General features: G+C 56.5%; 48 protein-coding genes, 1 tRNA gene and 2 rRNA genes (1 of these 51 only partly in view). 29 read left to right on the top strand and 22 right to left on the bottom strand.

Going from position 1 to position 55,966, the window contains the following annotated elements; genetic code table 11:
• The 4 genes from STH12_RS17985 to STH12_RS17970 all read left to right on the top strand — a co-directional run.
• Nucleotides 1-2,336: ribosomal RNA gene (locus STH12_RS17985) — 23S ribosomal RNA — on the top strand (it extends 558 nt beyond the left edge of the window).
• Between the two features lie 137 nt (nucleotides 2,337-2,473).
• Nucleotides 2,474-2,589: ribosomal RNA gene (gene rrf, locus STH12_RS17980) — 5S ribosomal RNA — on the top strand.
• A 23-nt stretch (nucleotides 2,590-2,612) separates the two neighbouring features.
• A tRNA-Asp gene (locus STH12_RS17975) sits at nucleotides 2,613-2,689 on the top strand.
• 331 nt (nucleotides 2,690-3,020) lie between these two features.
• Nucleotides 3,021-4,235, top strand: coding sequence for a mechanosensitive ion channel family protein (locus tag STH12_RS17970; protein WP_418856631.1), 1,215 nt, complete (start codon nucleotides 3,021-3,023; stop codon nucleotides 4,233-4,235).
• Here STH12_RS17970 and STH12_RS17965 read toward each other — a convergent pair.
• From STH12_RS17965 to STH12_RS17950, 4 genes are all read right to left on the bottom strand, one after another.
• A complete protein-coding gene (locus tag STH12_RS17965; protein WP_126168828.1) occupies nucleotides 4,225-4,848 on the bottom strand; it encodes a LysE family translocator in 624 nt (207 codons plus the stop codon). The two genes, STH12_RS17970 and STH12_RS17965, sit on opposite strands and share 11 nt — an antisense overlap.
• A gap of 89 nt (nucleotides 4,849-4,937) precedes the next feature.
• Nucleotides 4,938-5,498, bottom strand: coding sequence for a lysophospholipid acyltransferase family protein (locus STH12_RS17960; RefSeq protein WP_126168827.1), 561 nt, complete (start codon nucleotides 5,496-5,498; stop codon nucleotides 4,938-4,940).
• Between the two features lie 68 nt (nucleotides 5,499-5,566).
• On the bottom strand, nucleotides 5,567-6,331 hold the full coding sequence (locus tag STH12_RS17955) for an NRDE family protein (protein ID WP_126168826.1): 765 nt from the start codon (nucleotides 6,329-6,331) through the stop codon (nucleotides 5,567-5,569).
• Nucleotides 6,332-6,415: 84 nt separating this feature from the next.
• Nucleotides 6,416-7,951 (bottom strand): ZIP family metal transporter, encoded by a 1,536-nt coding sequence (locus STH12_RS17950; RefSeq protein ID WP_126168825.1) that lies wholly within the window; start codon nucleotides 7,949-7,951, stop codon nucleotides 6,416-6,418.
• A gap of 193 nt (nucleotides 7,952-8,144) precedes the next feature.
• On the opposite strand from STH12_RS17950, the gene STH12_RS17945 reads away from it, so the two are divergent.
• The 3 genes from STH12_RS17945 to STH12_RS17935 all read left to right on the top strand — a co-directional run bounded on the left by STH12_RS17945 (nucleotide 8,145) and on the right by STH12_RS17935 (nucleotide 13,991).
• On the top strand, nucleotides 8,145-8,741 hold the full coding sequence (locus STH12_RS17945) for a YhgN family NAAT transporter (protein WP_126168824.1): 597 nt from the start codon (nucleotides 8,145-8,147) through the stop codon (nucleotides 8,739-8,741).
• 93 nt (nucleotides 8,742-8,834) lie between these two features.
• On the top strand, nucleotides 8,835-10,958 hold the full coding sequence (locus STH12_RS17940; protein WP_126168823.1) for an MGH1-like glycoside hydrolase domain-containing protein: 2,124 nt from the start codon (nucleotides 8,835-8,837) through the stop codon (nucleotides 10,956-10,958).
• 231 nt (nucleotides 10,959-11,189) lie between these two features.
• Nucleotides 11,190-13,991, top strand: a complete 2,802-nt coding sequence (locus STH12_RS17935) for an immune inhibitor A domain-containing protein (RefSeq protein WP_126168822.1) — start codon at nucleotides 11,190-11,192, stop codon at nucleotides 13,989-13,991.
• A gap of 111 nt (nucleotides 13,992-14,102) precedes the next feature.
• Here the strand turns inward: STH12_RS17935 and STH12_RS17930 are convergent, their stop codons facing one another.
• Together STH12_RS17930 and STH12_RS17925 are read right to left on the bottom strand one after the other, a co-directional pair.
• Entirely contained in the window at nucleotides 14,103-14,639 is a 537-nt protein-coding gene (locus STH12_RS17930) for a dihydrofolate reductase family protein (RefSeq protein ID WP_126168821.1), read from the bottom strand.
• A gap of 15 nt (nucleotides 14,640-14,654) precedes the next feature.
• The gene (locus STH12_RS17925; RefSeq protein WP_126168820.1) at nucleotides 14,655-15,218 is read right to left on the bottom strand and encodes a chorismate--pyruvate lyase family protein; all 564 of its coding nucleotides are present in this window, start codon (nucleotides 15,216-15,218) and stop codon (nucleotides 14,655-14,657) included.
• Between the two features lie 155 nt (nucleotides 15,219-15,373).
• Between STH12_RS17925 and STH12_RS17920 the strand changes: the two genes are divergently transcribed.
• Both STH12_RS17920 and rlmF read left to right on the top strand, forming a co-directional pair.
• Nucleotides 15,374-15,730, top strand: coding sequence for a flagellar basal body-associated protein FliL (locus STH12_RS17920; RefSeq protein ID WP_418856630.1), 357 nt, complete (start codon nucleotides 15,374-15,376; stop codon nucleotides 15,728-15,730).
• Between the two features lie 40 nt (nucleotides 15,731-15,770).
• A complete protein-coding gene (gene rlmF, locus STH12_RS17915) occupies nucleotides 15,771-16,694 on the top strand; it encodes a 23S rRNA (adenine(1618)-N(6))-methyltransferase RlmF (protein WP_126168818.1) in 924 nt (307 codons plus the stop codon).
• A gap of 14 nt (nucleotides 16,695-16,708) precedes the next feature.
• On the opposite strand, the gene STH12_RS17910 is transcribed toward rlmF, so the two are convergent.
• Entirely contained in the window at nucleotides 16,709-17,617 is a 909-nt protein-coding gene (locus STH12_RS17910) for a helix-turn-helix transcriptional regulator (RefSeq protein ID WP_126168817.1), read from the bottom strand.
• Nucleotides 17,618-17,625: 8 nt separating this feature from the next.
• Nucleotides 17,626-18,459: a formate dehydrogenase accessory sulfurtransferase FdhD gene (locus tag STH12_RS17905; RefSeq protein WP_126168816.1), complete on the bottom strand. Its 834-nt coding sequence runs from the start codon at nucleotides 18,457-18,459 to the stop codon at nucleotides 17,626-17,628.
• 283 nt (nucleotides 18,460-18,742) lie between these two features.
• Here STH12_RS17905 and STH12_RS17900 point away from each other — a divergent pair, with 283 nt between their 5' ends.
• From STH12_RS17900 to STH12_RS17845, 12 genes are all read left to right on the top strand, one after another.
• Nucleotides 18,743-19,201, top strand: a complete 459-nt coding sequence (locus tag STH12_RS17900) for a DUF3305 domain-containing protein (RefSeq protein ID WP_126168815.1) — start codon at nucleotides 18,743-18,745, stop codon at nucleotides 19,199-19,201.
• The gene (locus STH12_RS17895; RefSeq protein WP_126168814.1) at nucleotides 19,201-19,767 is read left to right on the top strand and encodes a DUF3306 domain-containing protein; all 567 of its coding nucleotides are present in this window, start codon (nucleotides 19,201-19,203) and stop codon (nucleotides 19,765-19,767) included. The genes STH12_RS17900 and STH12_RS17895 overlap by 1 nt, the downstream gene beginning before the upstream one ends.
• A 149-nt stretch (nucleotides 19,768-19,916) precedes the next feature.
• The gene (locus STH12_RS17890) at nucleotides 19,917-21,587 is read left to right on the top strand and encodes a 4Fe-4S dicluster domain-containing protein (RefSeq protein ID WP_237158662.1); all 1,671 of its coding nucleotides are present in this window, start codon (nucleotides 19,917-19,919) and stop codon (nucleotides 21,585-21,587) included.
• A 10-nt stretch (nucleotides 21,588-21,597) separates the two neighbouring features.
• Nucleotides 21,598-22,263: a TorD/DmsD family molecular chaperone gene (locus tag STH12_RS17885; protein WP_126168813.1), complete on the top strand. Its 666-nt coding sequence runs from the start codon at nucleotides 21,598-21,600 to the stop codon at nucleotides 22,261-22,263.
• A gap of 80 nt (nucleotides 22,264-22,343) precedes the next feature.
• Nucleotides 22,344-22,541 carry a formate dehydrogenase gene (locus STH12_RS17880; RefSeq protein ID WP_126168812.1) on the top strand — a complete coding sequence of 66 codons (198 nt, stop codon included), beginning with the start codon at nucleotides 22,344-22,346 and terminating at the stop codon, nucleotides 22,539-22,541.
• Nucleotides 22,542-22,576: 35 nt separating this feature from the next.
• Nucleotides 22,577-25,426, top strand: coding sequence for a formate dehydrogenase subunit alpha (locus tag STH12_RS17875; protein WP_126168811.1), 2,850 nt, complete (start codon nucleotides 22,577-22,579; stop codon nucleotides 25,424-25,426).
• 27 nt (nucleotides 25,427-25,453) lie between these two features.
• Nucleotides 25,454-26,050, top strand: a complete 597-nt coding sequence (fdh3B, locus tag STH12_RS17870) for a formate dehydrogenase FDH3 subunit beta (protein WP_126168810.1) — start codon at nucleotides 25,454-25,456, stop codon at nucleotides 26,048-26,050.
• Between the two features lie 61 nt (nucleotides 26,051-26,111).
• Nucleotides 26,112-27,128, top strand: a complete 1,017-nt coding sequence (locus STH12_RS17865) for a formate dehydrogenase subunit gamma (RefSeq protein ID WP_126168809.1) — start codon at nucleotides 26,112-26,114, stop codon at nucleotides 27,126-27,128.
• Nucleotides 27,129-27,668: 540 nt separating this feature from the next.
• A complete protein-coding gene (locus STH12_RS17860) occupies nucleotides 27,669-27,863 on the top strand; it encodes a formate dehydrogenase (protein WP_126168808.1) in 195 nt (64 codons plus the stop codon).
• A gap of 12 nt (nucleotides 27,864-27,875) precedes the next feature.
• On the top strand, nucleotides 27,876-30,749 hold the full coding sequence (locus STH12_RS17855; protein WP_126168807.1) for a formate dehydrogenase subunit alpha: 2,874 nt from the start codon (nucleotides 27,876-27,878) through the stop codon (nucleotides 30,747-30,749).
• Nucleotides 30,750-30,776: 27 nt separating this feature from the next.
• Nucleotides 30,777-31,346 carry a formate dehydrogenase FDH3 subunit beta gene (fdh3B, locus tag STH12_RS17850; protein ID WP_126168806.1) on the top strand — a complete coding sequence of 190 codons (570 nt, stop codon included), beginning with the start codon at nucleotides 30,777-30,779 and terminating at the stop codon, nucleotides 31,344-31,346.
• 87 nt (nucleotides 31,347-31,433) lie between these two features.
• The gene (locus STH12_RS17845; RefSeq protein WP_418856629.1) at nucleotides 31,434-32,360 is read left to right on the top strand and encodes a formate dehydrogenase subunit gamma; all 927 of its coding nucleotides are present in this window, start codon (nucleotides 31,434-31,436) and stop codon (nucleotides 32,358-32,360) included.
• 442 nt (nucleotides 32,361-32,802) lie between these two features.
• Here STH12_RS17845 and STH12_RS17840 read toward each other — a convergent pair whose 3' ends face one another.
• Together STH12_RS17840 and STH12_RS17835 are read right to left on the bottom strand one after the other, a co-directional pair.
• On the bottom strand, nucleotides 32,803-33,225 hold the full coding sequence (locus tag STH12_RS17840) for an organic hydroperoxide resistance protein (RefSeq protein WP_126168804.1): 423 nt from the start codon (nucleotides 33,223-33,225) through the stop codon (nucleotides 32,803-32,805).
• Nucleotides 33,226-33,494: 269 nt separating this feature from the next.
• Nucleotides 33,495-33,944, bottom strand: a complete 450-nt coding sequence (locus tag STH12_RS17835) for a MarR family winged helix-turn-helix transcriptional regulator (protein WP_237158661.1) — start codon at nucleotides 33,942-33,944, stop codon at nucleotides 33,495-33,497.
• Nucleotides 33,945-34,297: 353 nt separating this feature from the next.
• Here STH12_RS17835 and STH12_RS17830 point away from each other — a divergent pair, with 353 nt between their 5' ends.
• Entirely contained in the window at nucleotides 34,298-35,635 is a 1,338-nt protein-coding gene (locus STH12_RS17830; RefSeq protein WP_126168803.1) for a coproporphyrinogen III oxidase family protein, read from the top strand.
• Here STH12_RS17830 and STH12_RS17825 read toward each other — a convergent pair whose 3' ends face one another.
• Nucleotides 35,636-35,983 (bottom strand): hypothetical protein, encoded by a 348-nt coding sequence (locus STH12_RS17825; RefSeq protein ID WP_126168802.1) that lies wholly within the window; start codon nucleotides 35,981-35,983, stop codon nucleotides 35,636-35,638. It lies immediately after the preceding gene.
• Nucleotides 35,984-36,075: 92 nt separating this feature from the next.
• Nucleotides 36,076-36,942, bottom strand: a complete 867-nt coding sequence (locus STH12_RS17820; protein ID WP_126168801.1) for an AraC family transcriptional regulator — start codon at nucleotides 36,940-36,942, stop codon at nucleotides 36,076-36,078.
• A gap of 167 nt (nucleotides 36,943-37,109) precedes the next feature.
• Between STH12_RS17820 and STH12_RS17815 the strand changes: the two genes are divergently transcribed.
• Nucleotides 37,110-37,508, top strand: coding sequence for a GFA family protein (locus STH12_RS17815; protein WP_126168800.1), 399 nt, complete (start codon nucleotides 37,110-37,112; stop codon nucleotides 37,506-37,508).
• A gap of 6 nt (nucleotides 37,509-37,514) precedes the next feature.
• Here the strand turns inward: STH12_RS17815 and STH12_RS17810 are convergent, their stop codons facing one another.
• From STH12_RS17810 to STH12_RS17800, 3 genes are all read right to left on the bottom strand, one after another.
• On the bottom strand, nucleotides 37,515-38,039 hold the full coding sequence (locus STH12_RS17810; RefSeq protein ID WP_126168799.1) for a GNAT family N-acetyltransferase: 525 nt from the start codon (nucleotides 38,037-38,039) through the stop codon (nucleotides 37,515-37,517).
• Nucleotides 38,040-38,111: 72 nt separating this feature from the next.
• Nucleotides 38,112-40,010, bottom strand: coding sequence for a hypothetical protein (locus STH12_RS17805; protein ID WP_126168798.1), 1,899 nt, complete (start codon nucleotides 40,008-40,010; stop codon nucleotides 38,112-38,114).
• 173 nt (nucleotides 40,011-40,183) lie between these two features.
• Nucleotides 40,184-40,915 (bottom strand): LEM-3-like GIY-YIG domain-containing protein, encoded by a 732-nt coding sequence (locus tag STH12_RS17800; protein WP_218567759.1) that lies wholly within the window; start codon nucleotides 40,913-40,915, stop codon nucleotides 40,184-40,186.
• Nucleotides 40,916-41,126: 211 nt separating this feature from the next.
• Here STH12_RS17800 and STH12_RS17795 point away from each other — a divergent pair, with 211 nt between their 5' ends.
• The gene (locus tag STH12_RS17795; protein WP_126168796.1) at nucleotides 41,127-41,726 is read left to right on the top strand and encodes a pentapeptide repeat-containing protein; all 600 of its coding nucleotides are present in this window, start codon (nucleotides 41,127-41,129) and stop codon (nucleotides 41,724-41,726) included.
• Here the strand turns inward: STH12_RS17795 and STH12_RS17790 are convergent, their stop codons facing one another.
• From STH12_RS17790 to STH12_RS17780, 3 genes are all read right to left on the bottom strand, one after another.
• Entirely contained in the window at nucleotides 41,727-42,365 is a 639-nt protein-coding gene (locus tag STH12_RS17790) for a CPBP family intramembrane glutamic endopeptidase (protein ID WP_126168795.1), read from the bottom strand.
• Between the two features lie 99 nt (nucleotides 42,366-42,464).
• Nucleotides 42,465-43,370 (bottom strand): DUF2167 domain-containing protein, encoded by a 906-nt coding sequence (locus STH12_RS17785; protein WP_126168794.1) that lies wholly within the window; start codon nucleotides 43,368-43,370, stop codon nucleotides 42,465-42,467.
• Nucleotides 43,371-43,524: 154 nt separating this feature from the next.
• Nucleotides 43,525-43,920 (bottom strand): GFA family protein, encoded by a 396-nt coding sequence (locus STH12_RS17780; protein ID WP_126168793.1) that lies wholly within the window; start codon nucleotides 43,918-43,920, stop codon nucleotides 43,525-43,527.
• Nucleotides 43,921-44,188: 268 nt separating this feature from the next.
• Here STH12_RS17780 and STH12_RS17775 point away from each other — a divergent pair, with 268 nt between their 5' ends.
• Nucleotides 44,189-45,589: a S8 family peptidase gene (locus STH12_RS17775; protein ID WP_164551249.1), complete on the top strand. Its 1,401-nt coding sequence runs from the start codon at nucleotides 44,189-44,191 to the stop codon at nucleotides 45,587-45,589.
• A 65-nt stretch (nucleotides 45,590-45,654) separates the two neighbouring features.
• Here STH12_RS17775 and STH12_RS17770 read toward each other — a convergent pair whose 3' ends face one another.
• The 3 genes from STH12_RS17770 to STH12_RS21745 form a co-directional block, all read right to left on the bottom strand.
• On the bottom strand, nucleotides 45,655-48,393 hold the full coding sequence (locus STH12_RS17770; RefSeq protein ID WP_126168791.1) for a M16 family metallopeptidase: 2,739 nt from the start codon (nucleotides 48,391-48,393) through the stop codon (nucleotides 45,655-45,657).
• A gap of 157 nt (nucleotides 48,394-48,550) precedes the next feature.
• Nucleotides 48,551-50,551 carry a TonB-dependent receptor plug domain-containing protein gene (locus tag STH12_RS17765; protein WP_126168790.1) on the bottom strand — a complete coding sequence of 667 codons (2,001 nt, stop codon included), beginning with the start codon at nucleotides 50,549-50,551 and terminating at the stop codon, nucleotides 48,551-48,553.
• Nucleotides 50,552-50,636: 85 nt separating this feature from the next.
• Nucleotides 50,637-51,185 (bottom strand): prepilin-type N-terminal cleavage/methylation domain-containing protein, encoded by a 549-nt coding sequence (locus STH12_RS21745; protein WP_126168789.1) that lies wholly within the window; start codon nucleotides 51,183-51,185, stop codon nucleotides 50,637-50,639.
• A gap of 396 nt (nucleotides 51,186-51,581) precedes the next feature.
• Here STH12_RS21745 and STH12_RS17755 point away from each other — a divergent pair, with 396 nt between their 5' ends.
• The 4 genes from STH12_RS17755 (at nucleotide 51,582) to STH12_RS17740 (ending at nucleotide 55,735) form a co-directional block, all read left to right on the top strand.
• Nucleotides 51,582-52,526 (top strand): hypothetical protein, encoded by a 945-nt coding sequence (locus STH12_RS17755; RefSeq protein ID WP_126168788.1) that lies wholly within the window; start codon nucleotides 51,582-51,584, stop codon nucleotides 52,524-52,526.
• A 97-nt stretch (nucleotides 52,527-52,623) separates the two neighbouring features.
• On the top strand, nucleotides 52,624-53,886 hold the full coding sequence (locus STH12_RS17750; protein ID WP_126168787.1) for a sigma-54 interaction domain-containing protein: 1,263 nt from the start codon (nucleotides 52,624-52,626) through the stop codon (nucleotides 53,884-53,886).
• 123 nt (nucleotides 53,887-54,009) lie between these two features.
• Nucleotides 54,010-54,612, top strand: a complete 603-nt coding sequence (locus tag STH12_RS17745; protein ID WP_126168786.1) for an Hpt domain-containing protein — start codon at nucleotides 54,010-54,012, stop codon at nucleotides 54,610-54,612.
• A complete protein-coding gene (locus tag STH12_RS17740; protein WP_126168785.1) occupies nucleotides 54,605-55,735 on the top strand; it encodes a response regulator in 1,131 nt (376 codons plus the stop codon). The genes STH12_RS17745 and STH12_RS17740 overlap by 8 nt, the downstream gene beginning before the upstream one ends.
• Here the strand turns inward: STH12_RS17740 and STH12_RS17735 are convergent.
• Nucleotides 55,732-55,923, bottom strand: a complete 192-nt coding sequence (locus STH12_RS17735; RefSeq protein WP_126168784.1) for a hypothetical protein — start codon at nucleotides 55,921-55,923, stop codon at nucleotides 55,732-55,734. The genes STH12_RS17740 and STH12_RS17735 overlap by 4 nt on opposite strands.
• Nucleotides 55,924-55,966 lie beyond the last annotated feature (43 nt).

Here is a 55,966-nt window from a genome sequence, read left to right as displayed (position 1 = left end):
TGTATAATGGGTCAGCGACTTACGTTTTGTAGCGAGGTTAAGCGAATAGCGGAGCCGTAGGGAAACCGAGTGTTAACTGCGCGTTTAGTTGCAAGGCGTAGACCCGAAACCCGGTGATCTAGCCATGGGCAGGTTGAAGGTTGAGTAACATCAACTGGAGGACCGAACCGACTAATGTTGAAAAATTAGCGGATGACTTGTGGCTGGGGGTGAAAGGCCAATCAAACCGGGAGATATCTGGTTCTCCTCGAAAGCTATTTAGGTAGCGCCTCGGACGAACACCTTTGGGGGTAGAGCACTGTTAAGGCTAGGGGGTCATCCCGACTTACCAACCCTTTGCAAACTCCGAATACCAAAGAGTGCTATCCGGGAGACAGACGGCGGGTGCTAACGTCCGTCGTCAAAAGGGAAACAACCCAGACCGTCAGCTAAGGTCCCAAAGTAATTGCTAAGTGGGAAACGATGTGGGAAGGCTTAGACAGCTAGGATGTTGGCTTAGAAGCAGCCATCATTTAAAGAAAGCGTAATAGCTCACTAGTCGAGTCGGCCTGCGCGGAAGATGTAACGGGGCTAAGCAATTCACCGAAGCTACGGGTGTACACGATAACGTGTACGCGGTAGAGGAGCGTTCTGTAAGCCGTTGAAGGTGAAGGGGTAACCCACACTGGAGGTATCAGAAGTGCGAATGCTGACATGAGTAACGATAAAGGGGGTGAAAAACCCCCTCGCCGAAAGACCAAGGGTTCCTGTCCAACGTTAATCGGGGCAGGGTGAGTCGACCCCTAAGGCGAGGCCGAAAGGCGTAGTCGATGGGAAACGGGTTAATATTCCCGTACTTCTGCTAACTGCGATGGAGAGACGGAGAAGGCTAGGCCAGCACGGCGTTGGTTGTCCGTGTTTAAGGTGGTAGGTAGTGTGCTTAGGCAAATCCGGGCACATATATACCGAGAGCTGATGACGAGGTGCTACGGCACTGAAGTGGTTGATGCCATGCTTCCAGGAAAATCTTCTAAGCTTCAGGTTAGCAGGAATCGTACCCCAAACCGACACAGGTGGTCGGGTAGAGAATACCAAGGCGCTTGAGAGAACTCGGCTGAAGGAACTAGGCAAAATGGTACCGTAACTTCGGGAGAAGGTACGCTGCTGGCGGTGATGGGACTTGCTCCTTAAGCTGCTGGCAGTCGCAGATACCAGGTGGCTGCAACTGTTTATCAAAAACACAGCACTGTGCAAACTCGCAAGAGGAAGTATACGGTGTGACGCCTGCCCGGTGCCGGAAGGTTAATTGATTGGGTTATCGCAAGAGAAGCTCATGATCGAAGCCCCGGTAAACGGCGGCCGTAACTATAACGGTCCTAAGGTAGCGAAATTCCTTGTCGGGTAAGTTCCGACCTGCACGAATGGCGTAATGATGGCCACGCTGTCTCCAGCCGAGACTCAGTGAAGTTGAAATTGCGGTGAAGATGCCGTATACCCGCGGCTAGACGGAAAGACCCCGTGAACCTTTACTATAGCTTGGCACTGAACATTGACCCTACATGTGTAGGATAGGTGGGAGACTTTGAAGCGGGAACGCCAGTTCTCGTGGAGTCAATCTTGAAATACCACCCTTGTAGTGTTGGTGTTCTAACCTCGGTCCATGAATCTGGACTAGGGACAGTGCCTGGTGGGTAGTTTGACTGGGGCGGTCTCCTCCCAAAGAGTAACGGAGGAGCACGAAGGTTGGCTAAACACGGTCGGACATCGTGTGGTTAGTGTAATGGCACAAGCCAGCTTAACTGCGAGACAGACACGTCGAGCAGGTACGAAAGTAGGTCATAGTGATCCGGTGGTTCTGTATGGAAGGGCCATCGCTCAACGGATAAAAGGTACTCCGGGGATAACAGGCTGATACCGCCCAAGAGTTCATATCGACGGCGGTGTTTGGCACCTCGATGTCGGCTCATCACATCCTGGGGCTGAAGTCGGTCCCAAGGGTATGGCTGTTCGCCATTTAAAGTGGTACGCGAGCTGGGTTCAGAACGTCGTGAGACAGTTCGGTCCCTATCTGCCGTGGGCGTTGGAAGATTGAGGGGGGTTGCTCCTAGTACGAGAGGACCGGAGTGAACGAACCGCTGGTGTTCGGGTTGTCATGCCAATGGCATTGCCCGGTAGCTACGTTCGGAATCGATAACCGCTGAAAGCATCTAAGCGGGAAGCGAGCCCCAAGATGAGTCTTCCCTTGGACCTTGAGTCCACTGAAGAGCCGTCCGAGACCAGGACGTTGATAGGCAGGGTGTGTAAGCGTTGTGAGGCGTTGAGCTAACCTGTACTAATGACTCGTGCGGCTTAACCATACAACCCAGATGGGTTTCAGATGGTGTAGATAGTCTTGAAGAAACCAGACTTGATTGAAGTGATAACTCAGGCTCGATAGAGCATCAGCTTTCTGAATTGCATGTTCTTGCCCAAAGGCGGGGACATAATGAATTTGTCTGGTGACAATAGCGCTCTGGTCCCACCTGATCCCATTCCGAACTCAGTAGTGAAACGGAGCAGCGCCGATGGTAGTGTGGGGTCTCCCCATGTGAGAGTAGGTCATTGCCAGACGCCTAATTTGGGCTTAGCCCAAAGGAGCGGTAGTTCAGTTGGTTAGAATACCGGCCTGTCACGCCGGGGGTCGCGGGTTCGAGTCCCGTCCGCTCCGCCAACTTACATGAAGCCTCGTCAGAAATGACGGGGCTTTTTTGTATTTATCGCTCCATAAAGTGCTGCGCACTTTGGGGCTCGACCACCAACTTAAGCCGAAAGCCTCTGCAAGCGCTTGCAAATAGGGATTTGAGGGCTCTTCGTTTCTGATTTCTTGCCATTGTCTCTGAACTCTCCCTCCGCCAACCGCTGTGCATCCCAGTTTGTCTGATTTTGCGTTCCGTCATCCGTCTGGCCGGGTTTGAATGTTACACTCGGGCTTTATTGAGATTTGTCGGGATAAGACAGTGGATCAGGAATACAGACTCGAACTGGTGAATTGGCTGACATCTATGGGCCTGCGGCCTGAAGATTCAGAAGGACTTTCCATGATTGCCTTGTTGGGGGCATCGCTCATCATTGCCGTTATCGCCTATCTGATAGTCCGCCGCGGGGTGGTAAAGGCGATGAACCTGGTGATCCAGCGCTCCAGCGTGACCTGGGATGATGTGTTCATGAATCATAAGGTGCTGGAAAAGCTCTCCATGCTGGTGCCTGTGATGGTGCTGGATTTGCTGTTGCCTATTGTGCTGGCCGAACACAAGTTGGCGGCGAATCTAGCTGATCGGCTGATCAATGTGGCTCTGGTGGTATTTCTTATCCGTGCCCTCTATTCGGCCCTCGATGCCCTGAATGACATTGCTGATGCCCGCGAGATAAGCCGCCGGTTGCCAATCAAGAGCGTGGTACAGCTGATAAAACTGTTCCTGTTCTTTGTGGGCGTCATCATAGGTATCTCGGTGCTGGCAGATCAGTCTCCGGTTATCTTTCTCTCCGGCTTGGGTGTGGCTACCGGTTTGGTGATGTTGGTGTTCAAGGACACGATTCTTGGCTTTGTCGCCGGTATTCAGCTTGCTGCCAACCGCATGGTGAGCAAGGGCGACTGGATCCAGATGGATAAATACGGTGCCGATGGTGCCGTGGAAGAAGTGTCGCTGACCACGGTGAAGGTGCGTAACTGGGATAACACCCTGACCATGATCCCAGCTTATGCGCTGGTGTCAGATGCGTTTCGTAACTGGCGTGGTATGTCTGAGTCTGGTGGCCGTCGCATTAAGCGGGCGCTGAACATCGATATCAACAGCATTCGCTTTCTCACAGAAGACGACAGAGCGCGGCTGGAGCGGATTAATCTGCTGAAGAAGTATTTACCTGAGAAGGTAACTGAAGTGACCGAAGCCAATGCGGACGTGGCCGATATGGACGTGATGGTCAATGGTCGGCGCCTAACCAACGTGGGCACCTTCAGGGCCTATTTAACCGAGTATTTGCGCCACCACGATAAAATTCACAAGGGTATGACCCTGATGGTGCGCCAGCTTGCGCCCACCACCGAAGGCTTGCCCATCGAACTTTATATCTTTACCAACGATACGCGCTGGGTGGTGTATGAAGGTATTCAGGCCGATATTTTCGACCACATCTTCGCCATCTTGCCAGAGTTCGATTTACGGGCGTTCCAAAACCCGACTGGCCAGGATATTCGCAGTATTCGCGCTAATTCTTAATAGCGAGTAAGGCTGCCAGGCTGACAAAGACACCGCCGCTGGTTCTGTCGAACCAGTGCAGGCGGTTGCTGGCACTGAGCTTGGGGGCCAGCATGCTGGCGAGACTGGCGTATATCATCACAAAACTGAAGTCGACCACCGCCCAGGTGCCAGCCAGAATGGCCAATTGTGGCCCCTGCGGCGCAGTCATATCGATAAATTGCGGAAACAGGGCTGCAAAGAACAGCAAGTCTTTCGGATTGCTGATCCCCACCAGAAACGCCTGTCTGAACAGGTCCGCACCTGTTCCTTTGCCTTTTGGCATTTCCAGCTTGATATCGCTTGGGTGAGCTTTGGTGAGCAGCAGTTTTATACCCAAATACAAAAGATAAGCCGCGCCGCACCATTTCAGTACTGTAAAGCCGTATTCGGTTGCGGCCAGCAGTGCGCCCAGCCCCGCTGCCGATGCCAACATCAGACACAGGGCGGCCAATACACTGCCCAGTGCGGTTGCCAGCGAGCGCTTTTTGCCAAAGTGCATGCCATGGGACATGGACAACATGGCCATGGGGCCCGGAGATATGGCGATCAGCAATATGGCGGCAAGATAGAGTAAAAAGGTGTCGGGACTCATGGGATTGTATACAAAAACAAGATTGGCCGAACTATAGCCAGTTCGGCCTGCTCAGGCAAAGACTAATTGTCTATTTGGTATGGCCGCGCTTATTTTTCGCTGGGCACATAATCGGGAATCGCCTTGGGAAAGCGGCCACGAATGCCACGATAGAACTCGATGATGCCATCCATATCGGCCTGCATATCGTCTGTGGTCGGCCTTGGGGCGGCTATCACTATCTTGCGCTCGGCAAAGTCCAGTCCCACGGTGACTATGGGCACACCTGCCTTTACGGCAATGTGGTAAAAGCCGGTTTTCCAGCGGCTAACATTGCTGCGGGTGCCTTCGGGGGCCAATGCCAGCTTGAATTGGCTGTCTTCTTCGAACAGGGCGCTTACTGCATCCACCAGATTGTTGTTTTTGCGCCTGTCGACCGGACTGCCGCCAATGGCGCGGAAAAACCAGCCCCAGGGGGGAATAAACAGCTGATGCTTGCCCAAAAAGCGGATACGCTCGCCCAGGGCGCCACGGGCCATCACGCCCACGATAAAGTCCCAGTTGCTGGTGTGAGGCGCGACAGTGATGATGTAACTGGGCAGGGCGGGTAAGTCGCCCTCAAAGCGCCAGCCGGTGAGTTTCATCAGCAGGCGACAAAATGCTTTAAACATGAGTCTCGATTTTTGTTGTTGGTTTATTTGAGGATTCTAGCCTTAATCGTCCCGGGTTGCCTCTGTTTCTACTGTGATGCGGTTTGCAGCTTAAAGCGCTGGGTTCCCAGGTTTCGGCCTTTGCCATCGTAACGCACTTCGGTAAAGCTGATATGGCCCTGAGTATCCTGCAGCATCAGGCTGGTCGAGCGGGTGCCGTATTCATCATGGCGGATGTAAATAGACGACAGACGCCGTTCCCATTCGAGGCTCACGCCCGTTTGTGGCAGGCGGGTATCTTCAGGGCGGGACTCATCCCGCATCATTTCCAGCAGCAGTGCTTCATCCGGCATTCCCGGAGCGCTGACCAGGGCTTCCAGTGCTTGCTGCCCTTTGGCCATCTTGGGCCAGACATCATCCATGGCGCCGTTGCTGATGGCGTGACAGCCGGGCGAGAGCTTCTCCAGACTGTGTTGCAGGCTGTTAAAGCAGTAAAAGGCCTGACCCGACCCAAATACCAGATTAAACGGGTTATAACTTGGCGCTTGTTTCTCAAGCCAGGGAATAAAGGCGTCATCGCCTGACAGGTATTTGGGGATAAGCTCGCCTCGACTTCGGCGATTGTCACTGTGATCGGCGGGGCTGCGGATATTGGTGAGTGCGGCGATACTGCCACTGCGATTCAGTCCAAGCCAGGTGCCGCCGGCCAGCAAGTCCTTGCCCGCCAGCAGGTTTTGCTCTGGTGGCCAAAAATGGGCGGGTTCGGTGGGCCTGTGGTGAAACTCGTCTCTGTTGGCACAGAGGATAAGCGGATAGTCGGGGTTAACCCCAATCGCCATAAACAGAATGCACATAGCAGCGCCGGTTGGTCGGTGATGTACTCAGCCTAACCATAGCCCGGCGTTTTGAACAGTCTGAAATCTCAGGACTGAGTGGGATCAGTGATGATGTCCGTGATGGCCGTGATCGTGATGATGCGGCTTGGGTAGGCGACCATGCCAGAGGCGGCGCAGAAACTTACGCGGCCCCAGGCGCAGCAAACTGGCGGCAAACAGCAGCGATACCAGTGTCAGTGCAGCTATTTCAATCTCGTGGGGCAGGTGCCACAGGGTTGCAGCTTCAGGGGCTAGTTGAGCGCCAACCAGCAGCAGGGCCGCCAGCAGTGCCAGGGCAGCTATTCGTAGCTTGATGCCCATTCCCGTCAGCTGACGAATGCTGAGCCATGGTGCGGCCAGGAGCGCCAGCAGCACCGCCGGGGCAGACCAGCCACTGTAGGCCAGCGACATCGCCAGTACAGTGCCGCCCAGATTACAAAAGCGCATCGGCAGCAATACCACCAACAGTACAGCCAGTTGCAACCAGGGGTTGGACAAGGGCACCGACGGATGACCAATCAGATTTGCCAGCACCAGACTGAGCAGCACCCAGGGAGCGCTGCGGTCAACCAAGTGGCTGAAACCAAAGCCAAGAGCATTGCCGGACTGCTTGCCGTGGGGATCCACAGGCACAATCCGCGCCTGGCTAAGCAGGGTGCCAATCAAAAAGAGTCCCAGTGCCTGCGCCAGTGCATACACAGGGCCAAGCATCCAGGCGGTGACCACCAGGGCCTCGGGGCCAGCGAGCCGCTGCAGCCAGGCGAGGGCCGGTTTGTCGGTGTCAGGGCGTATGCCCAGCTTAAAGCGCAATGCCGCCACGGCATAAGCCAGCAGCAGCGCGGGGGCCAATTGCATCAGCCAGTGCAGCAGTTGCTCGCTGCCATGATGGTGTTCGTGGGCATGACCACTGTCGGCCACCGCCAGCAGCACGAACAGCAGCACTATGCCCAGCAGGCTGCCGATCCCGGCCTGATATTCGTGGCTGTTATCGCCCGCATTGGGCTGGCCATGGGGCTGGTGCAGCACCACGTGCAGAATGGAGCCGGTCACAAAGGCTTGCAGGAAAACGGTATTTTCGAGGCTCAGTCGCTCGATGATTTGCTCGCCACCGAAGAAGCCAACGGCGGTCAGCATCATCATGCCCAGCAGAATAACCAGGGTCCAACGGGCGCCGATTTGTGGTTTAAGCAGCCACCAAATGGCCAGGCCCACCGGCAGTCGGTGCAGCACAACCCCAAGCGCCAGCAGCGCCGAGCCGCTTTCGTGGGTGGCCAGCACCATGGCACCACCATCGGTAATGGTGTGCAGCATCAGGCCGCCAATCCCCAGGATCAGTGTGAGGTTGTGGGTTAAATCGGAATAGCGATGGAACAGTTTTTCGCTGGCAGTGGGGCCCCAAAGCCCCAAAAACACAAACAGCAGCGACAGCAAACCGCCATGGGCCAGCAGTTCGGGTAGTATGTGGATCAGCACCAATCCGCCCAGCGAGACGAAGATAAAGCCGTCCAGCCCCTTCTGCAGCCCATTGCCGTTGGCAATCAGGCGATAACACAGAGGGCCCAGAAGAAGGGCGATGCAGCTGGCAAGCAGATAAAACATGAGGATCCGGTGCGATTTGAAAAACGCTGTAGTATACCAGTTGCGAGCTAAATGAGCAGTGCCCTGTCAGGAATTTACTGTTGCTGGTTCAAGTGGCGGTGTCACTCGCCATAAATGTTAAATTTCCAAGTGAGTTTCGCTGAAACACAGTACAATATTCAAAGTTTTGGATTCGCCACCATAAGTATTCGCCATGGATATTCTTTCAGCCGCAGTGATGTTGTTTTTGATTATGGACCCCCTGGGCAACCTGCCCATTTTTGCGTCCATTTTGCGTCATATCGACCCGAAGAAGCGTCGTAAGGTGCTGATCCGCGAGCTGCTGTTCGCGCTGATCATCATGCTGATGTTCCTGTTTGCCGGCGAAGCTATCCTCAGCTTTCTGAATCTGCGCTCTGAGTCGGTCAGCATTGCCGGCGGTATCATTCTGTTTTTGATTGCCATCAAGATGATTTTCCCAAGCCCGGGTGGCGTCACAGGTCTGCCCGCCGGGGAAGAGCCCTTTATTGTGCCGATGGCGATTCCGCTGATGGCTGGTCCTTCTATTCTCGCTGCATTGATCCTGCTGGCCCACACCGACAGCAGCCGTATGCTGGATTGGACTATTGCACTGGTGTCTGCCTGGGCCGTAAGTGCCTTTATTTTGATGTTTTATAAGGGCTTTACCCGCATCCTCGGCGAAAAGGGCCTGACGGCGGTCGAGCGCTTGATGGGCATGGTGCTGGTGATGATTTCGGTACAAATGTTCCTCGATGGCGTAGCTAACTATCTGAATAAATCAGTAGGTTAAACGCCCATCCTCATAGCTTGGCAGGCGTTTTGGCTTGCCAAGCTTCCAACCGGGTGCGAATATCTGGATATTGTATCCATACCCTAAAAGCCCATGTCTGCTTGTCTCCTGCTTTGTGCTCTGGCCCTCCCCGGAACCGATCTGCTGCCCTATGAAGGCGTGCCCCGCGAGGCGGAGCGCCGCGATAACCGCGGTAACCTGTATTTGCCTGCGGTTTACACCGACCTTGGTGCCTGGCACGGCTACCATCAGGCAACCGACAGTGCCCGAGGCCGCTTTCCCGGGCCGATGATTATCGCCGAGGAATACAGCATTCATCTCGCCGATGCCATTGAAGTCTGGTCGGTGGCCGCCGATGGCGTGGCGCAGGCGCCCGAAACAGCCGCTTTCAGTTCCCGCAGCGAGCCCTGGGGCCTGTTTCAGCAGTTGCAGTGGCCGGTCGCCAGCTTAGCGCTGGAGCTTGAATACCTTGATAGCCGCACCGCCATCGCCACGACGCGCCTCACCAATACCTCCGATAAAAGCATTCAGTATCAGCTCAAGCGTGAAGGTGCCCCCTTTGCCGCGCACAAGGTGAGTCCACTGACCCATGCACCTGTGTTGGGCGCAGTTGAGGGCAGCCGCTCTGTGCAGTGGCCCATGGTGAGTGTGCGCGACACCTGGAATCTCCTGCTGAGTGATGCCAGTTTTCAGCTGGTATTTGAAGACAACCCTGAGCTTGAGTTGACCCCAAACAAGGGGTACACAGCGACCACATCCATTACGCTGGCGCCCGGAGAAACCAGGCAGTTTCGCACCGCCCACAGGTATTTTCACACCGACAAAGAGCGCACCGGCTGGCAGCTCGATTGGGGACGGGTAGATGCCGAATTGGCAGCGAATCATCAGCGCTGGCAGCAGCGCTTTGCCCGGCTCACTCCGGCAGGCGACCAGGCACTGGATGCCGTGGCTGCCAAGGCGCTGATGACGTTGGCGCATAACTGGCGTTCGGCCGCCGGTGCCATCAAGCGCGATGCCATTACGCCTTCTTATTCGTACAAGTGGTTCAATGGCGTTTGGGCCTGGGACAGCTGGAAACAGGCGGTGGCGCTGGCACGGTTTGACAGCGGGCTTGCCAAGTCTAACGTCGAAGCCATGTTTGATTACCAGTTTGGTGCCGGCGATCCCATCAGGCCACAGGATGCAGGCAGTCTGCCCGATGCGATTTTTTATAACCCCAGCCCCGACAGAGGCGGCGATGGTGGCAACTGGAATGAGCGCAATGGAAAGCCACCTTTGTCGGCCTGGGCCGTTTGGGAGATTAACAATCAAGCCCCAGACAAAGACTTTGTAAAGCGTATGTACCCAAAACTGCGGGCATACCATCAGTGGTGGTATCGCAACCGCGACCATAACCGCAATGGCCTGGCGGAATATGGCGCCAATGTGCATCCGGCCCATATGAAAGACGGCAAGGCCGATCGCGAAGCGATTGTGCAGGCGGCAGCCTGGGAGTCGGGGATGGATAATGCTCCCCGTTTTGATGACCGATCTGGCCTGCAAGTGCTTGAGAACCGCGATGCAAAGGGCAATTTGCTTGGCTATTCCCTGAGCCAGGAGAGTGTGGATCTCAACGCCTATCTGTTTGCCGAGAAACACTATTTGGCCAAGCTTGCCGATAGTTTGGGAATGGCTGAAGAAGCCCAGCACTGGCGCGATCAGGCAAGCGTGCTGGGCGAGCAAATTCGTCAGCTGATGTGGGATGAAGACAGCGGCTTTTTCTACGATATCGACAGCGAGTCAGGTAAGCCTCTGATCCAGGCCGGCAAAGGTGTGGAAGGCTGGATCCCGCTGTGGGCCGGTGTTGCCAGTCAGGCGCAGGCCAAGCGGCAAATTGCCGCCCAGCTGGGCGAAGACAGCTTCGGCACCTATATTCCGTTTCCAACGGTCAGCAAGGATAACCCCCATTTCGATGCCAGACATTACTGGCGCGGCCCTGTGTGGCTGGATCAGCTGTATTTTGCCCTCGAAGGCCTCGACAGGTACGGCGAACGGGATAAAGCCATCGCGCTTTCGAAGGCGCTGTATCAGCGTGGCATCGGCATTATGGGCACGGCGCTTATCCACGAAAACTACCACCCACTGACCGGCGAGCCGCTGCACGCCACCAACTTCAGTTGGTCGGCGTCGGTGTTGCTGCTGATTCATCAGCGCTGGCTCAGCGGCCCCAAGCCGTAAAAATTTGCTGAACCCGGCCTGAACACCTTGCAGATACCGGTGTAGCAGCATTGAGACAGCAAAAGACTGCTGTTAATGTTCTGTTCCCGGGCTGTTGCATCTTTTGGATGATGCCCGGAGCGCGGAAAGCACAGCGCAGCTTCTCCCGCAGGCTACACTTGAGTGATGCTCAGAAATCCCGAGCGGTAAGTAAGAACCAACCACAGAGAATTGGTTCGAAGGAAGGTTTAGATGGTCAAGACATTCAATATCCCCAAGCTGAGTGCGCTGGGGATCCTGCTGGCATTAACTGCCGGCAACACCTTTGCGGCCCCGGTGGCCGGCACCCCGGCTGACAGCGGGGTTATCAACAAAGAGCGGGTACTTTACTGGCTTATCAAGCGCGGCGAAGTAGCGGCAGACGCCAGTGAGGCCGAAAAGGCCGAAGCGGTGGAAGCCTTCATCGGCCGTGCCCGCAGCCAGACACCGGCAATTGTCGAGCAGCAGATCCGCGAGCAGAGCCAGTTAACCCAGGCTCGTCAGCGCCAAAAAGCACGTTCATCGCTGCAGGCAGTAGCAGATGCCGACGTGACCAAAACCGTTAAGGTCTTGGGCGTACTTGTGGACTTTCCTGATTTGCCCCACGATAACAACGGCCTGGTTGCCGGTGATACCGACATGTATTACAGCAGTTATCCGGTGGCCCATTATCAGGATTTGCTGTTTTCCACCACGGGCTTTAACGGCCCCTCGAATCAGAATCTGATCTCCGGTTATCAATACTTCCAGCAGGCATCCGGCCAGTCTTTCTTCTTCACTGGCGCTGTGCGCGACTGGGTGCGGGCCGACAATAACGCGGCTTACTATGGCGGCAACGATCCGGCCAACGAGGATAACGATAAAGCCGTGCCTGAACTGGTGCTCGAAGCCGTTACCAAGGCGGTTGCCGGTATGAGTGCGGCCGAGCTTGCCAGCTACGACATCGAAGATCCTTACGATGTGGATGGCGACGGCAATCTCGATGAAGCCGATGGCATTATCGACCACATCATGCTGTTCCACTCCAGCATTGGCGAAGAAGCCGGTGGCGGTAAGCTTGGCGACGATGCCATTTGGTCACATCGCTTCTTCCTTAGCAGCGACACCCAGGGCAAGTATGGTAAAGCCGTTACCGGCACCAGCCTGCGTGCATATGGCTACACGGTGCAGCCCATTGATGCGGCTGCCGGGGTGTGTACCCACGAGTTTGGCCACGATCTTGGCTTGCCTGACGAATATGACTATGACAACAGCGGCGACGGCTCTCCCGTTGGCAGTTGGTCTTTGATGTCCGGCGGCAGCTGGACTGGTACAGTTGCGGGCTCTGAGCCCGTTGGCTTCAGCCCCTATGCCCGCTCTTATCTGCAAAAAGCCTACAAGGGTAAGTGGGTGAATGAGCAGCAGGTGGATTTTGACAGCCTCAATGCCTCGGGAATGGAATACACCCTGGTTGAAGGTGTGAATGCCAACGGCGTAAACCAGCTGTCGCTGAAGGTGCCGCTGGCCAATGTGCCGTTCAAGGCCCCTTACGCCGGTGATTATCAGTACTATTCCAGCCAGGGCAACAACCTCAATAACGCCATGTCGTTCAACATCGACTTGCCTGCGGCGGCGTCTTTGACCCTGAAGATGTACGCCCATTGGCAAATTGAAGACGACTACGACTATATGCAGGTGCAGGTGGATGGAACCCCCATTCCCGGCAACAACACCCAGGCAACCAGTTACTACTCCCATGGTACCCATGTGATTACCGGTAGCTCCAACGGCGCCTGGGTCGAGCTGACCTACGATCTGAGCGCCTATGCCGGTATGAGCAAGCAAATCAGCATTGTATATCGCACCGATGAGTTTGAAGGCGGCTATGGTATCGCCATCGACAACCTCAGTGTGGTGTCGGGCACTGCTACCCTGTACAGCGATGATGCCGAAACCGATGGCAAGATGACCCTGGCCGGTTTCAGCCGTATCGACGATACCCGTCCGGGCGAAGAGCAGCGGTATCTGATCCAGCTGCGCAGCCACAACGGTATCGACAAAGGGTTGGCAAGCCACAACTACGACCCGGGTGTGGTGGTGTGGTTCGAGAACTTCAACTTCACTGACAACAACACCACCAAGCATCCGGGTGAAGGCCTGATTGGAGTGGTGGATGCTGACCAGAACCTGATTGGTAACTATGGCACCGACGTGCAAATCCGCGATGCGGCATTCAGCACCCGCCAGCAAACGCCTTACACCCAGGATCAGCACTTAAGCCCTGTGAGCCTGTTCGATGACTCGCTGGATTATAGCGCGCCGCTTAAGCCTCAGGCTGGTATCAAACTGCCCAAGCTGGGCTTGACCATGGAAGTGCTGGAGCTGGCGAGCGATAACAGCAGTGCCCGTGTGCGCATCAAGAAACATGATGGCAGCACCACAGAGCCAGCGGCTCTGACGGCAGATATTGGTGTGTCATTCAGTGGCGCCTCCGCAAGCTTTACCAGCAACGCCGCCGGTGGAGATGGCAGCTACAGCTACGCCTGGAACTTCGGCGTGGCCAATGCCACCTCGACAGTGGCTAACCCCAGCTACACCTACGGCAGCAGCGGTGATTACACAGTTACTCTTACAGTGACCGACGGTGCCGGTGCCAGTGTCAGCGACACCCAGCAGGTATCGGTATCGGCGCCGCTGGTGGCCAGCTTCAACCAGAGCGTGAGCCAGCTCAGCGTGACCTTCACCAATGCCAGCAGTGGCGGTGATGGCAACCTGAGTTACAGCTGGAGTTTTGGTGACGGCCAAACCAGCACAGCCGCCGCCCCAAGCCACACCTACGCGGCAGCGGGCAGTTACACTGTGACTCTGACCGTGACCGACGGCAAGGGCGTCACTGCGAGCCAAAGCCGTACCGTGAGCGTGACCGCGCCCGTTACCCCAACCGAGGGTAACAGCAGTGGCGGAGGCGGTGGTGGCAGCCTGGGTTGGCTGGCGCTGCTGGCACTGGGCTTTGCTGGTGTTGCACGTCGCCGCTGAAATTAAGCCTTAACAAAAAAAACGCCCCTTTATGGGGCGTTTTTTATGGGCTGATTTGCTGGGTTTTTATAGCACTTGGCGCCAGCTGCCATCAATTTTACTCTGCTCGGTTCAATCGCGTTTACGGCGGTAGTGGCTCTTCACCATGGCATCCAGCAGCACCTGAGTACTGAGATGTTCAAAGTTCTGCGCCGATGCCAATTCAGCAAACAGCGGCGTGCCGCCACCGAGCACAATTGGCAGGCGGGTGATGATAAGCTCATCAATCAGATTGGCCGCCATAAAGCTCTGAACAGTTTTGCCGCCGTCAATGTAAAGCTGCTGAAAACCACGTCCATTGAGCATGGCGACCAACGAAGCCAGGTCGCCGCTGACGAGTTCCGCTTTGTCTGCGTGGCTTGGCGGGATCTCACCCAGGCTGTTACTGAGCACGAATACCGGCACCGGGTAGGGCCAGTCCACATCGAAACTGCACACTGTCTCGAAGGTGGTGCGTCCCATTACTATGGCGTCTATGCCTGCTAAAAATTCACTCCAGCCAAAATCGAGACCATCGGGATTGGGAATAGCGTGCAGCCAATCCAGACCGCCATGTTTATCGGCAATAAAACCGTCGAGACTGGTTGCGATATAAACGATATTGGCCATCTGCACGCTCCGTGATCACTGGTTGCAGAGGATGATGTCCATTGCCGCAGGCAGGAATATTTCGCTCACGGTCAGCTCTTCACCTTCGCAGCCGAAGTAGCGCCGACGGCCCCATAATCGACCTTGGACATTTTGTCCCAGGCTGGCAGCAAGGCTCGCCAGGGTGCCGCAGGATTGGAAACCGGCCACTTCGATGCGCCCCGGAGTAAAGTGGTCGCTGGAGAATAACAGTTCGCCCAATGGACGGTCGCCAAGGCCGGTGAGCTCATCGCCGCAGCGCGCCAGTAACGACTCGGGCACCAGGGTGCGGGCAAATACCCAGGGGATGCCATCGAGGATAAGCAACACTTCGCGCACCCAGGCCTGGGGCAACTGGCTCTCGTGCGGGGCGGTTTGCAGCAGGGCTTCACCCAGCACTTTTACTTCAAAATGGCGGCAATGGGACTTGAGTTTGGCGGTCAGACTACCGGTGGCCAACAGCCATTCGGTCAGGGGCGTGGCGGGCAGGGCCTCAAGGTCGTCCGGGGCAAACCAGCGGATGGATTCACCGTAAGGAAAACTGAGACTGGTCACACTCATGGGTTGCTCGCTACAATAGAAAAGTACAACGGCCCAAGTCTATCATGTTGATGTGGCTGTCGATAGTTGGCGACCGGACGCATATCCGTTCACAAGGAGTTCAGGTTTTGATGAAACAGATACTGACACTGGCATTAGTAGTGCTGTCACTGGGCATGCCCGCGTGGGGCGAAGAAGAGAAAAAGCTGGAAGAATACGCCTACTACGGCTTCGAACCTGAAATCGTCACCAACTATATTTCCAACCGCAAAAAGCTGGGCTTTGTGCGGATCAGCGTTGAGTTGATGGTGAAAAATCCGGACGACCTTATTCAGCTTGAGCGCCACGATCCGTTGCTGCGCGCCGCCATTATTGAGATCCTCGGCAACCAGCCGGAAGAAAAGGTGAAATCCCTTACCGGCCGCGAAGAAATTCGCCGCGAATGCTACGATGCCGTCAATCGCCTGATTGAAGCTGAAACGGGCAAGGCATTGATAGTTAACTTGCTGTTTACCCGATATCTTTACGACTGATTGCTGCAAACGGCGCCATCGGGCGCCGTTTTTCCTGCCCATGAAACCCAAACAAACCCAAGGCAAGGGGCTTCACCCCGATAACGCCCACCGTGATGGTTATGACTTTGGCGCGCTGGTGGCAAGCTTCCCGCCGCTGAAAGCCTTTGTGCGCCCCAATGCTTATGGCAATCCCTCAATCGACTTTGCCCGCCCTGAGGCGGTGAAGGCGCTAAACTGCGCGCTGCTCAAGCACCACTATGGCATTCAGGGCTGGGATATTCCCAAGGGCTTTTTATGTCCGCCGATACCGGGACGGGTGGATTATCTGCATCACCTGGAAGGCTTGCTGGCACAAACCCCGGCTGCTGAGGGCTTGCCTGTGCTCGATATCGGCACCGGCGCCAATGGCATTTATGCGCTGTTGGCGGCGAGCCGTTTTGGCCGCAACGTAGTGGCTACCGATATAGCCAAGGCGTCGCTGGCCAATGTGGCTAAGGTGCTTGCCGCCAATCCGCTGCTCAACGCGCGGGTGAGTTTGCGACATCAGGCTAACCCCAAGCGTATTTTCGCCGGGGTGGTGACGGATGAAGAGCGCTTTGCCGCTTGTGTCTGTAATCCGCCTTTTCATGCCAGCGCCGACGATGCTGCAGGTGGCAGTCGCAAAAAGTTGGCCGGGCTTGCCAAAAGCCGTGGCAAGCAGACTGGCAGCACCGATAAGGCCGGGGCGCCGCGGCTGAATTTCGGTGGCCAGGATGCCGAGCTTTGGTGCGATGGTGGTGAGCTGCGTTTCTTACTGCGGATGATTGAAGAGAGCGCCAGGCGGCCGAAATTGTGTCTCTGGTTCAGCTCATTGGTGTCCAAGGGGGAGAATGTGCGCCCCTGCAAGCGCCAACTGCAAAAGCTGGGCGCCGCCGAGGTGAAAGTATTGGAGATGCACCAGGCGATGAAGATCACCCGGGTGTTGACCTGGCGCTTCGATTGAAAACAAAACAGGGGCTATTGCCCCTGTGACCACAAGAGTTGTCCGGCGCCACTGAGGTCGTAACCGCCCAGCATGGCCGCCACCTGGCGGGTATCCGGGGCGGCGAGCATGCCCAGCAGCTGCTGCAGCTGCCGTCTGAAATAAATGCCCTGAGACATCACAAAGTCAAACGACTCGGTCAGCAGCGGCACAAAGGCAAGGCCGCTCTCGCGGGCCACCGCCTGACAACCAAAGCCTATATCCGCATCGCCTCTGGCGATATAGCCCGCCAGCTCGCGCTCGCTGAAGGCGGTAAAGCGCACATCCAAGTCGGTTATGCTGCTGCCCTGAGACACCAGCCAGTGCTCCAGATGTTGTTGACTGCCGGCGCCAGTCTGGCGTCTGACCCAGCGCAGTGGCTGGGCAATAATTTCGCTTTGCTGCTGCACTCTGTGGTGCAGGTCGGGGCGGACAATCAGCCCCTGCTGGCGCTTGTAGCCATGTACCAGAATCCATTGCTGGTGGTTTTGATAGCCCTTCAGCAGCCCGGTGTGGCGAATGTTGCGCTCATCGAAACTGCCCCAGTGCAGGGTGCAGACATCGGCATAGCCCTTGGCCAGCAGCTCCAGCCCCAACCGGGAGCCGGTGGCGCTGTAGCTCACCAGTTCGCGGCTGCCGATTTTTCCCATGAGCCTGGCAACCAGCATCGACAGCAGCGGGTCGTCACTGCCGCTGATAATCAAGCGGTCGGTCAGCATGCCGCTGTGGCAGGAATCCATGACCCAGCGGTCAATAAGCACTTTTGGAAACAACCACTTGCCCGTTACTTTGGTGGCGGGAAGAATGCGGTCGTTGGCCATGGCGTAAACTTTCTTCTCATTGAGATCCAGATACTCGGCCACCTGTTTGGCGCTCATGTACACCAGTTGTGCTTCGTCGGTCATCGTCCTTGTTATCCCTTCGCCATATCGAATTGAATGTTATCGGCGCCGTTGTACACCAAAAAGTGTCTGCCCTTGGCGCGGGCAATCATGGTGATGCCCAGCTGCTGGGCCAGCTCCAGCCCCATTTGGGTCACGCCGCTGCGGGACAGCAGCACCGGAATGCCCATCTTGGCCACCTTAATCACCATCTCTGAAGTGAGCCTGCCTGTGGTGTAGAAAATCTTGTCGCCGCCGGTTTCGCCCTTAAGCCACATCTCGCCCGCCAGGGTATCCACGGCGTTGTGGCGGCCCACGTCTTCGACGAAGGAGAGTATTTCCTCGCCTTCGCACAGGCCGCAGCCGTGCACGGCGCCGGCGTTCTTGTAGGTCTCGTTGTAGTCGTTGATATTGCGCAGCAGCCCGTAAAGGGTGCTCTGTTTAAGGCTGGGAACCGGCAGATGGATGTCATCGAGTCCGGCCATCAAATCGCCGTAAACCGTGCCCTGACCGCAGCCAGTGGTGACGGTTTTCTCAGACAGTTTCTTATCCAGATCCTCGGTAACTTCTTCGGTGATCAGCGCCGCTGAGTTCACCTCCCAATCGACAATGACCGACTCGAGAAGGGTTAAATCTTTAATAAACCCCTGATTTTTCATGTACCCCAGCGCCAATGCTTCGGGGCGGGCCCCCAATGTCATCAGGGTCACTATCGGGCGCCAGTTCAGATACAAAGTCAGCGGCCGTTCGCAGGCAATCTGCTTATCGAGCACGGCGCCGGTTTCATCCACGGCGGTCACCCCTATGGTCAATGGGGCTTCGGCAGCGGTTTTGATAAAGCGGGTGTGGGGTTTTTCGGCCGTCATGGCAAACCTCGTTGGAGAACCTGACAAGGTCTTAGCAAGTATCGTACCCGGCGACGAAAGTGTGATCCCGACCGGGGCTTTTCCGAGCTTTTGCACTCGCTGGTGGGCGTTCTGTCCCACCCGGAAAAGCAGGTGGGACAAATTGTCCTATAATCAGCAGGGTTTTGATGATCCAGTTCAAACTTCTCCGGCCCTGCGGCTGGCACCCTTCTTGCAGTCTGGGTGTAGAGACCTGGCCGGGGCAGTGCCGCTCCCGGTCGTAATCCCAAGAGGATGAGAGAAGATGCAACACACTCAAAGCGTTTGGCCCATGTATGTGTCGCTCAGGAAAGTACAAAAACAGGTGGGGCGTTGGGCTTCCACCAGTTGGGAACTGGATCAGGTGGTGCCTGCCAGTCAGGGCCCGATTGAAGGCGCAACCCTGGTGCTGCTTGAGCTGTATCTGGATGAGCGCGCCAGCTATCGCCTGAATCTGGACATGGACAATCCCATGCTCTACGTCGTCTGCGATGAGCTGGAAGATGGTGCCTGGGTGCCCATGGCCATCAGTGCCGATCAGAACGTGGCCGCCGGATGCCTGGAAGGCGATACCCCGGTGCTCAATATGCCTATGCCCGAAGCCGTGGCTTGCTGGATTGAGGCCTTTATCACCCGCCATGGCGAGGTGGAAATCAGCGCCCATCGCCGCAAGCACGTTAACCGCCGCAAGGAGCTGGCCGAAGCGAACGCACGGAGGCCCTGATGAGCGATACCTCCCAGGGTTTTCTGAGTCGTTGGCAGGCGCGCCGCGAAGCGGTTACGGCCGAGCAAGCCGCTGAAGACGTCGAGCTGACGTCGGCGGCAGAGCAACCATTGCCTGAAAGCACGGATGCCGCAGAGGCCAGCGCAGAAACCGGAGCTGATGCCCAGCAGTCAGCCGTTGATGGCGCTGAAGAAGCCGAGCCGCTGCCCGATCCGGAAAATATCGAAGTGGGCGGCAGTTTTGCCCGCTTTATGTCCAACGATGTCGACCCCCTGACCCGCACCGCAGCGCTGCGCGCGCTGTGGAAACAACCCCAGTACAACCACATAGATGGCTTGATTGAGTACGCCCTCGACTATTCCAACCAGCCCAAACTGAGCGTCGATGCTTCAATGGAGCTGGCCAAGAAGGTGTTTCGCCATGTCGTTGAATCCGCTACCGAAGAGGTGGAAGCAGAGGCGAGCGCCCTGGCAGCCACCACGGAGGACAATTTGCCTGAGGTCGCCGACGAGGTGTCCCAAAATGGCCAAGCAGAAGGAGACGAACCTCAGGGCCCTGTCGTTTAGGGTTAGTTTAGCCGAGTTTAATGTCCACAAATCTGGTATGTGAATTGCTGTATTTAAGCTGGTCAGCCGGCGCCAAGTAGCGCAAAACAAACAAAAAAACGGCGGCTCTTACGTACAGAAACAGCCAAAGAACTGTTCAGGAACGCAACGTGAGCATTAGTCAAACAACACACAGAGCCGGGCACAGTGAAATTCGCCGTCAGGTTCTTGCACAAACCCGCATACTCGGGAACCTCATTCCCCCGACGGTGAGCTATTCCACCGAGGGGCATGTTCTGATTGTCGGCGCCGAAGACATCGCCAGGCTTGCGGCCGGGCGTTTGTCCGCCATGGCGAGCCGGGTGATCCTGGCCACCGACGATATCACCAGCCAGGATGAAACCCATCTGGAGCAGGTGATGGCCGCCGCCCCCGAGGTCGAAAGCTTCTACAACAAACTGGTGTCCATCAAGGGCTTCCTCGGTCAGTTTCAGGTGACCGTGGAGCAAAATGGTACCCAGGCCGCGCTGTCCACTGTGGCCATTCGTCGTCCCCATTTCGACGTGGTACTGGACCTGTCCATCGAGCCTGCCATCAACCTCGAAATGCTGCCACCCGGCTATTTCCATGTGGGTCAGGATGGCGCCAAGCTTGAACAGGCGCTTGAGCAAATCCCTGATCTGGTGGGGCAGTTCGATAAGCCCCGCTACGTGAAGGTGAACGCCGACCTGTGCGCCCACAACCGCAACGGCCTCAGCGGCTGTACCCGTTGCCTCAATTTCTGTCCCGCCGATGCCATTCAGAGCGTGGAAAAGAAAATCGAGATTGACCCTTACCTGTGCCACGGCGCCGGCAGCTGCACCAACGCCTGCCCAACCGGTGCCATCAGCTACGACCTGCCCAATCCTCAGGCGCTGCACAGCTTCATTGGCAAGCTGGTGAGCCGCTTCCGCGAAGAAGCCCAGGAAGCTCCGGTCATCCTGTTCCACGACCAAAACCAGGGCCAGGCGCTGATTAACGATGAGCTGCCCGGTGAAGTGTTGCCGGTGGCGCTGGAAGAAATCACAGTGGCCTCGATGGACCACTGGTTGGCCGCGCTCGCCTGGGGTGCCCGCGAAGTGCTGGTGCTCAACACCCAGGCCACGGCGCCAACCCTCACTTCCATGCTCAAGGGCGAAATCGAGCTGGCCTGCCGCATTCTTAATGAAATGGGCCAGCCCGCCCGGGTTCGTTTGATTGATGAAGCTGAATTGGCCGCGCTGACGCCAGCGCTCGATATCAGCCTCGATTGGCCGGTTATCGTGCCTGCGGCCTTTGGCGCCACCACCAAGCGCGAAACCCTGTACGCCGCCATCGATCATCTCAATGCCCAGGCCGCTGGCGTGACCACGGTTGTACCCATGGGCAATGTGCCCTTTGGTCAGGTGAAAGTCGCAGAGGCGAACTGCACCTTGTGTATGTCCTGTGTGGCCATTTGCCCCACAGCAGCACTGACCGACGGCGGCGATGAGCCCAAGCTACTGTTTACCGAGCAAAACTGTGTGCAGTGTGGCCTCTGTGAAGCCGCCTGCCCCGAGAAGGTCATCAGCCTCAGTGCCCAGGTGAACTTCGACCCCGAAAGCCGTAAGGCCGCCAGGGTGCTCAAGGAAGAAAAACCATTCGAGTGTGTGCGCTGCGGCGCGCCCTTTGCGACCCAATCCATGGTGCACCGGATGCTGGATATGGTCGGCATGCACTCGGCATTTGCTGCCAACATCGAGCGACTCAAGATGTGTGGCGATTGCCGTGTGAAAGACATGTTTGAAGACATTCTTCAAGATCCGGAAAAGCAACTGAGGTAAGAGACGCGCTATGACCCAAGCCATTCGACAAGTATCAGAAAACGATCAGTTCCGGGCCGATATCTACCAGTTGTTGGCGGCCTTGCTGCGCCGCGCGCCTTCTGCCGAGCTGCTGGCCTTTTTGCAGGCGCTGGAAGTTGACGTGGATGAAGACAACGACATGACCCGCGCCTGGGCGGCACTGAAGCTGGCCGCTGGCCAGTTCAGCCCCGAGCAGCTGGAAGACGAGTATTTCACCCTGTTCCTCGGGGTCGGTTGCGGCGAAATCCTGCCCTACGGCAGCTGGTTTATGACAGGTTCGCTGATGGACACGCCGCTGGCGCTCCTGCGTCAGGATCTGGCCCAAATGGGCTTTGAGCGCGAAGAAAACGTCAAGGAGCCGGAAGATCACGTGGCTGCCCTGTGCGAAGTGATGGGCGTGCTCATCCTCGAAGCGCCGGGCTATCGCCAGCTGGCCTTCTACCAGCGCCATATCGGCAGCTGGATTAACCGCTTCTGCGACGCCGTAGCCAAGGCACCCAGCGCCGCGTTTTACGGCACTGTGGCCCAGCTTGCCAAGGCGTTCTTTGCCGTGGAAGCCAATGAGTTTGAACAACTGAGTCTGGACATTCCGGTGAATTGCCCGGGCTCGGCCGATATTGCCCCAGCCAGTCAGGAAACCGTTGAGGTTCACTGAGGGTTAACAGTAAACAGGCGGCTTCGGCCGCCAACCAAACAGCCGGCGTTGGCCGGATTTGATAACAACAAGGAGACAACATGAAGAAGCCAGCTTCCGAAATGAGTCGTCGTGAACTGCTTAAGGCGCTTGCCATTGGCGGTGGTGCGGTTGCCGCAGCCACTGTAGCCGGTAGTGCCGCTGCTGCAGCCCCAACCGAGGCCGCGCCAGAAGAGCAAAGCGATAAGTACCGCGAGACAGAACATATCCGCAATTACTACGCCACCCTGCGCAACTGAGCAGCCGGGCATTAACTTAAACCAAGGAGATTAAGATGCGATTGACCCGCACCTCCACCGAGGCCCGTCAGGCTGAAAAGCCCCGCTTCGGCATGAATCGCCGTCAGTTCCTCAAGTCTGCCGGTTTTGCTACAGGTGGTATCGCCGCTGCTTCCATGCTGGGTACCGGCATGATGCGCCGCGCCGAGGCCAAAGACGTGCCACACGATGCGCCTACCGAAGTGAAGCGCACCATTTGTTCTCACTGCTCCGTTGGCTGCGGTATCTATGCCGAAGTGCAAAACGGCGTTTGGACCGGTCAGGAGCCAGCCTTCGACCACCCATTCAACCAGGGCGGCCACTGTGCCAAGGGTGCCTCTCTGCGTGAACACGGCCACGGTGAAAAGCGTCTCAAGTACCCAATGAAACTTGAAGGCGGTAAGTGGAAGAAACTGAGCTGGGATCAGGCTATCAACGAAATCGGCGATAAAATGCTGAAAATCCGCGAAGAGTCAGGCCCCGATTCCGTGTACTTCATGGGCTCGGCCAAGTTCTCCAACGAACAGTCTTACCTGTACCGCAAACTGGCAGCCATGTGGGGCACCAACAACGTCGACCACTCTGCCCGTATTTGTCACTCTACCACTGTAGCCGGTGTGGCTAACACCTGGGGCTATGGTGCGCAAACCAACTCCTTCAACGACATGCGCAACTCCAAGTGCATGCTGTTTATCGGCTCCAACCCAACCGAAGCGCACCCAGTTGCCATGCAGCACGTGCTCACAGGTAAAGAGCGCGGCGCCAAGATCATTGTGGTTGACCCACGTTTCACCCGTACTGCAGCCAAGTCTGACGAGTACGTGCATATCCGTCCCGGTACCGACATCCCCTTCATCTACGGCCTGCTGTGGCATATCTTCGAAAACGGCTGGCACGATGAAGCCTTCATCAAGTCACGTGTGTACGGCATGGAACGTATTCAGGACGAAGTGAAGCGCTGGACGCCGGAAGAAGTGGAACACGTGGTGGGCGTGCCCAAGGCTCAGATGTACCGCGTGGCCAAGATGATGGCCGAGCACAAGCCTGGCACCATCGTTTGGTGTATGGGTGGTACCCAGCACCACGTAGGTAACGCCAACACCCGTGCTTACTGCATTCTGCAGCTGGCGCTGGGTAACATGGGCGTGTCCGGTGGTGGTACCAACATCTTCCGTGGTCACGATAACGTACAGGGCGCCACCGACTTCGGTCTGCTGTTCGACAACCTGCCTGGCTACTACGGCCTGACATCAGGCGCCTGGGGCCACTGGAGTAACGTGTGGGATCTGGATCCTGCCTGGGTTGCCGGTCGTTTCGACCAGGGCGAGTACATGGGCAAGAAGCCACAGACCACACCCGGTATTCCTTGCTCTCGCTGGCACGACGGCGTGCTGGAAGACAAGACCAAGATTGCCCAGAAAGACAACATTCGTCTGGCCTTCTTCTGGGGTCAGTCGGTCAACACCGAAACCCGTGGCCGTGAAGTGCGTGAAGCACTGAACAAGATGGACAATGTGGTGGTGGTTGACCCCTTCCCAACCATGGCCGGTGTAATGCACCAGCGCACCGACGGCGTGTACCTGCTGCCTGCCGCGACCCAGTTCGAAACCTATGGTTCTGTGACCGCCTCTAACCGCTCGCTGCAGTGGCGTGATCGGGTTATCGAGCCACTGTTCGAATCCCTGCCTGACCACGTGATCATGTACAAGCTGGCCAAGAAGTGGGGCGTTGAAAAAGAATTCTGTAAGCACATTCAGGTCAACGGCGATGAGCCGCTGGTGGAAGATGTGACCCGCGAATTCAACCGCGGCATGTGGACCATTGGTTACACAGGTCAGAGCCCTGAGCGTATCAAGATGCACCAGCAAAACTGGGGCACCTTCGATGTGAACAGCCTCGAAGCACCCGGCGGCCCAGCCAAGGGTGAAACCTACGGTCTGCCATGGCCATGTTGGGGCACTGCCGAGATGAAACACCCCGGCACCCAAATCCTCTACCGTACCGACCGCGAAGTGCGCTTCGGTGGTGGTAACTTCCGTGCCCGCTTCGGTGTGGAGCACGACGGCAACAACATCCTGGCCGAAGGCACCTACTCCAAGGGCGCTGAAATTCAGGACGGTTACCCCGAGTTTACCGCCGACATGCTCAAGCAGCTGGGCTGGTGGGACGACCTGACCGAAGAAGAGAAGAAATTCGCCGAAGGCAAGAACTGGAAGACCGACGTGTCCGGCGGTATCCAGCGCGTAGCCATCAAGCACGGTTGTATTCCTTACGGTAACGCCAAGGCCCGTTGTATCGTGTGGAACTTCCCGGACGATATCCCACTGCACCGCGAGCCGCTGTACACCCCGCGTCGCGACCTCGTGGCCAAGTACCCCACTTACGATGACCGTATGGTTCACCGTCTGCCAACCCTGTACAAGTCAATCCAGGAGAAGGACTTCGCGAAGGACTTCCCACTGGCACTGACCTCAGGCCGTCTGGTGGAATACGAAGGTGGTGGTGAAGAAACCCGCTCCAACCCATGGCTGGCAGAGCTGCAGCAGGAAATGTTTATCGAAATCAACCCTGCCGATGCTGCTGACCGCGGTATCCGCGATGGCGATGACGTGAAGGTACATGGCCCTGAAGGCGCCGTGATCACCGTTAAAGCCATGGTGACCCCAAGGGTGATTGCCGGTGAATGCTTCATGCCATATCACTTTGCGGGCATCTTTGAAGGTGAGAGCCTGGTTAAGAATTATCCTGAAGGCACAGTGCCTTACGTACAGGGTGAATCTGCCAACACTGTGCTGACCTATGGTTATGACCCTGTGACTCAGATGCAGGAAACCAAGTCCAGCCTGTGTCAAATCACCAAAGCCTGACCGTAACTTGATGAGGAGAAAGCCATTATGGCAGTCATGAAATTTTTGTGTGACACCAAGCGCTGCATCGAGTGTAACGGTTGTGTCACCGCCTGTAAGAACGAAAACGACTCCGCCCTCGAGTGGGGTATCCAGCGTCGCCGCGTAGTCACCATCCGTGATGGTGAACCCGGCGAGGCCTCAATCTCGGTTGCCTGTATGCACTGTACCGACGCCCCCTGTATGGCGGTGTGCCCGGCGAACTGCTTCTACAAGACCGAAGACGGCATAGTACTGCACAACAAAGATACCTGTATCGGTTGTGGCTACTGCTTCTACGCCTGTCCTTTCGGTGCGCCGCAGTTCCCGAAAAAGACCGCCTTTGGCAGTCGCGGCAAGATGGACAAGTGCACCTTCTGCGCCGGTGGTCCGGAGGAGAACTTCTCCGAGGCCGAGCGTAAGAAGTACGGTGCCAACCGTATCGCCGAGGGCAAGCTGCCCATGTGCGCCGAGCTGTGTGCCACCAAGGCCCTGCTCGCCGGTGATGCTGAAGTGGTATCCAACATCTACCGTGAGCGCATGGCCGCCCGTGGCAATCCCAACATGATCTGGGGTTACAACCCTCAGACTGGTGAGATTAACTGAGGCCAAGCTGTGGCGGCGAAATCGGCTTATGCCTGAGTTCGTCGCCGCTAAAGGAGTGAAAATGTTATCCAAAGCGTTCAACAAGTCGTTGCAGCAGATCTGGTCTGTGGCCTTGTTGGCGATTGCGCTGGCGCTGGGTTCCGTTTCTGGAGCCTTTGCCGCCGATGAGCAATCCAGCCAGCAGCAAGCCGCCAAGACCAGCGATGCCGATCTGTGGCGCGCGGTGAAGGCCGGTGAATCCGGTTACACCACGGCCCAGGGCGTCGAAGCCGGCGTGCTGATTAACGTGGCCGGTAATCAGGGCAAAGAAGTCCGCAACCAGTACCTGACCCCTGTCATGGGCTTTGCCGTGGTGGGTGTGTTCGGTGCCTTCCTGCTGTTCTATCTGGTCAACGGTCCCTCGAAGCTGCACCACGGCTTCTCGGGCAAGCTGGTGGCCCGCTGGAGCAAGGCGGATCTGTGGATCCACTGGGTGATGGCCATTGCCTGTATGCTGCTTATCTTCACCGGTTTGACCATCATGCTCGGTCGCCATGTGCTTGAGCCATACGTAGGGGCGGGCCTGTGGGCATCGCTGATTTACGGCAGCAAGACAGTGCACGACTTTGCCGGGCCTGTGTTCATTCTGGCCTGGGCCCTGTGCGTGGTGAAGTGGATGCCGCTGCAAACCTTCAAGCTGTACGACCTTAAGTGGTTCCTGCTGGTGGGTGGCTACATCAACTTCGGTCCCTTCAAGGGCAAGCACCCCGACAGTGGCTTTGCCAATGCCGGTGAGAAGATGTGGTTCTGGACCCTGACCATTTTCGGTCTGTTTATCAGCGTGACCGGGGTGATGCTGGTGTTGCCAGGCTTGGATCTGCCACGGGAAGCCTCAATGGCCGCCCTGCTGATCCACGCCATCAGTGCCATCATCATTATTGCCTTCACTATCGTCCATATCTGGATGGCGACCGTGCTCAGTGAAGGTGGTATGGAGTGTATGAAGTCCGGTTACTGTGATGAAAACTGGGCTATCCAGCACCACAACCTCTGGTACGATGAAATCAAAGCCAATGGCAGCCTGAAATATAAGGACTGACGTTTAGTCCATTGCTGAAAAGGCCCAGTTTTGACTGGGCCTTTTGCACAATCGGCACCACAACCTCTGGTACGACGAAATCAAGGCCAATGGCAGCCTGAAATATAAAGACTGATAGCGTCCTTAAAATGAAAAAGCCCAGTGTTGACTGGGCTTTTTTATGCCTTTTTCTCAGCGGCTGTATTCGCTCATCTCACCTCGCAGGGTCGCCGTTCTGCAACGGTTGCCGGCGTTATTTGCCCTGTGTCCTCTTACGGCTCAATTGCACAAAAATGTCACAAATTTAACTGTTTATCTTTGTTGTATCAAAGGGTTACAGCTTCGCATTTCGTGCGGTTTTTTGCACTTGTTAACAAATCCAACCCGTGAGCCGCAGCAGGCGGCGCGAACACTGCGCCAGATCAATTCCTGGGCGCACGCGCGCGGCTACAGTGGCGGCGAAATTCAGCTAACCCATTAATAAAAATGGGTTTAATAACAATAGTCGTGCTTTTTGTTAACAAAGGTCGGTTAGCCGGGCTAACCAACTCAGGAGCAAGTATGAAAGCAACCCCTTCCAGCGCAGAGCGCAGGGCGTTTCTCAAGGCCATGGCCGTGGGCAGCGTTGCCGGTGTGGCGGTGGCAGCCACGGGCACAGCAGTCGCCAAGCCCGTTGAGCATGCTGAAACAGCCGATCAGGGCTATCGCGAGACTGATCATATCCGCCGTTATTACGCCAGCTTACGCGGCGAGTAAAAGGAGACAGTGATGAAACTGACCCGCAAATCTGACGTCGCCGCCAAGGCCGAGGCCAAGCCACTGGGCATGAGCCGCCGTCAATTTATGAAAACGGCCGGTATTGCTACCGGTGGTATCGCCGCCGCCTCTATGCTGGGTACCGGCATGATCCGCCGCGCCGAAGCCAAAACCGTTTCTGTACCCCACAATGCACCTATCGAAATCAAGCGTACCGTGTGTAGCGCCTGTGCCGTGGGCTGTGGTCTGTATGCCGAAGTACAAAATGGTGTCTGGACTGGCCATGAACCCGCCTTCGACCACCCTTTCAACGCCGGTGGCCACTGTGCCAAGGGTGCCGCGCTGCGTTACCACACCCATTCCGACAAGCGGGTGAAATACCCAATGAAGCTTGAAGGCGGTAAGTGGAAGAAGCTGAGCTGGGAACAAGCTGTCAGCGAAATCGGCGACAAGATGCTGAAAATCCGCGAAGAATCCGGTTCAGACTCAGTGTACTTCATGGGCAGCGCCAAGTTCTCCAACGAAGCGGCCTACATGTACCGCAAGCTGGCCGCCATGTGGGGTACCAACAACGTCGACCACTCGGCCCGTATTTGTCACTCTACCACCGTAGCCGGTGTGGCCAACACCTGGGGCTATGGTGCGCAAACCAACTCATTCAACGATATTCGCAACGCCAAAAATATCTTCCTGATTGGTGCCAACCCTGCCGAGGCGCACCCGGTGGCGATGCAACATATCCTTACCGCCAAAGAGCGCGGTGCCACCATTACCGTGGCTGACCCACGTTTCTCACGCACTGCGGCCCACGCCCATGTGCACCTGCCACTGCGCCCCGGTACCGACATTCCGCTGGTATACGGTCTGATGTGGCACATCTTCGAAAACGGCTGGGAAGATAAAGAGTTTATCCGCCAGCGCGTGTTCGGCATCGAGAAAATCCGTGAAGAAGTGAAGCGCTGGACTCCGGATGAAGTGGAAAACGTCACCGGCGTTTCCAAAGAAGCCGTGTACAAGGCCGCCAAGCATATGGCCGAGCACAAGCCCGGCACCGTAATTTGGTGTATGGGTGGTACCCAGCACACAGTGGGTAACGCCAACACCCGTATTTACTCCATTCTGCAGCTGATCCTCGGCAACATGGGGATCCAGGGCGGCGGTACCAACATTTTCCGTGGCCACGACAACGTGCAGGGCGCCACCGACATGGGCCTGCTGTTCGACAACCTGCCCGGTTACTACGGCGTGACCACAGGTGCCTGGCAGCACTGGTCCCGCGTATGGGATCTGCCGTTCGATCAGGTGAAAGCCCGTTTCGATGCCAAGCAGTACCTCGGCCGTGACCCTATGACCACCCCGGGTATTCCTTGCTCGCGCTGGCACGACGGTGTGCTGGAAGACAAGGCCAAGCTGGCTCAGAAAGACAACCTGCGTCTGGCCTTCTTCTGGGGTCAGTCGGTGAACACCGAAACCCGTCAGATGGAAGTGCGTGACGCGCTCGACAAGCTGGAAACCGTGGTCGTGGTTGACCCTTACCCAACCATTGCCGGTGTACTGCATCGCCGCACCGATGGCGTGTACCTGCTGCCTGCTGCCACCGTGTTCGAAGGTGAAGGCTCGGTCAACAACTCAGGTCGCAGCGCCCAGTGGCGTCAGCAAGTGGTTGAGCCTATGTTCGACTCCAAGCGCGACATGGAAATCATGTACCTGCTGGCCAAACACGTTGGCATTGCCGATGTCTGGACCAAAAATATCGAAGTGAAGAACAACCGCCCAGTGCCTGAAAGCGTTATGCGCGAGTATGCCCGCGGCATGCGTTCTATCGGTTACACAGGTTGGTCGCCAGAGCGTATCAAGGCCCACACCATGAACTGGGGCGACTTCTCCAACGAAACCCTCGAAGCCGCCGGTGGCGTCAACAAGGGCGAAACCTATGGTCTGCCATGGCCATGTTGGGGTCTGCCGGAGCAGAAGCACCCAGGCACCCAAATCCTCTACCGCACCGGCATGAACGTGAATCAGGGTGGTGGTAACTTCCGTGCCCGCTTCGGGGTGGAATATCAGGGCGAAAGCCTGCTGGCCGATGGCTCTTTCTCCAAGGATGCCGACATTCAGGACGGCTACCCAGAGTTTTCCGCCGACATGCTCAAGCAGCTTGGCTGGTGGGATGAACTGACCGAAGACGAGAAGAAACTCGCCGAAGGCCGTACCTGGTCGACCGACCTTGGCGGCGGCATTGTGCGTGTGGCCCTGGCCCACAACATGGTGCCTTACGGTAACGCCAAGGCCCGCTGCCGCGTGTGGACCTTCCCGGATGAGATCCCGACTCACCGTGAGCCACTGTACACCGCGCGTCGCGATCTGATTGCCAAGTACCCAACCCACGATGACATGCAGGTGCACCGTCTGCCCACCCTGTTCAAGACCATTCAGGACAAGGTAGTAGCCGACAACCTCGACAAGAAGTATCCGCTGATCATGACCTCAGGTCGTCTGGTGGAATACGAAGGTGGTGGTGAAGAGTCCCGCTCCAACCCATGGCTGGCTGAGCTGCAACAAGAGATGTTTGTTGAAATCAACCCGGCCGATGCCGCCGACCGTGGTATTCGCAACGGCGATACCGTGTGGCTGGAAGGCGCCGAGGGTGGACGTATTCGCATCAAGGCCATGGTGACCCCAAGGGTGAACCCGGGCGTGACCTTTATGCCTTACCACTTTGCCGGTGTGATGCATGGCGAAGACCTGCAATACCCCGAATCCGGTGGCATAAGCACCAAGCCCTACGTGGTGGGTGAGTCTGCCAACACCGCGCTGACCTACGGTTACGACCCTGTAACCCAGATGCAGGAGACCAAGGTGTCCCTGTGTCAGATAGCTAAGGCCTAAGCGCGGTAATCGAGGAGATAAGTCATTATGGCTACAATGAAATTTTTGTGTGACACCAAGCGCTGCATCGAGTGCAACGGCTGCGTCACCGCCTGTAAAAACGAAAACGACTCCGCCCTCGAGTGGGGTATCCAGCGCCGCCGCGTGGTCACCATCAAAGACGGTGAGCCCGGTGAAGCGTCCATCTCGGTGGCGTGCATGCACTGCTCCGACGCCCCCTGCATGGCGGTGTGTCCGGCCAACTGCTTCTACAAGACCGAAGAAGGCATAGTGCTGCACGACAAGGACACCTGTATCGGCTGTGGCTACTGCCTGTATGCCTGTCCGTTTGGCGCGCCTCAGTTCCCGAAAAAGGGTGCCTTTGGCAGTCGCGGCAAAATGGACAAGTGCACCTTCTGTGCCGGTGGCCCAGAGGAGAACTTCTCCGAGGCCGAGCGCGAGAAATATGGCGCCAACCGTATCGCCGAAGGCAAGCTGCCCATGTGTGCCGAGCTCTGCTCCACCAAGGCGCTGCTGGCCGGTGACGCGGAAATCGTTTCCAGCATCTACCGTGAGCGCGTTGCCTATCGTGGCGCCGAAAACGGTGCCTGGAAGTAACACAGCCAAAGGGGGCGGCATAGCTGCCCCCGAGCGAGGTTATCTATGAACAATTGGTTCAAAATCCTGGCCGCGGCTGTGGTGCTCATGATGGGCATAAGCCTTGGTCATGCCGCCGACACCGTACCGGCAGCGGATCCACAAATGTGGGCTCAGCTTAAAGACGGTGCCACCGGCTACACCACTTCCACCAGTGAGTTCCACAACCAGCCGATCAACACCTACGATCTGCGGGTGCTGGAGCTGCGCAGTGTGTTGCTGGCACCGGGGCTGATGGCGGCACTGTTCGGCATGATCCTGGTGTTTGCCCTGTTTATCATGGTCAACGGCATCTCCAAGCTGCACCATGGTTTCTCCGGCAAGATGGTGTATCGCTGGTCCAAGCTTGATGTGAGCATTCACTGGCTGGGTGCCATTCCCTGTCTGCTGCTGATTGTCACCGGGCTTATCCTGCTGGCGGGGCGCTTCTTCTTCCAGCCCTATGTGGGTGAAGGCGTGTGGGCCGGCATGGTGTATGCCGCCAAGCAGGTGCACGACGTCATGGCCATCCCCTTCATGATTGGCTGGGCGCTGATGACCCTGATGTGGGCCAAAAATCAGCTGCCGAAAATGTACGACGTGAAGTGGTTTATGGTGATGGGCGGCTATATCAACTTTGGCCCCTTCAAGAACCAGCACCCCGACGCGGGCTTTGCCAATGCCGGTGAAAAAATGTGGTTCTGGACCTTCGCCCTGTTCGGGCTGGTGATCTCGGCATCCGGTATGTTGCTGCTGTTCCCCAACCTGTTCGAGCCAAGCCGTACCCTGAGCCTGATTGCCCTTATTCTGCACGGCATCAGTGCCATCATCATCTGCGCCTTCTCCGTGGTGCATATCTTCATGGCCACCGTCATGTCTGAGGGCGGTATGGAGTGTATGGTGTCGGGTTACTGTGATGAGAACTGGGCTACTCAGCACCACAATTTGTGGTTTGATGAAATCAAAGCTAACGGTTCGTTGAAGTACAAAGAGTAATAGCTAAGGACGTCGTCCTTCACCTTTGAAACTGAAAAAGCCTCGCGACAGCGGGGCTTTTTGTTGCTTGGCAGCAACGGGGCAGTTGTTTTTGCCACGCATGGGCGTTCAAACACACGCAAGGCTTCGCTTTGCAGAAAGTCGTGGGCGTCCCGCCTACACCCGGGCAAGGGGCTTTGCTCGCCCAAAGCCCCCTCCACTCCAAAGGGCGCCCCACCGAAGTTGTTGCCCTCCGTAAAATGCCTTCAATGCACGCAACCGGCACCGATTCACCATCCATGGCTCAACGGTGCCTGCTCCGTCGTCCCTGACGGAGCTTGCTATTGAAGACATTTTCCTCCGGCAACTTCGGAAGGGGGATTGCCGCTCCAATCTGTACATGGTGAGTTTGAGCGGGTGAGAGTTGACTCAGCCAAGCTGCAGTTGAAGTGTTGTGCCCGTATCAGATAAGAGTCAGGATCACATCCACGTTACCGCGGGTGGCGTTGGAGTAGGGGCATACCTGGTGCGCCTTTTCAATCAAGGCTTTAGCCAGAGCTGGCTCCAGACCCGCGAGCTTGACGCCAAGCTCCACCGTGATGGCAAAGCCCACGCCCTTGGGGTTGGCACCAATGCCAACTTTTGCTGTGACCTCGGGTTCGTTTGGCAGACGCAGCTTGTCCTGACCGGCGACAAATTTGAGTGCGCCGATAAAACAGGCGGAATAACCGGCGGCAAATAGCTGCTCTGGATTGGTGCCCGGACCGTCATTGCCGCCCAGGGCCTTAGGTGTGCTGAGGCTGACACTCAGGCGACCATCGTCGGATGCAGATTTTCCTTCGCGTCCACCGATAGAAGTGGCGCTGGTATTGTACAGTGCGTTCATAAGTATTCCTCTTTAAATGGGTGTCTGGTTGCGTTCGTTTAGCTGCATTTTTCGGAGTTAGTTATTGCGATAACTATATCCTGAAATAAAAAGCCGTTCCGGCGTCTTGGTGATAAAGTTATCGCGATAACTAAATGTGTGCAAGTTAAAATCAATACACAAAGTGAAAGAACGCCCGCAATGTGAGCGGGATCACATTGCGGGCGGCCGACAGGAATTGAGCATAGTGACATTGCCGCAGCTTGGTGAGGCGGCCGGAAATTGCAGGGTTAGCTGCCGAGTTTGTGGCGCAGGTCGTTCAGTAGCTGCTTGAGCGCTTGCAGTTCAGGGATTTCCATACCGCAATGGCTGATGATGCATTGGTTCACCTCAAGGGCCTGTTGCTCCATGGTCTTACCCGCTTCGGTCAGGGAGATCACCAGAGAGCGCTCATCCTCATCACTGCGGCGTCTGTGTACCAGACCCTGGCTCTCCAGGCGCTTGATGACGGGGGTCAGGGCGCCCGATTGTTGTCCGAGACGCTCGGCTATGTCCTTGAGGCCCATTCCATCCTGCTCCCAGAGGATAAGCATAATGAGATACTGGGTGTATGTCAGGCCCAGTGGCTCCAGCAGGGGTTTGTAAAGCGAGGTCATGGCCAGCGAGGTTGAGTAGAGGGCAAAACAGAGCTGGTTGTCCAGAAGCAGGCGTTGATGGCTGGGCATGGCTTTTATCTTCATGACTTGTCTGGCGGCACTATAGCAAATGCAACCGGGACGGGCAAAAGCCACGGCAGGACCCGGCCTGGAATGGAGATTTGGCATCTTGCCTGTGCCTCATTTTACGCGGCCGTCTTACGGGACGAGCTTATGTTTCTCGGTTGTAATCGTGGAATAAACAAACTGTGTATTCGGCATGGCTAAAATATGCGCTGCTTAACAAAAACCGTTGGTGGACTCTGGTAGCTTGGGCAAATCCGTAACAGCTCACGTTTTGCCTATATCAAAGGGGGTAGTCTTAGGGACGCAGTTTCGGAATCTTCTTTTTGATTATCAAAAAGATCCATTTCGAATGATCTTTGACAGGAAGCCCTATGACCAGCAACAGCAGCACCCTAGCCATCTCCAAGGCCGCCGAGGCCCGTGTCGATATCAGTTTGCCTGACTGGCTGCTGAGCACTGCTGAGCGGGTGATGAACTTCTATGTCGACCGCAATCTGCGGCTCGATACCCTGTCCGTCGATACCATGCCCGCGCCTGTGCCCGGCAAAAAGTACATGCTGTACGCCCATGTGCCTTTTTGCCATACCCTTTGTTCTTACTGCACTTTTCATCGCTTTACCTTTAAAGAGGATAAGGCGCGCGCCTATTTCATCTCGCTGCGCAAAGAGATGACCATGGCCAAAGAACTTGGCTACGATTTTGAGTCCATGTATATCGGTGGCGGTACCACTACTGTGCTGGAGGACGAGCTGGCCCGCACCATTGAGCATGCGCGGCTGCTGTTCCCATCCATTAAGGAAGTGTCCTGCGAGTCTGACCCGCGCCACCTGGCAAGCCCCGAGTTTCGTCAGCTCAAGGGCTTGGTGGACCGCATGTCCATCGGGGTGCAGAGCTTTGATGATGGCATCTTAAAGATGACCGATCGCTTCGAGAAGTTTGGCTCGGGGCTGCAAACCTTCGACCGTATTCAGGCGGCCAAGGAACTGTTTCCGATTATCAATGTGGATCTGATTTTTGGCTTCCGTGGCCAGACCGAAGAGATTATTCAGCGCGACCTCGACATGGCGCGCCGCCTCGACCCAAGGCAAATCACCACTTACCCGCTGATGATCACCCACCAGACCCGCAAGAGCGTGAAGGGCACCCTGGCGGCGCCCCAGGCGGATCTGGCCCGTCAGTACAGCCAAATCCTCACCAGCTTGCGCGGCCAGTACAACCAGCTGTCGAGCTGGGCCTTCGGCAAAGCCAATGACGAGGGCTTTGATGAGTACGTGATTGATTATGATGAGTATCTTGGCGTGGGTTCGGGCTCGTTCAGCTTCCTTGGCGATACCCTGTATGTGAACACCTTCTCGCTGCGCAAATATCAGGAACGCATCGAGGCGGGCAAGATGAGCGTCGAGCAGCAAAAGCGCTACGACACCAAGGCCATCATGCAGTACCGCTTCCTGCTGGGCTTATTTTCCGGCCGCCTGTCGCGCAAGTACTTCCGCGACACCTTCGGGGTGAACCTCGATACTGCGCTCTTTAAAGAAATGACCGCCATGAAGCTGATTGGCGCGCTGAAAAACGACCCGGCCAATCCAGAGGAGCTTATTATCACCGACAACGGCAACCTGATGGGGCTGCTGATGATGAAGGAGTTTTACTCCGGCATGGACAACGTGCGCGCCCAGCTGCGTAAACCATTGAAGTCGTGTGATATGTAGTTAAGGTTTGCTTGTATTTGTGGTTGCGGCTGAGTCAGCGCTGGCCTGATTGGGATAGAACAGCAGCGCGCTGCCGTCTTTGAGCGCTTCTTCATAAAACCCGACGAAGCCACGGTATTTGTCTGTGTTCAGCGCTTCAATTTGCAACCTGCCACAGCTGATATTGGTTAGCTCCGTGAAGCCGTATTTTAGGGCTTCGCTGATGGCAGCTTCGGCATCGTCAATTTCTTCGGTTTGGCGCAGGAACAGCATACATTTGTGAGTATTGCCGATGGCTGGGGCATGCCATTGATACTCAGACTCTCCGCTATAGTGACCGGAAAAGCCGTAAATCATCACCGCAGCCATGGGTTTCCCTTTCTACTTGAGATACTCAGTCAGGCTCCTGAGTCGTAAATCACATCCATACCAGCCAGTCGATGCGGCTTTGCCGGGGAGCATCAGCAGCGCTGTTTCAGTGGGATCCACCAACGAACCTGCATCTCACCCATTGGCCTAAATGGCAGCGGAAAGTAGGCGACTATATCGGGGCAATCTTCATCCCTTTCATAGCCGGTGGCATCAAACCACTCGCCATATATCTGCCGGTTAAGTTTCTTTGATTCTTTATAACTGCAATTAAACTCAGCGTAGGTTGCAGCGGGCACGGTAAATTGCTCAAACGCGGCTGCATCTCCAAGGCATTCCACCCCCAGCACGTCGATAAAATCTTCCCTGTTGTCACTGTTTGTTGGGAAATAGGCCGACATCATAGTTGCGCCGGAAACCGGGCCTGCCTTTCCTGCGTTCAATTGCCACAGCGCCTGATAGGCATCTGTCGCCACATAGTCTTTCCAAAATGCCGGGCCCTGCTGAAAGAAGCTCTCCAGGGTAAATTGCTGACTTTTTCCGGCCAGCACAAATGCCGGTTTATTGATGATCCTGTATTCCATGACGTCTTGCTCCTTGGATGAAATGCGTGCTTGAGGGACGCTGCGAAGTGTTACGTCGGGGCGTCGGCTGTCGCTCGGGGTGCACCCGTGGAACTGCCTGAAGGCTCGGGTAAAGGCGTTGGGTGAGTGATAACCCAGCTCGGCTGCAATCTCAATCACGGTTTTGTTGCTGGTCCGCAGCATGGTTCCGGCCAGGGTCATTCGTCGGCGTCTGGCGTACTCGGTTGGGGAGGCGCCCACCAAGGCATAAAAAACGCGCTGAAAATGAAAAGGCGAGGCGCAGGCCGCTGCCGCTATGGTTTGCAATGGAATGTCTTCGCCAAGATTGGCTTCAATGTAATGAATTGCTGCCGTAATGCGTGCTGTCCAGTTCACTTGTCCCTCCCGTCACTGCTATTCACTTTAAAGTGCCGCAACGCTGGCGTCTCACCTTTTCTTGCGCAGTTAACGGCTCTGGGCGAGGCAACAGTTGTCCTGGTGGACAACCCAGGTGAGGAGTGACAACAATGGCGGCAACAGTTTCTGTTGAGGGAGACGCAGCTATGCTGACCGGTGGATGCCTTTGTGGTTACGTTCGTTATGCGCTGGATAGTGAGCCCATTGATGCGGGTTTCTGCCATTGTCGCCAGTGCCAGCGCTCAAGTGGTGCGCCTGTGCTGGCGTGGTTAACGCTGCCCTTCGGCGGGCTGCGTTACACCTCAGGCAAGGTGAGGGCGTTTAAATCCAGCGGCGACTATCAGCGGGAGTTTTGCCCCGAGTGCGGCACCCAAATTGCGTTTCGTGCCCAGCATCAGCCGCAGCGGGTAGACATTACGCTTGGCTCCCTGGATGAGCCCGACAGAGTGCCCCTCGAATACCACATTTGGTGCCAGAGTCAGCGGCCGTGGCTGCACTTGGCCGACGGCTTGCCGTGCTATCTGGATGCCGGACCGGACGAGTAACCCGGTTTATCGGCGCAGTACCATAAACAGCAGTTCTTCATTCGACAGTGCATCCACAGCCACGAAGCCAAGCTGACTGTAGAGCGTGGCGGCGGCGAGGTTGCTGCGATACACCCGTAAAGTTATGGCGCTGGCGGCTGTGACCTCGATGGCTTTGGCAATCAGCTGTTCCATTAACGCCCGGCCAAGGCCGCGGCCACGTTGGTGCGGCGAGATGATAATCCTGCCCAGGTGCACGCTGTTTTCAATCGCAGCAGATACTGTCGCTGCGGTTGTTGCTGCTGCCGTTGAAGCTAGTGCCGCTGGCGTGGGCTGCCGCCAAAACTGGCCAAAGCCGCACATGCTCCGTGCATCCACCAGACAGAAGCTGCTGACGTTAATGCCCGGCAGTTCCAGCAAGGCCTCAAGCGCATCGGCAGTAAAGGGATAGGGCAGATTGGGCCCGGCCCAGCGGCGTGCCTGCTCGGCATCGGCTATCCAGCTGGCTAACTCGAGGTAGTCGCTGGCTGTTGGCGCAGTTAATGTTGCCATCGTTATTTGCCCTTTTATTCGCAGCGGCGAAAAATGCTGATCCGTATCCGTTCTATCGTAACCCATTTACTTTCAAAGCTTTGCTGGCTTGGTGCAGGATACCGCAAAATACTCAGGATCCTGTCGCAGGGTAAATCTGGGGTAGAGGCCAATCAGCTTGTCATAGGCGTTGGGGCTATTTTGCCGAAGCCTAAACAGCGCCCGCAGGTGGTGCTCTTGCAGCTTGGTCGGGGTTTGTTCGAGGAGGCTCATTACGCTTTGCGCATTGTATTCAACGCCGAAAACGGTCATGGGCTCTTTTGAGAAAGCGCCTATGGCGAAGTAGAGCGGATCCAGTTCATTTTCGTGCCACTCCAGATTGGGGTGGTTCGTTGTAATGCTGTCAAAGATACGCGGCACGGCCTTGAGGGCAGCCTGCTCGGCAATGAATTTGGCTTCGGAGTCGGTCCAGGCCACGTCCCTGGCCCAGAAGAGCCAGACATCAGAGTTAAGAAAACCCACCATGTTAAGCAAGGTTGCGGGCATAGGTTGGCCGCCCTGTTTCTTTAACCACTGGGACACTTCGTCGGCTGGCACATTGGCATCATCAGCCAGCCAACTGTTGCTGTGCAGCAATATGGTTGACTTGTCTTCTTCTGAGGTGGCATTCGCCAGCAGCTCCCTGATTGGAAACTGATGGAAATCGGTGGTGTTTTGCATTGCCTCCATCATGGGCTTCAGTAGGGCTACAGTGTCTTTTGGCTCCTTCCTGGCTTCGGCGCTCAATGTCTTGTTGCAATGGTGCATTTCTGGCGAGTTTTTTATTTTTTCGATGAAGGGAGAGCTGCGGTATTGCTGTAATTTCTCCGGTGAGAAGCTTCGATCCTTAAACCAGGCTTGCTGGCGGGCACATTGGGCTATGCGTGCTCTGGTGTCTTCATCCAGAGGATTGTCGATATCGGCAAGCTGTTGCTTCAGTTCGGTTCGAACGCCGGCATCATAGTCAGCTATGTCGGTGGTATTCACGCTGAAACCCTTATCGGTCAGGGTTTTGATGGCCGCTGCCGTCCGGCGAAACTGTTTGCTATGTTGGACTATCAGTGGCTGAGTTTGCGGCAATCTATCCCACAGGTTTCCGAAATCATCCGCATCAACCAGCTCAGGGTTGAAGTTGGGGTTTAAGTACATCAGGGTGGTATCAATTATCTGATTTTCATACACAGATGAGGATTGCAGTAAGCCCGGATAGGTGTCGAGTAAAACCGCGGCGGTGGCCAAATCAGCGGTAGACAAGGCTGCACCATAGTAGGTTTCCACTGGGCTCAAATAGATGTTTTCAAGCAGTTGGGTCGGCACATCCATGGTGCGAAGCTGAGTAACCGCGGCTTCGAGCGAGTCCCTGTGTGGGCTGAAATGACCATAGTTTGGAAACCATGCTGACCAAAAATCACTGAGTCCTCGCCACATTGCCAGGGTGCTTTGGTTAACATCGCTGTTCTCAGGACTTTGGAAGACATTCTTTGCGGTTTGTACCAATGCCTGGCCAGCCTGGCTTTGCGACAGGAAAGGCTCTGCTGCCACAATTGCCTCCTGCAATTTGACGGTACGATAGAAGTCCTGACCCCGGTCAAAATCCTCCTCGGCCAGCACATTGGCCAGCTCTTGCAGTGGCGTTCCTTGCTGATGTAGCTGCCACAGCTTATGTGCTTGCTGTTGTTCCTGTGTTTTTTCTGCCTTGGATTTGAGGTTGTTCAGCTGCTGACAATCCGAGGCGCTGATGCTTGCTTCCAGCGGACTGTCGATAAAGGTTTTCAGCTCAACAGACGGGGTGGTTTGCGGCGAATCCCTGCTATCCACTGAGTCCGGCTTGTCGCCTGAAGCGGTTGTTGGTACGGGTATTTTTGATGCGGAGGATGTTGATGACAGTATGTTAATGGCGCCAATAATACCCAGCGCAATCACTATGCTAATGATGATAGCTTTTTTCTTCATGGCAATCCCTGCCGCAGATTAGTTCATATAAAACTCATACTTTCATACTGATATCTCTGATTCAAGGGGAGATATGAAGGTTGCTGCCTGTTTTACTTCGCCGAATACCAATATCAGCTGGCACACTTGGCTGTGGATGGGCGCGCCGCCGCGCCTGCTGCTGTGCCTGCCCGTTACCAGGTGTATTTGATGGGATTGGAGGCGCCGCGTTTTCGGAAACTGTCGGGAATCCGTTTGCCCAAATAACGTGACTGGAATTCTGCTGGTGCTTCGTGGCCGACAAAGCCGTAGCGGCCTTCAATCGTTTCCCGGCCGGGAAAGTGCTCGCCGCTGGCGCTGAGCCAGTGGTCGGCCACATACACGCCTACAATCATCCCCTGCACCGTGGCCAGGATCAGCTCCGCTTGCTGCGCCTTTTTAAGACTCAGTCGCCAGGCGAAACGGGTTGCCTCATACACCGACGAGTTCAGCGCGCTGCGATTGATGCTGATAAGCAGTGCCTTGTGATCAAATTCGGCAGTTTGCGCCGAGTAGCGCTGAATGATTTCCCGCGAATGCATGGCGCCGAAATCACCGTTGCCGTGACCATCCATCACATTGGTAATGCCGGGGTACGCGTCGATCAGCGCCGCCTCCACTTCAAAGGCGGTTTTCTCATCCATCCCATGTCTGTGGATCACATGGGCAACCTCAAAACCCGCCAGTTTTATCTCTCTGATCCTTGAGCCCTTTTCAGATAAGGCATCGTCCTCAATATTGCCGCTGGCATGGGCAAACACCCGGTTACCTTTGCCCTTGCCGATGTAAAAGGTTTCACCGTTCCGTGGGTCGATAAGTCGGTACACGTAGTAATTCAGCTTGTGGATCACTTCGGGTGGGAACGAATCTATGTCTGGCTGTTGCACTGGGTTTCCTGATGTTTGGTCGTGGGGAGTCAGGGCCGCAACCATACTGTCTTGGGGGCTGCGGGTAAGCTTGCTGCATCACAGAATCAGCACTGCGCTATGCGGTTTGGCGGCAAATTGTCCGAAGTGAGGGGGCTTGCGTCAATCAGAGGGTGACGGATGTTGCCGCATTTGCTAAAGATGCGCCATTGACCAAAACGGTGGAGCGAATATGACGGATTTCAGCGACGGTGAGCGGTATTTCGATGCCACCTTTGAGCAGTGCGATATGGCACACGGCAGCTTTCGGGACATCGAATTCGAAGATTGCCTGTTTGCAGATTGCGACTTCTCGGCTGCCTCTTTCCAAAACTGCCGCTTCAATCAATGCCGCTTTGAGCGCTGTAACCTCAGTCTGGCGGTATTTGCCGCCAGCCGCCTGTTTGCGGTGACCTTTGTTGAAAGCAAACTCATTGGTGTTGACTGGACCCGAGCCGACTGGCCTGATTTTCATAAGGATTTTGAGCTGACATTCCAGCAGTGCATCATGAACGACTCGTCATTTTACGGTCTGACAATGCAGCAGCTGGCCATTGAAGAATGTCGGGTGCAGGAGGTGGATTTTCGCCACGGCAATTTCAGCGCCGCCAGTTTCACCCAAAATGATTTCACCGGTAGCCTGTTCGTGCAGACCAATTTAAGCCGTGCCGACTTCAGCGGCTCGGAAGGCGTTAGTATCAATGTGCTCGAGAACACTCTCAGGGGCGCCAAGTTTTCGCGTTTCGAGGCCCTGAGTCTGCTTGAGTCGCTCGGTATCGAGCTGGTGGACTGATCAGGACGCCTGCAACGTCAGGTACTGACCTGCGCCGAGGGTGAACAACCACAGACCCCAGAGGCTGTGCTCCAGCACACAGGCGGCGGTGGATCGCGAGCTGGCATAGGTTTGGGCAAACAGCAGACCACCGACAAAGGCCAGCGCCACCGCAATCCAGTTGGCGTAGATAATGTGGGCGAGGGCGAATACCGCAGCGCTTACCAACACCCGTACCCGCTTGGCAGGCATGATGGTTTTGAAGCGGTGAAACAGGTAAGTGCGGAATATCAGCTCCTGAGGGATCACCGAAAACAGCGGGTAGATGGCTATCAGCAGTAGCCAGCCAAGGGGTTCGCTCAGTGGCAGGCTGAACAGTTTGTCCGGCAGCCAGAGGGCAAAAATCAGCAGCGATGCCATGGCGCCGGCAGCAAAAGTACCTGCCGCCACTCTGGCCTGGGGCCGAATGGCACCATAGTTGGTGAGCCGAAAGCGTTTAAAGCGATTGTCAGCGAGGATCAGCAACAGACAACCCAGCGCCAGCAGGCACAAAATAGGCAGCAGCCAAGCTTTCAGCGGCTCTCGGAACACAAAAGCGGTAATGGGCAGCAGCACAAACACGCACACAAATTCTGCCCAGCGCAGCAAGGGTCTGGTCATGGCAATTCTCACAGGGGTACCTGTAAAAAATTAGCACATGGCCGTCATCGCTGCGGTGTGTTGCAATAAAAAGCCCCGCGGTGCGGGGCTTCTCAGAGGTTATACGTCTTTCTTTCTGAAGATCAGGTTTTTCAGCCAAATAAAGGGCAGGAGGATGATAAACCAGAACTTTTTCAGCAGGATCAGCGCGGCGGCGAGGAAGCCTGTCTTGGCCAGCGCCTTACCGGCTATCAGGCCGCCGATGCCGTAGGCGGCGACTTTATCGAGCTCTGGATTGAAGTCGCTGTACTTGTTGCCGTCGTTGAAGTTGGCCAGCGCCAGTACTTCGTCCCGCGAGGCTTCGATTTCGCCCAGCTGCGACATATTGGCCACAAAGTTCATCACCAACACGCCCTGACGGCCCAGCACCCGCACGTTGTAGTTAAGGGTATTCTCGTCGGCATCGCCAAACTTGATTTCCTTGGCCCAGTACAGCTTGTGATTGGCCGGATCGTAGGATGGCGGCGTGGCCCAGCCGACCAGCTCGATTGGCTCGTAGCCCATCTTTACCCGTTCTTTGGAGATATCGCGGGTATCGCCCTGCATCTCTTTGAGCAGGTCGCCGTAGTCGATATCGGCGGCGTCTTCATCGGACACATAGCCTTCGGCTTCGTAGTCGATGGTCACACCCCAGGCGGCCATGTCCAGCGGGCTGTAATTGGCCGGGAACAACATCCCTAGGTTGAGTTCATCTTCCGGGTTGCCCCAGGCCTCCACCAATACCCGGGCACTGTCTTCGGGGCTCAGGTAGTAGAAGTTTTCAGGCACTTCCAGGGTGGCGATGCCGCCGGGCAGGGTGATGGTGCCTTTTTGCGGGCTGATTTCGCTTAAGAAAGCCTCGGCCCAGGCCTGGTACTGCTGCTCTTCGGTCAGTTCGGTGGTGTCTGTGCCTTCGGCGAAGGCGGCGGGTAAAACGGAAACACACAAAAGGGCGGCCGAAAGGCCGTAGATCTTGGTCTTTTTCATAGGTTCATCCTTGAAGAAAAAGACAATCTCGCGTCCCCACGCGGATTGTCGGATTTCAGGCGTAACGACAGTAACTGTCTGAAAAAGATGCTACTGGAGTTTTTATGTTAACGCATGCAATTTTTGCAACTTTTGATTGGCGTGGACACTGGGGTTATCTGTCAGACGGGTGATGCACGCCATCGGCCACCGCAACCGGCCCCAGCAGGAAGGGATCCACGCCCTCGAGGCAACCGACGTTGTAGCCAAATTCGGCAGGATTGGAGCGGCGCTGGTGGTGGGTGTAAATACCGCAGTGGCCGCAAAAGAAGTGTCTGGCGGTATGGGTGTTGAACTGGTATTGGCGCAGGGCGTCCTGGCCTTTGAGGATTTTGAGTCCCGACAGAGGTACGCTGGCCACCACGGCGCCGCGACGACGACACATGGAGCAGTTGCAGTGACGGGGCGACACTATGCCGTCGGGCAGTGAAAGTTCCAGCACCACAGCGCCGCAGTGGCAGCTGGCGATGTGCTTGTCTTTGATGACGGTATTGCCGACCTGTTTAATCATTTTGCGTCCCCCCTGAACAGCAATAAGTTACGGCGGGAACAGGCTTTGGGCAACCCCGGGGAATTTTTTCAGTATAAACGATGGTTTAGCCTCAGCCATTGGTAGGGGGTCTTATTCCGACACACTGAGCGGAGTTGTATTGTGTGGGTCATTCGGGTAATGCTAAGGCAGCTGCAGTAGGTCCGGTGTCTTAGGGATGCGCTTCCCTGGACTGTTGTGCCCGGTGATGTCCACTGTCGTGACAATAACCATAATTCAAGGACGCAACATGAAAAAGACACTGCTCGCCATGGCCGTACTCTGTGCCGGCCAGGCCTATGGGATGGATTTCATTCTTGATGTAAACGGCAAGTTTGATCAGCAAAAAGTGGCCGCTGAGGTCGCCGCCAAAGGTGGTGTGCTCAAGAGCTGTATTCCGCAAATTGGTGTGTGTCAGGTGGCCTTTGGCTCGGTTGATGCAGCCTCTGCAACTGGCCTGGCGCTGGTGCCTGATGCCACGGCCTTTGTGCCAGAAGTGGCCGACGCCATGGTCAATGCCCAGGAGCTGACCGTGAGCATGGATGCCGACTACGGCAATCCACCTGCCAGCGGCGATAACGATCGCTTCTTCGACCTGCAATGGGGTCACGTGGCGGTAGGCGCCGTGGATGCCTGGAACGCCGGTTACCGTGGTCAGGGCGTCCGTGTGGCGGTGCTGGACAGCGGTGCCGATGGCGACCATCCGGATCTGGCTCCCAACATCAATGCCGCGCTGAGCCGCTCCTTTATCGACGGTGAAGCCTGGGATTACGCCGGTACCACCACCTCCAACCATGGCTCCCACACCGCAGGTACTATTGCCGCCGCCGATAACGGTATTGGCTCTATCGGTATTGCCCCTGAAGCGGAACTGGTGATCCTCAAGGTGCTGTCGGCCGACACTGGCCGCGGCAGCTCCTATGGCACCATGCAGGCTATGGTTTATGCCGCCGACAATGATGTGGACGTAATCAACATGAGCCTGGGGCTGGCGGTGCGCCGCAATGGCCTGTTCGATGTGAACGACACCCCCTACGATACCTCTGACGACATTCGTTATGACGTGGGCGGCAAAGACGGTATTGCCCAGTTTATTGGCGCTTATTCCAAGGCCGCGACCTATGCCCGTCAGCATGGCGTGACCCTGTTTGCGTCTGCCGGTAACGAAGCGACCGATCTGGACAAAACCGACAGCCTGATGCACCTGCCATCCAGCCTGCCGGCGGTGAATGCCGTTTCGGCCCTTGGCCCGCAGCTGTGGGGTGCCAACCCGGGTGCCAATCTGGATAACCTGGCCATTTACTCTAACTTCGGCCAGTCAGAAATTCACTTTGGCGCACCAGGCGGCGACTACAGCAGCCTGTTTATCCCAGGCGGTACTTCACCCTGCACCGTGGCCGGTCTGACCCGTTCCTGCTACGTGTTTGACTTTGTGTTCTCCACCGGTAACAACGGCTGGTACTGGTCAGTGGGTACTTCCATGGCCTCGCCACACGCCGCCGGTGTGGCGGCACTGATTGTGAGCGCCAACGGTGGCCGCATGGACCCACCAAAACTGGAAGCGGAAATGCGCCGTCTGGCTCAGGATCTGGGCAAGCCCGGTCGAGATGATGTCTACGGTCACGGCAAGGCTTACGCCCCCGCCAACTGATATTGCTCCGCCCATAAAAAAACCGGCCGCGATTGCGGCCGGTTTTGTTTTGGTTAAGCGGCGGATTATTCCACTTTGCTTTGATCGCCTGCGCGGATCAGCGCGAAGTCATCCACCTTCACATACTTGCGGAAGGCCTTGTTCAGGTCTTCGGCGGTGAGGGCGGCCAGCTTGTCTTCGAAGGCATTGTCGAAGCTCATGGTGCGATCCAGCTTGAGGTTGCCAGCCAGGGTGCGTACCAGCTCCTTGTCCTGGGAGCGGCTGACCTTGCGACCCTGCAGCAGACCGGACTTGGCCGCTTCCACTTCTTCTGCGGTAAAGCCGTCTTTCAGCAGGCGGGCGATTTCTTCTTTAAAGCCCATTTCCACTTTGGCGAGGTTTTGTGGCGCGCAGATGGCGTAGGCGGCCAGGGCGGCGCGCTCGTCTTCGCTGCTCATGGAGAAGAAGGAACCGGCACCGTAGCTCAAACCATCCTGCTGACGCAGACGGGTGGCCAGACGCGAACTCAGGAAACCACCGCCGAGGATGTAGTTACCCAGCACCATGGCGGGCGCATCGGCGCTCATATCGCCCACAGGCACGCTCATGGAGGCAACGAAGGTGGCATTTTCCTTGTCGGGGGTGTTGAACACCACAGGCTTGTTATCCAGCTTCACGTAGGGCGATGGAATACGCTGATAGGCTTGCTTGCTCTTCCAGCCATCGGTGAGGCTCTTGAGTGATGCCAGGGTGGCGTCCTTGTCGAAGTCACCAATCACCGCAACCTGCATCTGCTTGCTGTTGAAGAAGTCGGCGTGATAACGCTTCACCTGCTTCAGGGTCAGCTTGTCCAGTTCGGCCAGTTGCTCTTCGAAGCTGCCGGTGTAGCGCGGATCATCTTTGCCATAAGGCGCCTGATGGCGATTAAGGGCATTGAAGGCCAGCGACTGGGGATCCTGCAGATTCTGCTCGATGGCAACCTTCACTTCGTCCTTGTAGAGGTCAAACTCCTTCTCGGGGAAGCTTGGGTTACGCAGCACATCTGTGATGATGGCCAGTACCGGTTGCAGATTGGCTTTGGTGGTTTCCAGCGACACAAACAGTTTGCCGTTGTTGGTGCCCACACTGACGCTGGCCTGCAGTTTATCCAGCTCTTCTTTGATTTGCTCGCGGCTGTACTTGCCTGAGCCGCGCATCAGCATGTCGCCCACTGCATCGGCGACGGCGTTTTTGCCTGACAGGCTGCGCAAATCACCAAACTGACCCGTGAGGCGCACCACTACGGCTTCACCGCGGGTCTTTTTGGCCAGCAGCGCCACTTCGGTGCCTGAGTCCAGCGTCAGGGTTTCGGTGCGGGCATCGATATTGGCCTGTGACGGGTCGAAGGCTTCGCCCTGCGCTACTTGCTCACGACCTTTGTAGTCCTTCACCAGCGCGCTGGCATCGGCTACCAGAGGGATTTCCACCCGCTCAGGTTTATCTGTGGGGATAAAGCGGCCAAGGGTGCGGTTGTTCTGGGTGAAGTAGTATTCCGCGGCGCGCTGCACATCGGCGGCGGTTACCTGCTCCAGGCGGTCGCGATTGAGGAACAGCAGACGCCAGTCGCCCATGCCCAGCCACTCAGACAGCTCCAGCGCGATGCGCTCGGAAGAGTTGAACGCCAGGGTCAGGTTTTTCAGCAGGGTGCGCTTGGCTAGTTCCACTTCTTTGTCGGTGATGGGGGTGGTTTTCACCGCTTCCAGGGTTTGCAGCATTACCGCCTGGGCCTTGTCGATGTCGGCGCTCTTATCCAGCTCCGCAAGGAAGATGGCGACGCCCGGATCCTGCCACTGGAAGTTCATGCCAAACACCGAGGTGGCCAGCTTGTTTTCCACCAGCGCCTTGTGCAGACGGCCGTTGGGGGTGGCCGACAGAACTTCGCTCAGTACATCGATGGCGGCGAAGTCTTGATGGGCACCCGGCGGAGCGTGGTAAGTGGCGCCCAGCAGCTGTACATCACCCACGCGGCGCACTGTGACCTGACGTTCACCATCCTGGGCCGGTTCAACGGTATACAGCGGCTCTATGGTGCGCTTTGGCTTGGGAATGGCGCCGAAGGTGTTTTCAATCTTGGCCAGCATGGTTTTGGGCTCGAACTTACCTGCCACGATCAGGGTGGCGTTGTCCGGCTGGTAATACTTGCGGTAGAAGTCCTGCAGCCGCTCGATGGAGACATTTTCCAGATCTGAGCGGGCGCCAATGGTGGTTTTACCGTAGTTGTGCCACTCGAACGCCGAGGCCAGCATGCGCTGAAGCGTGATGCGAAACGGGCTGTTTTCGCCCATTTCAAATTCGTTGCGCACCACGGTCATTTCGCTGTCGAGATCCTTCTTGGCGATGAAGGAGTTCACCATGCGGTCTGATTCCATAGACAACGCCCAGTCGATGTTTTCTTCGGTGGCGGCGAAGGTTTCAAAGTAGTTGGTACGGTCGGTCCAGGTGGTGCCGTTGGGGCGGGCGCCGTGGCTGCTCAATTCGGCCGGAATATCTTTGTGCTTGGGGCTGCCCTTGAACACCAGGTGCTCCAGCAGGTGCGCCATACCGGTTTCGCCGTAGTTTTCGTGCTTGGAGCCGACGTGATAGGTCACGTTAACGGTCACGGTTTCCTTGGTTGGATCGGGGAACAGCAGCACCTTGAGGCCGTTATCGAGGCGATATTCGCTGATGCCTTCTACTTCGGTGACTTTTTGAATGTCGGCGTATGCCTGAATGGGCCCCAGAGTGCCAAGGGCAAGTACCAGCGCCGTGGCGATGCCAGTGAGGCGCCGTTTGTGGATGATGGTCATGGAGACTTCCTTTTCGTTGTTGTTGGTCAATCTTGGTAAAACATCCCAACTTAACAACGATCAACCGTTACTGCCAGCACCCGGAATTTTTTTCAATGTTATCAGCGGTGCCAATAGCCGCCTTACCGTGAAGTACAGTTGACGATGACACCTGCGGTTATCTGGGAGTCCACTCCAACCCCAGCATCCAGCTGCGCCCGGGGCCGGGCACGCCCACGGCATTGTTGGGGCGAATCGCCACATCAAGGTACTCGGCATCGAGCAGATTATCGCCGTGCAGGGTGACCCTGAGCTGCGGCCGCCACTGCCACGCCAGGTGCATGCCCAGGGTGGCGCGACTGCCAAGGCGGGTGTACTCCACCGTGCTCACATCCTGAGGGTAGTCCTGTTCGTTGGCATCTTTTTTGGCGCTGACCCAAGTGGCGTACAGCGCGGCCGACCAGGGGCCGTCGGCGTAGTTCAGGCTCATCGACGCCAGGCTGCTGGCTTCGGTATTGAGCTCCAGCCCCGGATGAAAGATGTGGCTCAGCGCCAGTCGGCTTTGCCAATGCGGTAGCCATTGATATTGCCATTCAAGCTCGGCGCCGCTGATGTGCTGGGAGCCATTCACCCAGGTGCGTACCGGCTCAGGCTGGGCGACAAAGCTGTCGAGCACTGCATCTTTCAGCTCAGTGTCGTACAGGCTGATGCTGAACAGTCCCGCGGCCCATTGATGCGCCCACAGCAGTTCCAGTGTTTTGGCCACTTCGGGTCTGAGATCCGGATTGGCGGTCAGCACGTCGCTGGCACGGGAGCCGGTTTCCACCCGGCTGGGAGCGCGAAACGCCTCTGAGTACATCAGCTTCAGGCTGTGCTGGTCGCCAAGCTGCTGCACCAGCGCGACTCTGGGGCTGGTGTGGCCGCCAAAATCGCTGTAGTTGTCGTATCTGAGACCCAGGGTGAGTTGCAGTGTGTCCAGCAACGGATATTGCAGCTGGCCGAATAGCCCCTGCACGGTGCGGCCGTCGGCAGCCGACAGGTCGAACAGCGTGGGTGCCTCGCCATTGTGGGGCACTATGGCGCCGCTGGTATCTGTGAGGGTGGGATTACGCCACTCCCAGCCCAATAGCCAGCGTGCCTGTTTCCAGGGGCCCTGCAGTGTCCATTGGGTCGCCCACTCCTGCTCTTCCACCCGGCCAAAGATGCTTTGCAGCGGCCGAAAGATGGGCTCGGGTGCCAGCTGGGTGGGGGCATAAAGTTCGATGTTCTTGTGGCTGTAAGACAGCTGGCCGCTGAGGCTTATGGCGTTGGCCCAGCTGTGTTGCCAGCCAAGGCTGGTGTGCCAGCTGTCGGAATTGGCTTTGCCTGTGTCACCGGCAACATAGCCGACCACGTAAAAATCATGGCTGCGGCGGCGCTGGTAACGGCCGCTGAAGCGAAACTCATCGAAGCTGGCCTTGAGATAAAGGTCGCCAAGCTCAGCCGGGTCGCGGGCATTGACGAAATCCGGGGTGGCGGGATCGGGTGAGGGCTCGCTGAGGAGGTAGTTGTGGCCGTCTCTTTGCTCGAGGGCGCCGAATAGCGCAAGGTTGCGGGTCTGGTCGCCAAACTGCCATTGACCGCTGGCCCTGGCTACCCCCTGACTGCCGCCGCCGAGTTTCAGCGTCCTGGCGCCGCCTGTGACTATGTTTATCACCCCCATCAGGGCATTACTGCCGTAGATGGCACTGCCGGGGCCGCGGATAAACTCGATGCGCTCGGCGTTTTCGATATTGATCAGCCGATCCTGAAAGTTGCTGCCGCCGGTCCAGTCGTCGTTGATGCGCTGGCCATCAATCAGAACCAGCACTTCCCGCGATGAGGCGCCAAGGTGGCGGCCGCGGGCCGAGAGCGTGGCGTTGAGGCCACTGTCATCCATGCGCTGGGTTTGAAAGCCGGGCACCAGCGCCGCCAGTTGATGCAGATAAATCACCCCCAGCGCCTGAATGTCTTCACGGCGATACAGGCTCATGGCCGAGGGCACACTGAGCAGGGTTTCTTCGGTGAGGGTGGCGCTGGTAACTCGCAGGTTTCCAAGTTCACTCAATGACATGGACAAAAGCTTGTCCATGTCTTGTTGCTCATCCGCCAGCAGCGGCAGACATACTAAAGACAGGGACAGACCCAAGCGAAGCTTCATGCTTGCTCTCCGGATTGCCTTGGTTTTTTAGAGTGTAGTCGCCTGTGGCGAAGCTGCGAAAAAGTCCCTTTTTATCGTGGCAGGATCAGGGCTGAGGTTGCCAATGGGCGCGGCGCACGGTTACCTGACCACTGTCGACCTGATACTCCATGATCAAGGTTGGCTCGTTGCGCTGAATAAAGTAGCTGGCGCGGTAAATACAGGTGTGCGGGCTGCTGGCATAGGTGTAAGCAATGTCGGCGTCGGTGGTGGGCAGGTCGGCATCCACCACATAGGCAATGCTGAGGTCGGTACTGGTCAGGCCGTGCCAGAGCTGCTCGCAGGCGTTGAACAGGTGGGTGGCTGTGCCTTCGGTGGCGTAGGGCCAGCCGTTGGTGGTGGAGTCAACAGTGCCATCACCAAAGGTGGCAAGGTTGTCGATAGCGCCGCTGTGACCGCCGGTCAGATAGCCGCTGTGGTACAGGCGCACTGCATCTTCAAAGGCTGCGTACTGGGCTTCCAGCGCGGCGGATTTGGCCTCTGGTGCCAGATTGATAAAGCGTGGCAGGACGACGACGGCCAGGATCCCCAGCACTATGATGACAACGACGAGTTCAATCAGGGTGAAGCCGGTTTGCGATTGGCGAAGGGACATCCTCATCCTCCGTTGGGCGTGATTGGCGCGAGTTTACCCAAGTGCCTGAACGGCTGCCATGGCGGGCCGCACAAATCTGAATAATTACCGTACAGGCTTGCAAAGGGTTAATTCTGCACCGCGACTGTGGCGGTCTCGCGCCTGAAATGGTTCAAGTCGGTATCAAAACTGTTTACTGCAGTATCAAAAATGATACACACCTTAAACCCCACGAAAAGTCAGGCTTTAGCCAACTTATTTGCAACCTTTAGTTGACATAAGTGCTCACAACTTGCTTTGGTATAAATCACTAAAATCTTTTAAAACAACAGGATAATTTTTGGCATTCTCTTTGCCATATCAGTCTTCCAGGCCTGTAAGGGCTTACATCCAATAACGAGAAATATGGAGACAGTTATGAGAACCATAGTGAATGCCATACTGATGCTTGTGCTGCTGAGCGCCGCAGGGCTGGCGGATGCCTCCACCCGCACCCTGTTTGCCGGTAAGAACCAACCCATAGGCGAGGTGGAAACCTTCTTTATCGGGAACCAGCTGGTGGTGACGGCGCAGGTGACGGAAGTGGGTTGGTGCCTGGGTGCATCACATCTGTATGTGGGCAATGAAGCGCCCACAAGCGCCGCACCGGGGCAGTTCCCCTATTATCACGATCTGGGTTGCAGCTTAAGCGACACCTACATGGTGGACGTGGATGCGGTTGACCAATACGTGGCCTACCACGCCGAGAGCAAGCAATCGGCCTATCCCATCGGCGGCACCGTGTCTTACATGGTGCAGTTCCCCGGTGGCGACTCTTATTTCAACGCTTATATCAACGGCATGGGACCGCTGGATGCCTGGTGTATCGATTTTGGCCGCAGCATCTCGCCCGGCACCACCTACACCAACTGTGAGCTGCGTTCACTCAACGATCAGGACCTTGGTATTGTCGACCGTGAAGAAAACCTCGGCTACGCCTCTTGGATCCTCAATCAGGACTGGAGCCTTTATCCCGAATACAGCTGGAAAGAAATTCAGGCCGCGCTGTGGAAGCTGATTGATGACAACCCACCGGTGAATTCAGGCGGCGGCATCAGCTGGGATGAAGCCAAGGCGCTGGAAATTGTGGATATGGCACTGAGCAATGGCAGCGGCTACAACGCCGACAGCTTCGAAGGTCTGGTGCTGCTGTGCAAGAACAGCAACGACGTGGTGAATCGTCAGATCACCCTGGTGGCCGTGCCTGTGGATGGCTTCTTTATCGGTGAAGACACCGCCTGGGCTCAGGGCAGCGACAACTGGTACAACGGCAAGGGCAATATGATTGGCTGGGGCAGCTACTTCCTCGAGCCATACCCATAACCCTGAAACGTACGATAACGCGCTTGCTGCGGTCTATTGGCAAGCGCCCGTTTACTGACTAACTTGAATTTAGACACTGACGCTCCGGGGAGTTTGGATGTCACTACAAAAACAATGTCGAATCTGGTCTTTGAGCGACCTCTGTATTGAAGATAAGGTTTTGCTCGATTCGCTGGCCGCACTTGGCTGGCATTTTCCACAAGCCCCTGAATCAGGCACTGTCGGCCTGGCATTTGTACAACCGAGGGACGATTTACATCAGGTGATGGAGCGCCTGGCGGCCGAAAGCCGCATGCTGTGGATTATTGTGTGCAACAACGATCAGCTCAGCGAGCTGTCGAGGCTGTTTTCGCTGGGCATAGTGTTCGATTTCCACCATCGCCCCGTGCAGATTGAGCTGCTCAGTGCCACCCTCGGCCACGGCCTTGGGGTGCACAAGGAGCTGTTGCAGCTGCCCGAGCCTGCGCGCTTCTCCCATGATATGACCGGCCTGTATGAAAAGGCCAAGCGTATTGCCAACACAGATATTTCGGTGGTTATCCACGGCCCGTCGGGCAGTGGCAAAGAATATTTGGCCCGCTTTGTTCACCAGCACTCCGGCCGTGCTCAGGCACCTTTCGTCAGTCTGAACTGTGCCGGTTTGCCTGCAAATCTGATCCAGGATGAGCTGTTTGGACACGAAAAGGGGGCCTTTACCGGCGCCAACCAGGCCCATGCCGGGGTGTTCGAACAGGCCAATGGGGGCACCTTGTTGCTGGATGAAATCGGCGACCTGCCGCTGGAGCTGCAGGGCAACTTTCTGCAGGTGCTGCAGCAAAAGTCGGTCAGGCGCCTTGGCAGTGCCAGGTACATTCCGGTGGATTGCCGTATCATCGCCGCCAGTCACAAGCGGCTGGCCGATCTGGTGGAGGAAGGGTTGTTTCGCGAGGATCTCTTCTACCGCCTCAATGTGATCCATCTGGAAGTGCCGGCGCTGTCGCAGCGACGGGATGAAATTCTGCCGCTGGCAGACTTCTTCCTTGAGCAATACGCTGCCCGCTACGGGGTGCGCAAGCACCTGTCTACCGAGGCGCGCTTTTTGCTGCAGGAATACCACTGGCCGGGCAATATCCGTCAGCTGCAAAACGTGCTGATAAGCGCCGCCACCCTGGCGGAAACCCCGATTATTTCCGGGCAGGAGCTGAACCTGGAACACCCCCGCGCCGAACTCGAAGCGCCACTGGCACAGCAGGTGCGCTTGTTCGAGCAGCAGGTGATCCTGCGGGCGATAGGCAACAACGGCGGCTGTCGCAACAAGGCTGCCAGACAGCTGGGGATTTCCCGCCACACCCTCTACCGTAAACTCAAGCAACCGGAATAAATCCGCGCAAAATCCGGCGTCTCTTCTCAGGCTGACTATACTTGTCAAACGGGAGAGACGCCGAGCTCTTTATGCTGTGAATTCAGCACCTTTGGGTTGGCGTCAAACGCACGGAGACAACCCATGACGTCACCCCAGGACGCCACCCCCGGCATCGATATCGACCAGGCCCTGGCCAGGGTTGGCGGTAATCGCGCGCTCTTGCATGCGGTGCTGGGCACCTTTCACGAGAGTTATCAGGGCCTCAACGAGCGCCTGCACAGACTGGCCGAAGCCGACGATTGGGAGTCGCTGCGGGTGCTGTGTCACACCCTCAAGGGGTCGTCTGCCAACGTTGGTGCCATGCGCCTCAGCCACAGTGCCGGTGAAGTGGAATCGCAAATCAAAAAGGGCTATTTGCCGGTGCCGGCGGTGCTGCTGCATGAGTGTTCGGCCGCCTGGGATGAGCTGTCGCCCACAGTCGCCAAGCTGCTGGCAAGCACAGAGCAGCAGGAAACCTTCTGCGTGACCGCCACCGAGTTGGTGCTGCGGCTGGCCAAACTGCTCACCCTGATAGACACAGACTTTGTTGCCGCCGACAGCGAGTTCCTGGCATTGCGACAAGCCCAGGTTCCCGAGAAATTCCAAAGTGATTTCAGTTTATTTATCAAACAGTTTGACGCCTTTGATATGCCTGGTGCCAAGGCGTCGTTAAACCGCATGTTAGGGAGAACTTCCGATGAGTGATAAGCCCGGATTACTGCTGGTCGATGACTCGCCCGCCGAACTTCGCATTCTGATGGAGATCCTGAAGGAAGATTATCATCTGCGGGTCGCCACCTCCGGGGAACAGGCGCTGGACGCCTTAGCCGAGTCGCTGCCGGATCTGGTGCTGCTGGATGTGGTGATGGAACCTATGGACGGCTATCAGGCCTGTGAAAAACTCAAGCAGCAATTCCCTGATCTGCCGGTGATTTTTGTCTCGGCCAATACCGAAACCGATGAAATATTGAAGGGCTTTGCCGCCGGTGGGCAGGACTATATTACCAAGCCCTTTGACCCGGTTGTCCTGGGGCGCAAGGTGAGGCTGACCCTGGATCAGGTGAAGCAGCAGCAGAAACTCGGCCGCGAAAAACAGGAAGCCACCGCCATGGTAATGGCGGCCATGAGCAGCGCCGCGGATATCAGCATTATCGTCAACTTCCTGCGGGCCTCCACCAAGCTCAGGGATGCCCAGACCCTGGTGCAGGGCATTTGCGAGGCCAGCCGCAACTATGGGGTGCAGGTGTGCAGCCGTATTGTGGGGGTAAACGACAAAGCCTTTTATGCCGCATCTCAGGGGGTGGTACAGCCGCTGGAACAGGTGCTGATGGACCGAACGGCAGAGCTGGAATGTCGCATTCTGGAAAAAGGCAACCGGCTGATTTTACGCTATGAATCCGTGGTAATGCTGGTAAAGAATCTGCCGGAAAAACCAGAACGCGCCGGTGAGCTGAGAGACTATTTACTGATTTTGATGGAGGCCGCCCATGACCTCAATATGCGGGTGAAGTCCGACTCCAGCGCCGCCGAGCAGCGCATGGCCATGATGATGGAAACCGTGGACGAATCACGGGTCACCCTCCATGAAATCCGCGAGTTTCAAACCGGCTACAAGCAAAAGAACATGCAAATCATGAATGACCTGATGATGGACATTCAAACCGGCTTTTTGTCCATGGGGTTGTCGGAAGAGCAGGAGGAATGGGTTACTTCCGTCATCAAGACCAAGCTGGATGAGAGCGTGGCCCATTTGGAGTCAGGGCTGAAAGTCGATGAAAAGCTGCAACGGATCATCGAGCAGCTCGACTATATGGCCAAAACCCTCTAATCACAGCGGCAGCCGCGTTGCCACAGCAGCGCGGCGCCCAGACCGCTCAGCAACATCAGTACCGGCAGCGCCAGAAAATGCACCAGAGGTGAGACAGGTAACTGAAAATTCAGCCACAGCAGCAAAAACCAACTCAGCCCCAGATAGGCGAGCCCGGGTAAGGCGTGGGTGAGCAGCAGGTTTTTCATGTTTCCTTCCTTGTTAACTGCACGGCGTACTTTGCCGTAAAAA

Origin of the sequence: Shewanella khirikhana, assembly GCF_003957745.1 — a bacterium.
GTDB classification, from domain to species: domain Bacteria; phylum Pseudomonadota; class Gammaproteobacteria; order Enterobacterales; family Shewanellaceae; genus Shewanella; species Shewanella khirikhana.
Note: the sequence above shows the minus strand (reverse complement) of the source record. Positions and strands in the feature narration are given on the sequence as shown.

Excerpts from the sequence above, each read along its gene's own strand:
- STH12_RS17970 (WP_418856631.1), top strand. The coding sequence starts at position 3,021 with ATGGGCCTGCGGCCTGAAGATTCAGAAGGACTTTCCATGATTGCCTTG.
- STH12_RS17965 (WP_126168828.1), bottom strand. The coding sequence starts at position 4,848 with ATGAGTCCCGACACCTTTTTACTCTATCTTGCCGCCATATTGCTGATC.
- STH12_RS17960 (WP_126168827.1), bottom strand. The coding sequence starts at position 5,498 with ATGTTTAAAGCATTTTGTCGCCTGCTGATGAAACTCACCGGCTGGCGC.
- STH12_RS17955 (WP_126168826.1), bottom strand. The coding sequence starts at position 6,331 with ATGTGCATTCTGTTTATGGCGATTGGGGTTAACCCCGACTATCCGCTT.
- STH12_RS17950 (WP_126168825.1), bottom strand. The coding sequence starts at position 7,951 with ATGTTTTATCTGCTTGCCAGCTGCATCGCCCTTCTTCTGGGCCCTCTG.
- STH12_RS17945 (WP_126168824.1), top strand. The coding sequence starts at position 8,145 with ATGGATATTCTTTCAGCCGCAGTGATGTTGTTTTTGATTATGGACCCC.
- STH12_RS17940 (WP_126168823.1), top strand. The coding sequence starts at position 8,835 with ATGTCTGCTTGTCTCCTGCTTTGTGCTCTGGCCCTCCCCGGAACCGAT.
- STH12_RS17935 (WP_126168822.1), top strand. The coding sequence starts at position 11,190 with ATGGTCAAGACATTCAATATCCCCAAGCTGAGTGCGCTGGGGATCCTG.
- STH12_RS17930 (WP_126168821.1), bottom strand. The coding sequence starts at position 14,639 with ATGGCCAATATCGTTTATATCGCAACCAGTCTCGACGGTTTTATTGCC.
- STH12_RS17925 (WP_126168820.1), bottom strand. The coding sequence starts at position 15,218 with ATGAGTGTGACCAGTCTCAGTTTTCCTTACGGTGAATCCATCCGCTGG.
- STH12_RS17920 (WP_418856630.1), top strand. The coding sequence starts at position 15,374 with ATGCCCGCGTGGGGCGAAGAAGAGAAAAAGCTGGAAGAATACGCCTAC.
- rlmF (WP_126168818.1), top strand. The coding sequence starts at position 15,771 with ATGAAACCCAAACAAACCCAAGGCAAGGGGCTTCACCCCGATAACGCC.
- STH12_RS17910 (WP_126168817.1), bottom strand. The coding sequence starts at position 17,617 with ATGACCGACGAAGCACAACTGGTGTACATGAGCGCCAAACAGGTGGCC.
- STH12_RS17905 (WP_126168816.1), bottom strand. The coding sequence starts at position 18,459 with ATGACGGCCGAAAAACCCCACACCCGCTTTATCAAAACCGCTGCCGAA.
- STH12_RS17900 (WP_126168815.1), top strand. The coding sequence starts at position 18,743 with ATGCAACACACTCAAAGCGTTTGGCCCATGTATGTGTCGCTCAGGAAA.
- STH12_RS17895 (WP_126168814.1), top strand. The coding sequence starts at position 19,201 with ATGAGCGATACCTCCCAGGGTTTTCTGAGTCGTTGGCAGGCGCGCCGC.
- STH12_RS17885 (WP_126168813.1), top strand. The coding sequence starts at position 21,598 with ATGACCCAAGCCATTCGACAAGTATCAGAAAACGATCAGTTCCGGGCC.
- STH12_RS17880 (WP_126168812.1), top strand. The coding sequence starts at position 22,344 with ATGAAGAAGCCAGCTTCCGAAATGAGTCGTCGTGAACTGCTTAAGGCG.
- STH12_RS17875 (WP_126168811.1), top strand. The coding sequence starts at position 22,577 with ATGCGATTGACCCGCACCTCCACCGAGGCCCGTCAGGCTGAAAAGCCC.
- fdh3B (WP_126168810.1), top strand. The coding sequence starts at position 25,454 with ATGGCAGTCATGAAATTTTTGTGTGACACCAAGCGCTGCATCGAGTGT.
- STH12_RS17865 (WP_126168809.1), top strand. The coding sequence starts at position 26,112 with ATGTTATCCAAAGCGTTCAACAAGTCGTTGCAGCAGATCTGGTCTGTG.
- STH12_RS17860 (WP_126168808.1), top strand. The coding sequence starts at position 27,669 with ATGAAAGCAACCCCTTCCAGCGCAGAGCGCAGGGCGTTTCTCAAGGCC.
- STH12_RS17855 (WP_126168807.1), top strand. The coding sequence starts at position 27,876 with ATGAAACTGACCCGCAAATCTGACGTCGCCGCCAAGGCCGAGGCCAAG.
- fdh3B (WP_126168806.1), top strand. The coding sequence starts at position 30,777 with ATGGCTACAATGAAATTTTTGTGTGACACCAAGCGCTGCATCGAGTGC.
- STH12_RS17845 (WP_418856629.1), top strand. The coding sequence starts at position 31,434 with ATGATGGGCATAAGCCTTGGTCATGCCGCCGACACCGTACCGGCAGCG.
- STH12_RS17840 (WP_126168804.1), bottom strand. The coding sequence starts at position 33,225 with ATGAACGCACTGTACAATACCAGCGCCACTTCTATCGGTGGACGCGAA.
- STH12_RS17835 (WP_237158661.1), bottom strand. The coding sequence starts at position 33,944 with ATGAAGATAAAAGCCATGCCCAGCCATCAACGCCTGCTTCTGGACAAC.
- STH12_RS17830 (WP_126168803.1), top strand. The coding sequence starts at position 34,298 with ATGACCAGCAACAGCAGCACCCTAGCCATCTCCAAGGCCGCCGAGGCC.
- STH12_RS17825 (WP_126168802.1), bottom strand. The coding sequence starts at position 35,983 with ATGGCTGCGGTGATGATTTACGGCTTTTCCGGTCACTATAGCGGAGAG.
- STH12_RS17815 (WP_126168800.1), top strand. The coding sequence starts at position 37,110 with ATGCTGACCGGTGGATGCCTTTGTGGTTACGTTCGTTATGCGCTGGAT.
- STH12_RS17810 (WP_126168799.1), bottom strand. The coding sequence starts at position 38,039 with ATGGCAACATTAACTGCGCCAACAGCCAGCGACTACCTCGAGTTAGCC.
- STH12_RS17805 (WP_126168798.1), bottom strand. The coding sequence starts at position 40,010 with ATGAAGAAAAAAGCTATCATCATTAGCATAGTGATTGCGCTGGGTATT.
- STH12_RS17795 (WP_126168796.1), top strand. The coding sequence starts at position 41,127 with ATGACGGATTTCAGCGACGGTGAGCGGTATTTCGATGCCACCTTTGAG.
- STH12_RS17790 (WP_126168795.1), bottom strand. The coding sequence starts at position 42,365 with ATGACCAGACCCTTGCTGCGCTGGGCAGAATTTGTGTGCGTGTTTGTG.
- STH12_RS17785 (WP_126168794.1), bottom strand. The coding sequence starts at position 43,370 with ATGAAAAAGACCAAGATCTACGGCCTTTCGGCCGCCCTTTTGTGTGTT.
- STH12_RS17780 (WP_126168793.1), bottom strand. The coding sequence starts at position 43,920 with ATGATTAAACAGGTCGGCAATACCGTCATCAAAGACAAGCACATCGCC.
- STH12_RS17775 (WP_164551249.1), top strand. The coding sequence starts at position 44,189 with ATGAAAAAGACACTGCTCGCCATGGCCGTACTCTGTGCCGGCCAGGCC.
- STH12_RS17770 (WP_126168791.1), bottom strand. The coding sequence starts at position 48,393 with ATGACCATCATCCACAAACGGCGCCTCACTGGCATCGCCACGGCGCTG.
- STH12_RS17765 (WP_126168790.1), bottom strand. The coding sequence starts at position 50,551 with ATGAAGCTTCGCTTGGGTCTGTCCCTGTCTTTAGTATGTCTGCCGCTG.
- STH12_RS21745 (WP_126168789.1), bottom strand. The coding sequence starts at position 51,185 with ATGTCCCTTCGCCAATCGCAAACCGGCTTCACCCTGATTGAACTCGTC.
- STH12_RS17755 (WP_126168788.1), top strand. The coding sequence starts at position 51,582 with ATGAGAACCATAGTGAATGCCATACTGATGCTTGTGCTGCTGAGCGCC.
- STH12_RS17750 (WP_126168787.1), top strand. The coding sequence starts at position 52,624 with ATGTCACTACAAAAACAATGTCGAATCTGGTCTTTGAGCGACCTCTGT.
- STH12_RS17745 (WP_126168786.1), top strand. The coding sequence starts at position 54,010 with ATGACGTCACCCCAGGACGCCACCCCCGGCATCGATATCGACCAGGCC.
- STH12_RS17740 (WP_126168785.1), top strand. The coding sequence starts at position 54,605 with ATGAGTGATAAGCCCGGATTACTGCTGGTCGATGACTCGCCCGCCGAA.
- STH12_RS17735 (WP_126168784.1), bottom strand. The coding sequence starts at position 55,923 with ATGAAAAACCTGCTGCTCACCCACGCCTTACCCGGGCTCGCCTATCTG.